The sequence below is a fragment of the Streptococcus sp. 45 genome (genome assembly GCF_900108865.1).
Lineage (GTDB): Bacteria > Bacillota > Bacilli > Lactobacillales > Streptococcaceae > Streptococcus > Streptococcus ruminicola.
Window position 1 is genome coordinate 173,014 of record NZ_FNXZ01000003.1, and the last position, 57,671, is coordinate 230,684.

Below are 57,671 nucleotides of genomic sequence, written 5' to 3' on the forward strand. Positions count from 1 at the left end.
AGTTTTCTTGGAAGAACGCTTGGATGGAGCGACTGGTTCAGCTATCGTGGTAACCATGGAAGGTAGTCGCCCTATTTTGGCGGAGGTTCAAGCTTTGGTGACACCGACTGTTTTTGGAAATGCCAAACGCACAACGACTGGGCTTGATTTCAATCGTGTTAGTCTGATTATGGCGGTGCTTGAAAAACGTTGTGGACTTTTATTGCAAAATCAAGATGCTTATCTCAAATCTGCTGGTGGTGTCAAACTTGATGAGCCAGCGATTGACTTGGCAGTAGCGGTAGCGATTGCGTCAAGCTATAAAGAAAAGCCAACCAATCCCCAAGAAGCTTTCATCGGTGAAATTGGTTTGACGGGCGAGATTCGTCGTGTCACTCGTATTGAACAACGTATCAATGAAGCGGCAAAACTTGGCTTTACCAAAGTTTACGCGCCGAAGAATTCTTTGGCTGGCATTGACATTCCAGAAACGATTGAAGTGGTTGGGGTAACAACTGTCGGTGAAGTTCTTAAGAAAGTATTTAAATAGATTCAGAGGAGAATACTCCTCTGTTTTTTTGTGCTAAGTCTTTTTAAGCGACAATCCATCCTAAAAGTGATAAGATGATAAAAACGCTCTCATGGCTATATTAGGAGGACTTTTATGTCTTATTTTGAAAAATTTTTAAAAACCAATCAGGCATATGCTGACTTGCATGGTACGGCGCATTTGCCACAAAAACCTAAGACACATGTTGCGATTGTGACTTGTATGGATTCACGTCTGCATGTGGCGCATGCGCTTGGTTTGGCACTTGGGGATGCCCATATTTTGCGGAACGCAGGTGGGCGCGTGACAGATGATACCATTCGTTCGTTGGTGATTTCTGAGCAGCAATTAGGGACACGCGAAATTGTTGTTTTGCACCATACGGATTGTGGGATGCAAGGTCTTAGTAATGATGCTTTTGCAGAGCAGTTGGCGCGTGATTTAGGTGTGTCAGTTCATGGAAAAGATTTTCTGCCATTTTCTGATGTTGAAGAAAGTGTCCGTGAGGATGTTAGAAAGCTGCGCGAGTCGCCGTTGATTCCTGATGATATCGTCATTTCAGGAGCTGTTTATGATGTTGATACAGGCCGCATCAGTGAAGTAACACTCTAGGTGTTTGATTTTGAAAAAGGAGAAAAAATGAGATATATCAAATTTGGCGAGCGCCAAAAAGAAGTTTCAGAAGTTGTTTTGGGATTAATGCGCATTTCAGAAATGACGGTTGATCAAGTTGAAGAGTTGATTGAGTCTGCTCTGGCGGTTGGAATTAATGCCTTTGATATTGCTGATTGTTATGGTCATGGAAAATGTGAACAGATCTTAGGAGAGGTGTTGAAACGTCGTCCTGACTTGCGTGAGAAGATGTGGATTCAATCAAAATGTGGTATCCGCATGGAAGAATTTACTTATTTTGATTTTTCAAAAGAGCATATTTTAGAGGCTGTGGATGGCATTTTAGAGCGTCTTAATGTTGATTACATTGATTCTTTGTTACTTCATCGTCCAGATGCGCTTATGGAGCCTGCAGAAATTGCGGAAGCTTTTGATTTGTTGAAGGCACAGGGAAAAGTTATCGATTTTGGTGTCTCAAATCAAAATCCGATGATGATGGCATTGATTCAAAAAGATGTTAACCAACCTTTGGTGGCTAATCAATTGCAACTGAGTGCAGCCTTTACTCCTAGTTTTGACGCTGGTTTTCATGTCAATATGAAACAAGAGGCTGGGATTGTCCGCGATAGCAGTATTTTTGAATATTGTCGCTTGCATGATGTGGTGATTCAAGCTTGGTCAGTACTTCAGTTTGATTATTTTGGCGGTGTTTTCTTGGGTTCTGAGAAATACCCTGAGTTAAATCACGTTTTAAACCGTTTGGCTGAAAAATATCATGTCAGCCCGTCAGCGGTTGCTATTGCTTGGGTCTTGCGATATCCAGCAAAAATGCAAGCTGTGATTGGAACAACCAAAAAAGCTCGTGTTGCTGAAGCAGCTAAGGCGGCAGAAATCCAGTTAACGCGAAAAGAATGGTATGAAATCTACTTGGCTGCGGGCAATGATTTGCCATAAAAATGCTTTTAGTGTTTTGAGTAAATTGGGAGAAGTTTATGCGAAAATTTGAAATCAGCCAAAAATTCTGGTCGCTAGCTGGCAAGTTTGATATCTTTGATGAGGATGGTCGTTTGGCTTATCAGGTTCAAGGTTCTTTTCTGAAACTATTTAAGGAATTTACTATTTTTGATGGACAAGGAAAGACTGTCAGTCATATTAAGCAGCAGTTTAGTTTTCCTTTCCAGAAATTTATGGTGACTTTTGCGGATGGTAAGGAAATCACGATTCAAAAACGTTTTTCACTGTTGAAAGCTAAGTATGATATTTCTGATTTTGGTTTAGAAGTAGCTGGGGATATTTGGAATATGACATTTAGCCTTCTTAACCAAGGACGTGAGGTGGCTAAGATTCATCAAGAATGGTTTAAATTTCCTTCAACTTATCGAGTGGAAATTGCTGATGATTCTTTGTCTGACCTTGTCATTTCTTTGGTTATTGCCATTGATTATGTCAAAGAAAAAGAGTCAAGTGCAGCTAGTTCAGCATCAAGTTAAAGTTCGATTGTTCTAAATCTTGGATATAGGAAGGAATTCAGCTGATTTCAGCTGAATTTTTTGTTCCAAGACTCAAGATTGTGCTATAATAGAAGCGATTGAAATTTTAACAGGAGACGAAAATGCCTAAGAAAATTCGCGTGCGTTATGCACCAAGTCCAACAGGACTTTTACACATCGGAAATGCGCGTACAGCGCTCTTTAATTATCTTTACGCTCGTCACCACGGTGGTGATTTTGTAATCCGTATCGAAGATACTGACCGTAAACGTCATGTCGAAGACGGTGAACGTTCACAATTGGAAAACCTTAAATGGTTGGGAATGGATTGGGACGAAAGCCCACAAACTCATGAAAAATATCGCCAATCAGAACGTTTGGACATCTACCAAAAATACATCGACCAATTGTTGGCTGAAGGTAAAGCTTACAAATCATACGTTACTGAAGAAGAATTAGCTGCAGAACGTGAACGCCAAGAAGCTGCTGGTGAAACTCCTCGTTACATCAACGAATTCCTTGGTATGTCTGAAGAAGAAAAAGCAGCATACATCGCAGAACGTGAAGCAAAAGGAATCATCCCTACAGTTCGTTTGGCTGTTAACGAATCAGGTATCTACAAATGGCATGATATCGTTAAAGGCGACATCGAATTTGAAGGTGGAAACGTCGGTGGTGACTGGGTTATCCAGAAAAAAGATGGTTACCCAACATACAACTTTGCCGTTGTTATTGATGACCACTTGATGGAAATCTCTCACGTTATCCGTGGAGATGACCACATCGCAAACACACCAAAACAATTGATGGTTTACGAAGCACTTGGTTGGGAAGCACCAGAATTCGGTCACATGACATTGATTATCAACTCTGAAACTGGTAAAAAATTGTCAAAACGTGACACAAACACTCTTCAATTCATCGAAGACTACCGTAAAAAAGGTTACATGCCAGAAGCAGTCTTTAACTTCATCGCTCTTCTTGGTTGGAACCCAGGTGGTGAAGATGAAATCTTCTCACGTGAAGAATTGATCAAACTCTTTGATGAACACCGTTTGAGCAAATCTCCAGCTGCCTTTGACCAAAAGAAAATGGACTGGATGAGCAACGAATACATCAAGAATGCAGATTTCGATACTGTCTTTGCAATGGCTAAACCATTCTTGGAAGAAGCTGGTCGTTTGACTGACAAAGCTGAAAAATTGGTTGAACTTTACAAACCACAAATGAAATCTGTTGATGAAATCCTTCCATTGACTGACTTGTTCTTTGAAGATTTCCCAGAATTGACAGATGCTGAAAAAGAATTCATGGCTGGTGAAACAGTTCCAACAGTTCTTGAAGCCTTCAAAGCTAAACTTGAAGCAATGAGTGACGAAGATTTCAAATCAGAAAACATCTTCCCACAAATCAAAGCTGTTCAAAAAGAAACTGGTATCAAAGGTAAAAACCTCTTCATGCCAATTCGTATCGCCGTTTCAGGTGAAATGCACGGTCCAGAACTTCCAGATACTATCTACCTTCTTGGTCGTGAAAAATCAATTGAACACATTGAAAACATGCTTAAAAACTTGAAATAATAGCTAAAAAAGTCTGAGGTATTCTCAGGCTTTTTATATTTTCCTTTAGATGGTATGTCAGAAAAAGACGCTGTTATTTTAGAGTAAATCAAGCAAATGTATTAAGTTGTATTTTTATCTAAAATTATGAATTTTTAGAAAGATTTTAATTGCTTGTGAAAAACGTTTTCTTTGCAGTTACCTATTCTAAAGTCATTTACTTCTTGTTATAATAGGCTTTAAAATTTTGTTATTTATAAGTAAAGAGGAGTTACATGAAAAAAGACTATTCTATCTTTTTCGTCCCAGGAATTATTCTCGTGGGCGCTGTTATGCGTATCCCATTTACGACAATTCCGACTGTCCTTAGCTATGTTGCGGATGGTTTAGGAGTTTCAGTCAATTCTTTGGGTGTTTTGACAAGTATTCCGTTGATTATGTTTGCCTTTTGTTCATCTTTGGCACCACGTTTAGCGGATAAATTTGGACTTGAAAAATTATTCACCATGGTTCTGATTGCCATGTTTATCGGTTCAAGCATGCGCGTGCTTAACCTTCCAAGTCTTTACATCGGTACAATGATTATCGGAATCAGCATTGCCATGATGAACGTTTTGTTCCCAAGTATCATTTTGGCAAACCAACCATTCCGTATCGGATTGTTGACAACGATTTATACAACAGCTATGGGGCTTTCTTCATCAGTTGCCGCTTCAGTTGCTGTTCCGATTGTTAAAGCAACATCTTGGAAAGGTCTGATTCTGATTCTGAGTTTCTTGATTTTGGTAGCTTTGGCAGTTTGGTTCCCAAATACTTTCCACAATCACATGACAGAGCAAGATGAAGAAAAACGTTCATCATCACTTTGGAAAAATAAAGCCGCTATCGCGCTTCTTGTCTTTGGTGGTTTGCAATCTCTTCTTTTCTACACAGGAATGACATGGTTGCCAACAATGGCTAGCCAAGCTGGTCTTTCAAGCGAAGCAGCAGGTATCTTAGCTTCAATTTATTCATTGATTAGCTTGCCATTTTCATTGACAATCCCTACTTTGACAACAAATCTATCAAGTAAAAACCGTAAAATTATGCTTGCGATTGTGTCAGCTTGTGCCATTGTAGGTACAGGAATGCTTCTCTTCCAAACAAGCAGCTTTGCTTATTGGTTGACAGTTAATATTTTAATCGGTATTGCTGTTAGTGCTTTGTTCCCATACTTGCTTGTGACATTCTCAATGAAATCTCACACACCAAGCCAAACAGCACAATTGTCTGGTATGGTGCAATCAGGTGGTTACTTCCTAGCAGCCTTTGGACCAACTCTTTTTGGATTTAGTTTTAACCTCTTTGGTTCATGGACAGTAGCAGCGCTTTGCTTGTTCATCTGTACAATTGTGATGACAGCAGCGTTGTTCTACACAGAACGCTTTGAAAAAATTCAATAATTAAGCTAATATATTCTCCCTAGCTTTGGCTGGGGAGTTTTTTTGTATAAAAAGGTGTGGATTTTTGTATATATGCAGTATATTTGTTATAAAATCATAAAAAAGTAAGTTTTTTTGAAAAAATATTCAAAAAATTCTTGACAGGGGTGGAAGAGGTGTGTATAATTATACACATAAAGTTGATAAAAACACAAAAATAAGAAAAGAGAGTAGTCCTATGTCAAAAGAAAAAGTTATCCTTGCGTACTCTGGTGGTCTTGATACTTCAGTTGCTATTACTTGGCTTATGAAAGATTATGACGTCGTTGCTGTTTGTATGGACGTCGGCGAAGGTAAAGATCTTGATTTTATTCATGATAAAGCTCTTAAAGTTGGTGCAGTTGAATCTTACGTTCTTGACGTTAAAGATGAATTCGCTGAAGAATATGTGCTTCCAGCACTTCAAGCTCACGCTTACTACGAACAAAAATACCCATTGGTATCAGCACTTAGCCGTCCAGTGATTTCTAAAAAATTAGTTGAAATTGCTCATAAAACAGGTGCGACAACAATCGCTCACGGTTGTACTGGTAAAGGGAATGACCAAGTTCGTTTTGAAGTGGCAATCGCTGCGCTTGACCCAGAATTGAAAGTCATCGCGCCAGTTCGTGAATGGAAATGGTCTCGTGAAGAAGAAATCGAATACGCTAAAGCAAATGGTGTACCAGTTCCAGCTGACCTAGACAACCCATATTCAGTCGACCAAAACCTTTGGGGTCGTGCAAATGAATGTGGTGTTCTTGAAAATCCATGGAACCAAGCTCCAGAAGATGCTTTTGGTATCACAAATTCTCCAGAAGAAGCTCCTGATACACCAGAATTCATCGACATCGAATTCAAGGAAGGTAAACCAGTTGCTCTTAACGGCAAAGAAATGAAATTGGCTGACCTTATCCAAGAAGTGAATGCTATCGCAGGTAAACATGGTGTCGGACGTATTGACCACGTTGAAAACCGTTTGGTGGGTATCAAATCACGTGAAATTTACGAATGCCCAGGTGCTATCACACTTTTGACAGCTCACAAAGAAATCGAAGACATTACATTGGTACGTGAAGTATCTCACTTCAAACCAATTCTTGAAAATGAATTGTCAAACCTTATCTACAACGCTTTGTGGTTCAGCCCAGCAACAAAAGCAATTATTGCTTACATTAAAGAAACACAAAAAGTGGTTAATGGTACTGCAAAAGTTAAATTGTACAAAGGTTCAGCAAAAGTTGTTGCTCGTAAATCACCAAATTCACTTTATGATGAAAACTTGGCAACATACACATCAGCTGATAGCTTCGACCAAGATGCAGCTGTAGGCTTCATCAAACTTTGGGGACTACCAACTCAAGTTAACTCACAAGTTAACAACAAATAAATCATCTGCTTAAGCAGTCGATTATGAAAAAGAAAAGAAAAACATGGGCGTGAATAAGTCACAGCCAAATAAACAATAAAAGTATAAAAAGAAAAGAAAATTTCAGATAAAAGGGGACAGGGAGCCCCATCTGAGACTCTTTTCTTATAACTTACCAAACACTCGTTAATGTCAACAGAGAGTGGCATCGAGCTTAAATAATGATATCCTGTGAGAATCATTTAAGACATTCGCCCCGTGAGGCATCACATCATAAGTCCTTGGTAGCTCCTAGGACTTATTTGTTAATTGAAATAAGAAAAGAGAAAGGCTTTGAACGCCAGCTTTGGTGGTTCATTGTATCAGTGTTATGACAACAGAAAATCATAAATTATGGGGCGGGCGTTTTGAAGCTGGTCTTGAAAAATGGGTTGAAGAATTTGGTGCATCCATTTCTTTTGACCAAAAAATGGCAGAATTTGACTTGAAAGGTTCAATTGCACACGTGACTATGCTTGGTGAAACAGGCATTATCACCAAAGATGAAGCCAATCAAATCAAAGCTGGTCTTGAAGAATTACTTGCTGAGTACAAGGCTGGAAAAATCGAATTTGATGTGTCAAACGAAGACATTCATATGAATATGGAAAGTCTTTTGATCGCTAAAATCGGTCCAGTTGCTGGGAAATTGCACACAGCGCGTTCACGTAATGACCAAGTGGCAACAGATATGCACTTGTATTTGAAAGCGAAGCTTGACGAAGTTATCGCTAAACTTGCGAACTTGCGTAAAACTTTAGTTGATTTGGCTGATGAGCATGTTTATACCATCATGCCAGGTTATACGCATTTACAACATGCTCAACCTATTTCATTTGGACATCATTTGATGGCATACTATAACATGTTTACGCGTGATAGTGAACGTTTTGAATTTAACATCAAGCATGCGGATATGTCACCGCTTGGTGCGGCTGCTCTTGCTGGGACAACCTTCCCGATTGACCGTGAAATGACAGCACAGCTCATGGGCTTTGCTAAACCATACAGCAACTCTCTTGATGCTGTGTCTGACCGTGATTTTATCTTGGAATTTTTGGCAAATAGTTCGATTTTGATGATGCACATGAGCCGTATCTGTGAAGAAATCATCAGCTGGTGCTCAAATGAGTTTAAGTTTGTGACACTTTCTGATACGTTCTCAACAGGGTCATCTATCATGCCACAAAAGAAAAATCCTGATATGGCGGAATTGATTCGTGGAAAATCAGGTCGTGTTTATGGCAATCTCTTTGGTCTTTTGACAGTCATGAAATCTTTACCACTTGCCTACAACAAAGATTTACAAGAAGATAAAGAAGGAATGTTTGACACTGTTGAAACCATCACGGTAGCTATCGATATTTTAGCTGGTATGCTCAAAACAATGACTGTTAATAAAGCACACATGGCTGAATCAACTGAAAAAGACTTTTCAAATGCGACTGAATTGGCTGACTATCTTGCTAGCAAGGGGCTTCCTTTCCGTCAAGCTCACGAAATTGTAGGTAAATTAGTCCTCGAATGCACGAAAGCTGGTTATTATTTGCAAGATGTGCCATTTGAACGTTACCAAGAAATTTCTGATTTGATTGAGGAAGATATCTATGAAACTCTCAAATCTCATACGGCGGTTGAACGTCGTCACTCTCTTGGTGGAACAGGATTTGACCAAGTGAAATGGCAAATTAAATTAGCCAATGAAGACTTGCAAAATCTAGATTAATAGACATTTAGGCTTTCCAAGATTTTTAAGCGTATTTTCCAATAAAAATATTTTAAAGATAATAAGCCCAAACTTCTTAGAGGTTAGGGCTTTTTTGAATTTTATGGTATAATAAAAATAATTTAGAATGGAGTCGTACGTTGAAGAAAACCTATCGTGTCAAAAGTGACAAAGATTTTCAGGCGATTTTTAGCAAAGGTACAAGTGTTGCTAACCGAAAATTTGTCCTTTATCATTTAGAAAAAAATCAGAGCCACTATCGAGTAGGGCTTTCTGTGAGCAAAAAACTTGGTAACGCGGTCACTCGCAATAGCATTAAGCGAAAAATTCGTCACGTTATCATGGAATTATCACCAAATTTGCTTAATCAGGACTTTGTCATCATTGCGCGTAAAGGTGTCGAGGAACTTGATTACCATGAAGTGAAGAAAAATTTATTGCATGTGTTAAAACTTGCTAATTTATATCAGGAAGGTCTCAATAGTGAAAAGAAAGATTAAATTATTAGGATTAAGTAGTCTTACTTTAATGCTTTTGGCAGCTTGTGGGCGCAGCGAAGTAACCGCTTCATCAACTAACGGTTGGGAACAAATTGTTTACTTCTTTGCCAAAGCTATTCAATGGCTTTCAATTAATGGTCGTATTGGTGTGGGGATTGTTCTCTTTACTATCATCATTCGTGCCATTATGATGCCACTTTACAACATGCAAATCAAATCAGGTCAAAAGATGCAAGATTTGCAGCCAGAGCTTAAAAAATTACAAGAAAAATATCCTGGCCGTGATACAGACAGCCGCATGAAATTGACTGAAGAAAGCCAAGCACTTTATAAAGAATATGGTGTTAACCCATATGCAACAATGCTTCCATTGGTTGTGCAATTGCCAATTTTGATGGCTTTGTACCAAGCATTGACTCGTGTTGCTTTCTTGAAAACAGGTACTTTCTTGTGGATTGAATTGTCACAACCAGATCCATATTATATCTTGCCTGTTTTAGCAGCTCTATTTACATTCCTTTCAACTTGGTTGACTAATAAAGCTGCGCGTGAGAAAAACTTCGCGATGACGCTTATGACTTACGTGATGCCAATCATTATCTTCTTCTTTGGTTTCCGTTTGGCGTCAGGGGTTGTGCTTTACTGGACAGTATCAAATGCCTTCCAAGTGTTCCAAATCCTTTTGTTAAATAATCCATTTAAGATTATTGCAGAACGTGAAGCTAAGGAACGTGCTGAAAAAGAACATGCGGCTAAGATTCGTCGTGCTAAAAAGAAAGCGCAAAAGAGAAGAAAGTAAGAGGATAAAGCTATGGTAATATTCACAGGTCGAACTGTTGAAGATGCTATTGAAAAGGGCTTGAAAGAGTTAAATCTTTCACGTCTTAAAGCCCACATTAAAGTTGTTTCTCGTGAGAAAAAAGGTTTCTTTGGTTTTGGTAAGAAACCAGCTCAAGTAGATATTGAAGGGATTAACGAAGTAACTGCTCACCGTGCTAACCAAAAAGCAGTTAAAGGTGTACCAGAAGAAGTTAATCAAAAAAATGAGCCCGTATCATCAAAATTTGAAGATACTATGGAGCTTCGTAAAGTAGCCAGCATCATTAAAAAAATGGAAGAACGTGGCGAAGTCATCGATGATTCTGTCAAAGAAGATATCGTCATGCACAAGAAAAAAACACAAACCATTCTTGAAGAAGCTGGACATACAGAAGTTTTAGAAGCACTTGGAAAAACAGACGATGCTAACGAAGTAGTTGCAGAGTCAAAAGAAGTTTCAGACACACCAAAACCTGTTAACACAGGCCAAAGTTTTGAAGAATTTGTGGCCAGCGAATTTCCAGCTCAACGTGAATTGAGTAAAGATATCGAAAAAGCGACAGAAGAAGTAGCTGATTATGTTAAAAAAATCATCTACGAAATGGATATTGAGGCAACTGTGGAAACAAGCCACAATCGCCGTCAAATCAATTTGCAAATTGAAACACCAGAAGCTGGTCGTGTGATTGGCTATCACGGAAAAGTGTTGAAATCACTTCAACTACTTTCACAAAATTTCCTACATGACCGTTATTCAAAGAATTTCTCTGTGATTTTGAATGTTCATGATTACGTGGAACACCGTACAGAGACATTGATTGAATTTACCCGCAAAGCCGCAAGCCGTGTGCTTGAAACTGGTAAAGATTATGTCATGGACCCAATGAGTAATAGTGAACGAAAAATTGTTCATAAAACTATCACAAGCATTGAAGGTGTTGATAGTTATTCTGAAGGGAACGATCCAAATCGTTACGTGGTCGTAACGCCTGTTCAATAAGACTTAAAAGCCCGTTAGGGCTTTTTTGTACCGCTTAGCAATTATTTTTAACCGCTTACCGAAAAAGGCTTTATTTCAAGCCTTTTTTTGATAAAATAATGTCAAAAGGGAGGGTTAATTATGCTAATTAGAACAAAAGATTTAATCAAAACCTTCGGAGATAAAACGGTGATTGACCACTTGAATTTGGAAGTGGAAGAAGGGAAATTGCTAGCTTATATTGGGACAAATGGTGCTGGGAAATCAACAACTATGAAGATGTTAACGGGGCTCTTAAAACCAACGTCAGGTGAGATTGAATTGGCAGCAGATTTGAAGATTGGAATGGTTTTTCAAGAGAGTGTTCTTGATGAGGAATTGACGGTTCTAGATAATCTGAAAAGTCGCCAAGCACTTTACCGTAAACAGGATAAAGCTTGGCTAGAAAAACTTATTCAGCTGACAGGTTTGGATGCTTTTTTGAACCAAACGTATGGCACGTTATCAGGTGGTCAACGTCGTCGTGTTGATATCGTTCGTGCCCTTTTGAATAAGCCTAACTTACTTTTCTTAGATGAGCCAACGACAGGACTTGATATCCAGACACGTCGTGCTATTTGGGAGATTTTACGCCGTTTACAGCGTGAAGAAAACTTGACTATCTTTTTGACCACTCATTACCTTGAAGAGGCTGAGAATGCTGATATGGCCTATATTATTGACCACGGGAAGGTTTTAGCTAAAGGCTCTGCTAAGGAACTGAAAGAAAGGTATTCAAAACCATATCTATTGCTTGAAACCGATAATCTTGCTGCTTTTTCGGATATTGATTACAAGCTTTTAGAGAATGGCCAGATAAAAATTTTTGTGGATGATTCAGCGAAAGCTTTAGCTATTTTGGCTGATAAGCGTGATAAGATTTGCGATTTTGAGTATGTAAAAGCAAATATTAATGATGTCTTTTTGAGCATTACGGGAAGGGAGATGGCTTAAATGTGGGCGATGACCAAACGCAATTTAAAACTCTATTTTTCAAATAAAGCGAGCGTCTTTTTCTCATTACTTGGAGCCTTGATTGCATTTATTCTTTATGTTGTTTTCTTACAAAAGAACATGCAAGATTCCTTTACTGGCACACCAAATCTTGAAGAATTGCTCGATAATTGGGTACTTGGTGGCACACTAGCAGTAACGAGTATTACAACAACGTGGACAGGTATTTCTCACTTGGTTCAAGATAAGGTCAGTCATAAGTTGGAAGATTTTTTACTGACTGATATTTCGCGACTAAAACTTTATCTTGGTTATCTCATTTCATCTAGTGTGATTGGCTTTATCATGCAGCTGGTTATGTTAGTTACTATGAAGCTTTATTTCTACTGGCAAGATGGCATTGATTTTGGTTTTACTCATTTGCCTCAGCTGCTTTTAATCATGCTTTTAAGTTCAATCATGGGAGCTGGTTTTGCCCTTCTTGTCTTGCAATTTGTCAAAACACTAACAACAAATGAAGCTTTATCAACTATTGTCGGAACAGTTTCAGGTTTTCTTGTGGGAGTTTACATGCCAATTGGGGCATTGCCTGATTTTGCACAAAAAGTGGTCAAATTAACGCCAGCGGCCTATGTATCAGCAGCTTATCGTCAGCTTTTGATTGCAAAAGATGCTGTTAACACAGATGCAAAAGAAATTTTAGGTATTGGGTTGAAATTAAAAAAATTAACAACCTTGAATCAAGAAATGCTTTTAGTGAGTCTTGTCATCTGTGGCATCATCGTTCTTTTGGCACTTAGTTTGTACCTTGAGCGATTTTCATTGACTAAGAATAAATAAGAGGAGTTGAAGGGTGCATTACCAGTTTGAAGAGGATAGCAGTTTACCAAAAGAGGCTATTGAAGTTTTGGTACGAAGTGGAAAATACGACCAAGCTGTCCAAGATGTTTTAGATTATTTAGCGAAATTTGAGCAGGGCAGGGTGGAGATTTTGCCAGTAAAAACGGCTGTTCGTACAGAGTTATTACGCGTGTCAGATTTGATTCTTGTGGATGTTGATGGGACTTCTTTGATTTTGGAGACGACCAATGGAAGACTTATCACTACGGATCGCTTGTACAAGTTTCGTGAGCGTCTAGCTAATCCAGACTTTGTACAGATCTCAAAGCATGCTCTGATTAATATTAATCATTTAAAATCCTTAGAGAATAGCTTCTCAGGAAATATGTTGGCCATGCTTACAAATGACGTGACGACAAATGTTAGCAGACGTTATTTGTCAGCTTTGGAAAAAGCTTTGGGATTGTGAGGTGTGATTGATGACTTATTTGAAACGAGGAATTGTCTATTTTCTAGTTGGTGTTGGCTTTGGAGGCCTTCTTTACCTGTTCTTTTTATGGCAAAATAATGTAGCTACTCAGACGACTCAGCAGATTACTAGCGTTGTTTTGGTGAGTGGTTTGATAGGAATTGTCAGTATGATTTTTGAGGTGGATGCTATTCCAATTACTTGGGAAATTCTGATTCACTTTTGTTTAGTTTATGGTTTGAACAGCTGGTTAAATATGTTAATTGGTACCACAACATCCTTTATCTGGTCACTACCATTTTTAGGTGAGTTTATTCTAACTTATTTGATTATTTGGCTCGTGATTTATATTAGCTTTAATAATCGCGTCAAAAATATTAACCAGAAACTACAAGAAAAAACTAAAAAATAAATTTTAACTTATTATTGCCAGGATTCAGGACTTTTTCTTCTATCAGACGCTCAAAAGAAAGTCTTTGAAATTAAACAAAAAGTAGAGCTTGACAGTTAGACGGACTTATTATAAAATAGTATGGTATGTTTAGTAACTGATCAAATATAGCCGGCTAAACGAATACGAAAATCTATTAGGAGGTATTCATCGTGAAACGTACTTATCAACCAAGTAAAATCCGTCGTCAACGTAAACACGGATTCCGTCACCGTATGTCAACTAAAAACGGACGTCGCGTGCTTGCTGCTCGTCGTCGTAAAGGACGTAAAGTTTTATCTGCTTAATGATAGACTATCCGCCAGTGCTCGAGTCTGGCGGTCTTTTTTTATTTATCAGAAAATGAAAGCGAATTCTTTTACTTATCTAACTGAAAATGATAGACTTTAGGTAATTTAAAGATAGGAGGACACTAATATGTCTGACGAAAAATACAAAGCTAAACTGGACCAAGTTAAGGGAAGTCTTAAGGAAGGGCTAGGTAAGGTAACTGGTGATAAAAAGGTAGAAATTGAAGGCTTGGTTGATAAAACACTGGCTAAAGGTAGGGAAATTGTTGATGATATCAAAGAAGGCTCTGAGGGGGCTGTTGATAGCATCAAGAAAGCATTAGATAAGAAAAAATAGTAATTAAACCACAGTTTCACGTTGAAATTGTGGTTTTTTATAAAATTTTTTTAAGATTTTATGAAAAAACGGCAAAAAATGTAGTATAATATATATGAAAGCGGTTTTATAAAAATACATGGGATAAAATAAAGGGAGGTTTTTGTCGATGAAGGAAATTAGCATTTATGTCAGAATTATTGATTTGATTTTGCTGGTTCTAGCATTTTTAGATAGTGGTGTGAAAAGTGTCTTGATTTTAGCTGCAGTTATTTTCTTTCTATCAGCATTAATGCAAGTCATTATGTCTTATAAACGAGTGAAATTGAGTCACCACGTTTAAATGATGAGTTGTCTTTCTTTATTTTTAGGAAGTCTTCTTAGAGCTATTTTTTAGCAAAATGGTTCTGAGAAGACTTTTTTAATTTTCTGCCTTCAGGTCATAAATTTGATATTTTTTGTGAGAATATAATATATTATCTAAAATGAAAGCGCTATACTTATGACATAACGGTGTAAGGAGGGTTTTAAAGAGAAACATTTATCGTGTGACTAGCATTCTTTTCGGAATTATGAAAAAGAAAAAATTGCCCCATTTTTGAAGTAACAGTTACTGAAAAGAAAAAGTGAATTTAGCTACGATTGATTAGGCGTTTTCAATCTGTAGTAGAGGAGATTAGTTCTCTTTTTCTGACAGAACTCCTTTTTAAAAATGATTAAAATTGAGGTATTATTATGTGGAAAAAAGTTAGTTGTTTAATTGTTCTCTTATTGGCTTTCTTTGGTTTTCAACAAGGTGTTGATGCGCAAAGCAAATACCACTATAGTCAAGAACTAAATTACTATAATGGTAACACCATGGAACTTCGTAATGGTTCTAATGGAAGTATGTTTAATTGCAATTTTGTCCCTGGAAATGTCGGCTTTAATAACGGCTTGATGAGTCTTAAAATTGACAGTGATGGTCGTGGTGGCTACACTGGGGGCGAATGGCGTAGTAAAGATCGCTTCGGCTATGGTCTTTATCAAGTGAACATGAAACCTATTAAAAATCCAGGTGTCGTTTCTTCATTCTTCACTTATACTGGTCCGAGTGAAGGCAAACCTTGGGATGAAATTGACATTGAATTTTTAGGGAAAGATACAACAAAAGTTCAATTCAACTACTTTACTAACGGTAGAGGTCAAAAAGATGAACACGTGCATCTTCACAATTTAGGATTTGATGCCTCTCAAGGCTTCCATACTTATGGTTTTGATTGGCAAGCTGATCACATTACTTGGTATGTTGATGGAAGAGCTGTTTATACTGCTTACAATGATATTCCTAGCACACCTGGTAAGATTATGATGAATGCTTGGCCAGGAAAAGGCGTAGATGCATGGTTGGCTCCATACAATGGTCGAACTCCTTTGTATGCATACTATGACTGGATTAGCTACGACCAATTTTAATAAAGCTAGACAGTAACCAAATAACAATTTGTTTTTACTTAACTGATTATAACTACACTCCCCAAATAAATCGGTTAAAATCTCTCTCAACAAAATAACTCTTTAAAATTCTTTCTTTTTAAACGTTAACGATAAAAGGAGCTGAGCTTGTCTCAGTTCCTTTTTTGTGATGAGTGAAATCAATTGATTGGTGTCTTGATAAGTTTGATAAGCTTGTGTATAACAGCTATAAAAGGCGATTTGAAGCAGTAATTGCCTTGGCTGAATAAAATAATGCAATCATTCTTAACAGCTCTTATAGAAACTGATTTTGTCTTAGAAAAGGGACGTTTTTTTAAAATGAAGCCATAAAAAAACTGGGAGCAAGTCCCAGCTTTCTTTATAGAGTAAGAGTGATTTGGTTAGTGTCTTGTAAGAGGTCTTCAGGAAGATAGGCTTGGTCAAGCTCTTGTCCGTTTAGGACAAGTTTTGTAAAGCCTGTTTCCTTGTGGTTTGGATTTTCCACAGTGATGTGAAGTTCTTTGCCACGAAAAATCTTAGTCATGCTGAAGTTATCCCATTCTTTTGGAATGGCTGGTGAGAGTTTTAATCCGCCTAAGTCAGGTCGAAGTCCCAAGATACCTTCCACACAACCAACCATGACAGTTGATGCTGTACCAGTGAGCCAGTGAACGTGTGAACGTCCGAAGTGTGGACTAGCAGGACCTTCTGTGAATTGACCATAGCAGTAAGGTTCTAGTTGGCGAATTTCTGCACGGTCATTTTGACCAGCTGGGGCATTTTCCATAAAGTAAGTAAAAGCACGTTGCCCTTGTCCGCGTAGGGCTTCAGCTAGGATTAACCAACCTTGTGATTGTGAGAAGATACCTGCATTTTCTTTTGTCCCTTGGTTGTAGATAACGGCAAGGGCTCCATCGAATGCATGAGCGTGATATGGTGGGTTCATGAGGATGGCACCATAATCAGTGTTAAGTTGCTCGTAGACATTGTTCATGGCAAGTTCAGCTTGTTCTTTATCAGCAAATCCACTGATAACAGCCCAACTTTGAGGGTTTAGCCACATGTTAGCTTCTGGGTCATCAGCTGCACCGATACGTTCGCCAGCTTCGGTAAAGCCGCGAATGAAGCGGTCATCGTCCCAGCAGAGGTCTTGAATTTTTTGTCCCATTTTCTCTTGTTCAGAGTCAAGAAAAGTAAGGTAGTCAGTATCTTCTTTGGCTTTGGCAAATTCGCGCAAGACGCTTAGGGCATAGTAGAATTGCAAAGCAACGAATGATGATTCACCATTGGCACCGAGACGAAGGCAGTCATTCCAGTCGGCATAAAGTCCAGCAGGCATGCCGTGTGGTCCGAGGTGGTCAAGTGAGAATTGCACAGCACCTTTTAAGTGTTCGTAAACACTAGCCTCACCTTTATTGGCAAATGGAATCACTTCATCAAGGAAAGCAAGGTTTCCTGTTTCAGAGATGTATTTGTAAACTGTTGGGAAGAGCCAGAGAACATCGTCAGCACGGTAAGCTGGGTGTCCAGTTTCTTGAACGTAAGAAGCGTCATCAGGTGTGTCTTCATGTCCTGGGTTATGAGTGAATTTTACAAGTGGAAGTCCGCCACCATTGTCAACTTGGGCTGACAACATGAAACGAATTTTTTCGGCAGCCATTTCAGGTTTCAAGTGAATGATACCTTGAATATCTTGAACGGTGTCACGGTAACCATAACCGTTACGAAGACCACAGTAAACAAATGATGCTGCGCGTGACCAGATAAAGGTCATGTAACAGTTATAAGCATTCCAAGTGTTAAGCATAGTGTTGAATTCTGGGCTAGGTGTGTTGACTTGTAGGTTAGTCAAGCGGTCTTCCCATTCTTTGCGAAGTTCTTGGATTTCTTCTTCGACTGTTTCTGCAGGGTGGTCGTAATGAGCTAGGATTTCTGCAGCTTCTTGTGATGATTTTTCACCAAGGAGAAAGACAAGGGTTTTGCTTTCTTGAGGTTCAAGAGTGACTTTACTTGAAAGGGCACCACAAGCATTTTCGTTGTAGCTTGTTTGATTGCCGAGGTCTCCTGATGTGACACCAGCAGGTTTGTCGTAGCCGTTGTAGCCACCTAAGAAACCTTTTTTATCTCCACAATATGAGCTGACGCTAGCACCGCCAAGACCGAAGAAACGTTCGGTAACGTTCTTTTCGTCAACTTGTTCGCTGTCATCAAGGGTATCAAGATTGCCGTGGATTTGTTGGATGATGCGGTTATCTTGGAAAAGTGTGCGTGTGATGAAAAGTGAATATTGTAGGTTAACTTGGTCTTGTTCGTAGTTGCTGTGGTTGGTAAATTCAGCGTAACCTGTTAGTGTTAAATGACGAGTTTGTTCAGAGCGGTTAGTAACGGTAATTGCCCAAACTTCATAGCTTTTATCTTTTGGCACATAGTAGCTGGCTTTTGAATGAATGCCAGAGTAATCAGCAATCATTTTAGTGTAGCCCATGCCGTGGTGGCATTCGCTGTGGTAGTCTTTTAGGTCTTTACCAACAGGTTGCCATGAGGCAGACCAGAAGTCTTTGGTATCATCGTCTCGGAGGTAGATGTAGCGACCTGGTTGGTCAAAGTTATTGAAGACGTAGCGTAAAATGCGTCCATTGGCTCCTGATTTAGCAAAGCTGTAACCGCCAGCGTTATTTGAGATAATAGCACCATATTCTGGTGACCCAAGGTAGTTAACCCAAGGTTTGGGTGTGTTTGGGTGGTCGATGACATATTCGCGATTAGCGTCATCAAAATAACCGTATTTCATGAGAAAATCCTTTCTTTTTCTTAATCTAGTGTAATGACAATTTCATGAACTTCGTCGTTTAGGTTAGCAAGGTCAGCTTTTGTGATAAAGGCAAAAGCATCATCAGTGATATCGATTTCTTGGTTATCACAAGTGGCTTTTTTGATAATGTATTTTCCGAAATCTTTTTGATTTGGATTATCGTAGTGAATTTGGAAAGTCTTATCAGCAAATTGAGTTGTAATGCTTGCACGTCCATTTTCGTCAAATTGTTCTGCAAGAAGTTTTGGATAAAGGACAAGGTCGCCAGCTTTACCGTGAACACCAAAGGCTTCAGTAACCATTGTTAACATGTACCAGCTTGCTGCACCAGTTAGGTAGTGATAAACTCCTCGGCCATCTGCACGGAAGTATTCAGGAATTCCTGGATAGATGCGACTAGTTTCAAAGTTTAGAGCTGTGTCAGACAGTGTCTTAAGAGCTTTCCAACCTTCTTTGGCAAAGCCACGACGGTAAAGTGCATTAGCATACATAACAGTCATGTGAGAGAAGACGGCACCGTTTTCTTTTTCACCGTAAGCAAAACCAAACATACGTCCAAGGTCTGTTTTGATTTCTTTGAAATCTGTATTGAGGCGGTAGCCACCGATTTCTGGGCGGTAGAGGTAGTGGTCAGCGCTGGCAGTGATTTTACGGATTTGTTCATCTGTAGCGACATAGTTCATGATAGGGAAGACTTGTCCAGTCAACATCATGTGCATACGGTCATTGTAGAAGCCGTCCGTTGGTTTGCTGCTGTTGTCGTAGTAGCTATTGTAGCAACCTTCTTGATCGTTGAAGTCAAGCCATTCTTGTTGTTGAAGGTGTTGACGCAACCAAGCTGCTTTTTGAATGAGGTTAAGAGCAAGTTCAGAAAGGGAAATTCTGATTTTACGTCCTTTCACGTTGTGAAGGCATTGGTTAGTGTAAGCATCAAGAATTTGGTGCTTGCGTTCGATATTATCGTAGATATCAGAATCCTTTTTAAGCAAGAGTCCGATTTCTTCAAGAATTTCGACAGATTCTGTATTTGTTTCGCTTTCTAGGAGGCGAACAAGGCTTGCTAGTTCCATCAAGTTACCAGAGTAAGCAGCGGTAAAGGCAACACTTTCACCATTTTCATCCGCCATATCAAGGGCATCATTCCAGTCAGCTCCGCGGAGACGGTAGATATTGTGTTCACCAACTTCATAGAATCCTGTCAAATGTTGGATTAACAAGTGTTCTAGGATGCTACCTGTGTAGACAGCGTCGTCAGCAGTACGTTGTTCATTGCCGTAGGCATCGTTCCAGTCTTGGTCGATTTCAGTACCACGTTTGACGTGTGGGTCTTTAAAGTAAGAAACTTCTTTAGTTAAGATATCGATATCGCCAGTTTGGTCGATATAAAGTTTTGTTGTCATTAAAGGCCAAAGCGCGTGGTCCATCCAAACACGAGTGATACCGTTACGGTCAGCAAGGAAGTTACCGTCACCTTCACCAATGATTGTGGCGTTGGTACCATCAAGACGAACCCCTTTGTAGTTGTTGACAATCATATCACCAACTGTTTTTGGTTCCATTAAAAGTAGTGACAAGCAGTCTTGCCAAAGATCACGCCAACCGCGTCCGCCACGTCCATAGTCATGGTGTGGAAGGAATGAACAACCAAAGAGACGACGTAGGAATGGTTGGAAGCATACCCATTTCATATAACCATCGAAGTCGCTGTCGCCAGTTTTGAAATCAACCCCAACTTTTTCTTGCCAGTAATCTTTTGTTTCTTGCAATGTTTTTTCGACAGTTACAAGATTTTTATATTTTTGAGCGACTGCTTGGATGTGTTCTTGATTTTCGTTGATTCCCATTAATAGGATGAAAGTTTTGCCTTGACCAGCAGCTAAGGTGAATGGTTTAAATTTGAAGGCACCCATGGCTTCGCGCCCATCGATACGGCTGTCGCTTGCTACGCCACTTGTTTCTTTATAAACGGCAGCTGGATGAGTAAATGTTCCTCCTTCACCGATAAACATTTCTACGGTTGGATAGAATGTTTCAGGTGTTTTTTCCTTGTCATCAAAGCCAAGCACGTAATAAATTTGGTGGTTGAGTTGGTGACCACGTTCATCAAATGACATGGTTGGACAAACTAAGACGCCTTCATCGGTAGTTTTGATACGGTGAAGCATAGACGTTACATTTCGGTGGTCACGGATATTATCAGCGCTACGCCCGAAAATCGGAACGGCGCCGTATGCTGTTAAAGTTTGGTCAGCATCAGATAAATTTTCAAGTGTTACGAGCATGACTTCAACATTTTCATCTCGTGGAACAAATGACGTAATTGTAGATTTTAAAGGTAGGTCAGCTGATTGACGTTTAATGGTATGCCACATAAAACCAGCTTCTACAGTATTTTCTTCTTCTTGATCTGAGAAACGTAGCGCTTCTTGACTAGCAGAAGCACCTGTTGCAGAATAAACATTTCCTTTGTCGTCGCGAACCCAGAAATTTCGAGTTGAACGATTGTTGTGGAGGTTATCCACACTGACAGGTTCTAATAGGAAAGTTTCTTGATTGATTTTTGAATCGCCACCCAAGTTAGGAGTGACTGCACTTTTTAGTCCAACTTCTGATGCAAGTGGAAAGTACAAAGAACTGATATTTTCTGCTTGGGAAAGTTTGAAATCCCCCTTGTTATTAGTAAAAGTTAATGGCTTCATAGTTATCTCCTTTATCTTCTGCCCCATATTTTAGTCGAAATTAGCCTTAGAGAAAATAAAAAAGAAGAGAAAAATATCATAATTATGATATTAACTCAAGAAGTGTCAAATTTTTTACATATAGCACTTTATTAGGAAACTATGGTGTATAAAGTTAGAAAACTGGCTATAAAGCCTAATTTTATAGGAAAAACGGCATTTTATATGAAAGGGTTTACCTATTAAAAAGATTAGAAAAGCATGATTTTTTATAAAAAATTTTTCAAACAAGGTCATAAAAATGATATTTTTTAAAATATTATAATATAACACTTCTCGGAATCGCGTTATAATGCAGTTACAAAAAACATGAGGGGAAACCTCAAAAAGGAGAAGGATTATGAACAAAAAAGTAAGCGCTTTTATAGCGATTGCTCTTGCAGCAGGGACAATGGTTGGTTGCTCTTCTAAATCAAGCACATCAGCTTCAGGTGCAGAAGGCAAAGTTATCAACATCTACTCTTGGAATGATGAATTCCGTCAACGTGTGGAAGCTGTTTATCCAGAAGTTAAATCAACTTCTAAAGATGGAACAGTTACTAAACTAAAAGACGGTAGTGAAATCCACTGGATTATCAATCCAAACCAAGATGGTGTTTACCAACAAAAATTGGATGAAGCGCTTGAAAAACAAGACTCAGCTTCTGCTGATGACAAAGTCGATATTTTCCTATCAGAAACTGACTACGTTTCAAAATACACTTCTAAAAAAGCAAACGTTGCGATGCCTTTGAAAGATTTGGGAATCAATCCTAAGAAAGATTTGGCTGACCAATATGATTTCACTAAAGAAACAGCTTCTGATGAAGATGGTGTTCAACGCGGTTCAACTTGGCAAACATGTCCAGGTGTTCTAATCTATCGTCGTGATATTGCAAAAGATGTCTTTGGTACTGATGACCCAACAGCAGTTGGTGAAAAAGTTAAAGACTGGGATACTATGAAAGCAACATCACAAGAACTTCTTAATAAAGGTTACTACACATTTGCATCATATGCTGATACATTCCGTTTGTACGGTAACAGTATTTCTAAACCTTGGGTTGAAAAAGGTTCAACAACTGTACGTGTAGACCCTCAAATCATGAACTGGGTTAAAGATTCTAAAGAATGGCTTGACGCTGGTTACTTCAATAAAACAGTTAAAGGTCAATGGACAGATGACTGGAACAAAGCTATGGGTTCACAATCTAAAGTCTTTGCATTCTTGTTCCCAGCTTGGGGTATTGACTTTACTTTGAAATCTAACTGGGATGGTGCTGATGGAGAATGGGCAGTTACTAATCCACCACAAGAATACAACTGGGGTGGTTCATACATCCACGGTGCCGAAGGTACTGATAACCCTAAACATGTTAAAGAAATCATCAAAGCTTTGACAGCTGATAAAGATAACCTCTTGAAGATTTCTAAAGATTACCAAGACTTCACAAACACTAAATCTGGTATGGAAGCAGCAGCTAAAGATGATAGCTTCAAATCAGACTTCCTTGGTGGTGAAAATGCTTATTCATACTACGCACCAGTTGCAGAAAACATTAAGATTGCACCATTGTCATCATATGACCAAGGTTGTGTTGAATTGATTCAAAATGCCTTTAATGATTACCTACAAGGTAAAGTAAGCTACAACAAAGCTAAATCAAACTTTGAAACAGCCATTAAAGAACGTTATCCAGAAATTACAGATGTTAAATGGCCAGACTAAAAGTAGCTTAATCGTCCTAGACTTAAGTACTATTTAAAAAATTGAGGCATTTAATTGGGATTTTAGAATTTTGGTAGACCTTGCGGGGGCGAGTTAGAAAATCGATTCCAGATGGAAGGTATTCTGACTTGCTCCTCGTATTTTGGAGGAGTGATAAAGATGAAAAAAAGACGTAAGCGTATAGATTATGGGAAATGGGGATATATTTTCATCCTTCCCTTCTTCCTAATTTTCTTCATTTTCTCTTTTATACCTTTGGTGGACACCATTCGGTATAGTTTCTTTGAATATTATCGTTCAGGGATGACAGAGATTGGACCTAATTTCGTTGGTCTAAAAAACTACGTAAGCTTACTGCATTCAGATATGTTGAAATATGCGGCAAATACCATGATTATGTGGTTGATTGGTTTTATTCCGCAGATTGTTATTGCCTTGCTACTTGCCAACTGGTTTGTTGATGCAAGACTTAAAATTCGTGGTCGACAATTCTTTAAAGTTGTCATTTACTTGCCAAACTTGATTATGGCGTCAGCCTTTGCCATGTTATTCTTCACACTCTTTTCAACAAATGGTCCTATCAATTCTATCTTGGAATCACTTGGTTGGATTAAAGAACCGATTGATTTCATGGGTTCTGCTCTTGGAACACGTTCATTGGTTGGTGTGATGAACTTCTTGATGTGGTTTGGTAATACCACAATCATGTTGATGGCAGCTATCATGGGAATTAGCCCAGATATTTTTGAAGCAGCTGAAATCGATGGTTGTAACAGTCGTCAACGTTTCTTCTATATCACTTTGCCAATGATTCGACCTATTTTGGCTTATACCTTGATTACGTCAATTATCGGTGGTTTGCAAATGTTCGATGTTCCGCAAATCTTGACTAACGGACAAGGTTCTCCAGACCGTACATCAACAACCTTGATTATGTTCTTGAACAATCACTTGAAGAGCAAGAACTACGGTATGGCCGGTGCACTATCAGTTTACCTCTTTGTGGTTAGTGCGATTCTTTGTTGGTTCGTTTATCGTATGACTAACAACGAACTTAAAACAACCAAACACCAATTGAAACACAAAGGTAGAAAGGCGAAATAATGTCAACAAAAGCAAAAAATAGATTACGTGTTATTGTGGCACATTTTGTGTTAATTACCTTATCATTCATGTGCCTATTCTTCTTTTATATTTTGATTATCAATGCGACCCACTCACATGCTGAGTTGCAAAAAGGTTTCTCAGCACTACCTGGTGGTTCCTTATTTGATAACCTGAGCAAGGTAGCTAACGATGGTAGCTTCCCGATGTTTCATGGGATTTTGAACAGCTTGATTATTTCAGGTTTGACAGCTGCTATCTGTACTTATTTCTCAGCTTTGACTGCTTATGGTTTATATGTTTATGACTTTAAGTTGAAAAAAGTTGCCTTTACTTTCATTTTGGCGATTTTGGTTATGCCAACACAAGTTACTTCAATGGGTTTCTTGCGTTTAATCACTAACATGGGAATGTACGATAGTTGGCTTCCATTGATTATTCCATCAGTTGCTTCACCAGCGGTCTTCTATTTCATGTATAGCTACTTGGAATCATCATTGCCAATTTCATTGGTAGAAGCTGCTCGTATTGATGGATCAAATGAATTTAGAACATTTAACACGATTGTTCTTCCAATTATGAAACCAGCTATTGCGGTTCAAGCAATCTTTACCTTTGTTGGTTCTTGGAATAACTACTTCATTCCAGCCTTGGTTATTCAAACGAAGAGCAAGATGACTGTGCCAATTTTGATTGCAACATTGCGTGGTGCAGATTACATGAACTTTGATATGGGTAAAATTTACACAATGATTTTGGTGGCTATTGTGCCAATTATTATCGTTTATCTTTTCCTTTCAAAATACATTATTGCCGGTGTGACACTCGGTGGTGTTAAGGAATAAACTTTAAGAGAAAAAGGAGATTTCATGACTAAGAAAGATGTAGTAAAGTATATTTGCTACGCAACTGCTTTATGCAGTTTACAAGTTGGAGCTGGTTTAGTATCAGCAGACGAAGTGGGCAATGTTTCAACACTTGATAATGTTCCTGCTCTTACGAATACACAAACCACAGACACTAATGACCTTACTAATGAAACAGTAAATACCTCTACAACTGATGATAATACTACTCAGTCAGTGCTTGACTCATCAACTCAAGAGGTGACAAATCAGGTAGAAAATACTGATACAAGTGTGCAAAATCAGGAAAACTTAAGCTTGACGTCTACAAATGACCAAGTAAATCTCACAACGACTACCGAAGACACTAGTCAAACAGGAACTCAAGCTGCACATACAGGCGACTATCATGAAGATTTTAATGCTTACGATGATACGACAATGGAGCGTTCTGACTGGTTCAATGGAAATCCATTTGATTGTCGCTGGGTACCAAAAAATACCGTTGTTAACGATGGCACTTTGACGTTGACAATTGATCAAAATACAACGGATGAGTACCGTTACAATGGTGCTGAGTGGCGTACACGCGAGTTCTTTGGTTATGGTATGTATTCTGTTCGTATGCAGCCAATTAGTAACCCAGGTGTTGTGTCGTCATTCTTCACTTATACTGGACCAAGCGATAACAATCCTTGGGATGAAATCGATATTGAATTTCTCGGAAAAGATACAACAAAAGTCCAATTCAACTATTACACTAATGGTGTTGGTGGCCATGAATTCCTTTATGATTTAGGTTTTGATGCTTCTGAAGCTTACCATGTGTATGGCTTTGATTGGCAAGCAGACCATATTACTTGGTATGTTGACGGTGTTGCAGTCTACACAGCAACTGAAAATCTCCCAGTGACACCAGGTAAAATTATGATGAATGCTTGGCCAGGAATTGGTGTTGACGATTGGTTGGCACCATATGACGGTCAAACACCGCTTGTCGCTTATTATGATTGGATTTCATATAGTGACCAAGTTACACAAAATCAAGATAATACGCGATCTAGATCAAGAGCAACAGGTGATGTTGTAGGAGACAACACAACCTCAAATACTGCTAAAGGAGCAGAAGGTGTAACACCTACTAAAAACTCAACTGTCTCTAAGAGTGAAAAACAAACTTTGGTTTTGGACAATCACTCAAAAGGCTCTACCAAAGAAAAACAAGCAGCTAGCCCAGTGATTAAGACTGTCGCATATTCATCAGTAGCTCCAGCTCAAACAACGGCTGCAAAAACTGTAACTCAATCAGTAGCAAAAGCAAATCTTGAAGGCAATGCGTTTACAGCTCTACCGAAGACTAACCAAGGTCCAAGTAAATTATTGACGATTTCAGGAGTCTTTGTAGCACTTCTTGGTTTCTTAGCGATGCCTTTTAAAAAGGGAAAACTATAATATCAAGAAAGCGTGAATGGTAAGAACATGAAGATAAACGAACAAGCACATTTTAAGACAAGCTTTGACAGTTATGATGCCTCATACATGGAATTACGCACAGGTGCAAATGGTGATATGTTTGATTGTATCTGGCAGCCTGACAATGTGAATTTTGATGGTGACGGTTTAAGCTTAAAAATCGATCGTGATGCTGATGGCTACACTGGCGGTGAGTGGCGCACGAGAGAGTATTTCCATTATGGCCTTTATCAAGTTCGCATGAAAGCTATTAAAAATACTGGTGTTGTAACATCATTTTTCACCTACACTGGACCAACAGACGGAACAAAATGGGATGAAATTGACATTGAGTTTCTTGGTAAAGATACGACAAAAGTTCAATTCAACTATTTTACAGATGGTGTTGGCAATCATGAATACCTTTATGACCTAGGGTTTGATGCGTCAGAAGAATGGCATACTTACGGTTTTGAATGGCGAAAAGACCACATCACTTGGTATGTGGATGGTAAAGCGGTTCATACGGTGACTGAAAATCTGCCAAGCACACCAGGTAAAATCATGATGAATGTTTGGCCAGGAATTGGTGTTGATGATTGGCTTGATCCATATGATGGCAAAACACCTTTGTATGGATATTATGACTGGATTAGCTATGATGAATAATCTTCTTTATATCTAAGAGTTACGTTTAGCAATAAAGTCTCCGTTGGAGACTTTATTTTGTCTCACTTCTATTTTTTCCACTTTATTTTTATCAAATCTGCAAGAATATGGTAAAATGAAAAGAAAATGGTAATCGTTTACATAAAGGGGATTGGAAATGAATTATAAGGATGAATGGAGACTTTTAGCGATTAGTGATAATTTGGATGATGTGGAACATCGTCCCTTGACTGAGGAATTTTTGTTCTATCAAGCGGTAGCTACGGGAGATGTTGAAGCGGTCCGCAAAAATTGTGAACAAGAACGTTTTGTATCAGAAGATGGTGTGGGAACTTTGTCACGTAATCCTATTACCAATCTGAAATATCATTTTGTCATTACGACAGCAATGATTACGCGTATGTGTGGTCAAAATGGTATGGAATTAGAACAAGCTTTTAGACTGAGTGACTTTTATATTCAAAAACTAGATGACCTTCATACGGCACAAGAAGTTCAAAATTTGCACGACGAGATGGTTATTGATTACACGGAACGCATGCGACGTGAAATTCAAAAAGATGTGATTTCAAAACACGTTTCAGATTGTAAGGATTATATTTATTGCCACGTGAAAGAACGCATTACGGTTGAACAGTTAGCGAGTGAATTTGGCATTTCAGCAAGCTATTTGTCACGCTTATTCAAGAAAGAAGTTGGCGCGTCCGTAAGCACCTATGTTAAAAATAAAAAAATAGAAGTTGCAAAAGACTTATTGAAATTCAGTGATTATTCAATGATTGAAATTGCGAATCATTTATCATTTTCATCACAAAGTCACTTTATTCAACAGTTTAAAGAGGTTGTCGGCATTACACCGAAAAAATATCGTGACACCCATCATAACGTTAAGTGGAATGAAAAAATTTGGTCAGAAGGAGACAAGGCTAATAGTTCTTCTGAAGCCATGTAATGCATACCAACATAGCATGTGATTGAAAATGTAGAGTCTGAGGCATTTGCCCCAGGCTCTTATTTTTTGTCAAACTTACAGCTCTGTAAGGACATTTTTTAAGATTGGGTATAAACTAGAATTAAAGAAATTGCCACATTTTTGCCATAAATTTTCATCAGTTTACACGGACTTTCTGGGAGAGGCTTACTTATAATGGTTTGGTATAAGTCCATGTGAGGCTGATATATTTTTAAACAGGCAATCTTAAAAATTAAGAAAATTTCAAGGTTAATTCAATTTTGGCGTTTTATACTAGATTTTGAGTAAATAGGGAGGAGAGCCAGTTGAGAATTTTAGTGGTCGAGGATGAGAAAGGAATTGCAGAAGCGATTCAAGCCATTCTTGAAAATCACCGTTATGAAGTGGATTTGGTTTTTGATGGTGAGTCTGCACTGGATTATATATTAACGGGACTTTACGATTTGGTTCTTTTGGATATCATGTTGCCAAAGCTTGACGGTGTCAGTGTTTTGAAGCGCGTGCGTCAAATGGGAATGGAAGTTCCTATCATTTTTTTGACAGCCAAATCTCAGTTAGAAGACCGTGTTTTGGGACTTGATTTGGGTGCTGATGATTACATGACTAAGCCATTTGAGGCAGAAGAATTATTGGCACGGATTCGTTTGCGGACACGTCAATCGTCTATTACGCAAGTGAATCATCTCAAGTTTGGTAATTTGATTTTGAATCTGGACACGAGAGAGTTAAGCGTGGCAGAGCGCGAAGTTAAGTTGTCTAATAAAGAATTTCTGTTGATGGAAACTTTCTTGCGAAATTCCAAGAAGATTATCCCTAAAAACCAATTAATTTTGAAGGTCTGGGGACCTTTAGATGAATCCGATTATAATCAGCTGGAAGTCTTTATCTCCTTTTTACGTAAGAAACTTCGTTTTTTGGCAGCAAGTGCTGTTATTAAAACGACCAAAGGCGTTGGTTACTCACTAGAAGATGGAGAGAAAGAAGGCTCATCATGAAGAATCTTCGGCTAAAATTTGTCTTGCTTACGATGTCCATGTTAACCGCCATGGTTCTGGTGTTATTGGTCATTAGTGAACGTTATGACAAATATTGGGATGAGTATGATACTTATCGGATTGTTAAATTGGTGGCTGCTAATGGTTATGTCAAAGAAAATACTGATGAAGCCATTGCTTTTGTCACCATTGACGAAAATGACAAACCAGATATCCAAGTTAACAACACTTTTTTAACCAATAAAGAGGTTAAAGAAGTCAGCAAGGATTTGTTAAACAGAGGGAAAAAGAGCTGGAAGTGGCGTGATTACATCTATTCTTTGAAAGAAAAGAAAGATGGTACTTGGCAACTTGTCTTTATTGATTTTTCAAGCTATTCAGCTTCTTATGCTCAAGTTTTTCTGGTTACTGTTTATGTTATTTTTGGTCTTCTTTTGCTTACGGGAGTTAGTATCTACCTATCACGTTTTATCGTTCAACCAGCACAAGCTGCAATTGATCGCGAAAAACAATTTGTTTCAGATGCTAGTCATGAGTTGAAGACACCGATAGCTTCTATCCGTGCCAATGCTCAAGTATTGCAAAATCAAATTGCTCCTAATCGTTATTTGAATCATATTCTTTCAGAAACCAAACGTATGGAACATTTGATTCAAGAGTTGCTTGGCTTGTCTAAGCTTGATGACAAAGATGGTAGAGCACATTTTGAAAAAGTCGATTTATCAAGTATCTGCCAAGAAATGATTCTAAGTTACGAAAGTCTAGCCTATGAAGAGGGCAAATTAATCGAAGATCAAATCGCTGAAAATATTGAAATTCTTGGTCAAGAATCTCAGTTGAAGCAGTTGGTTACCATCCTTTTGGATAATGCTATTAAGCATTCTTTGGACAATGGAAAGATTACCGTAGAGTTGTTGCAAGAAAAGAAAGCAGCACTTTTACGAGTGTCAAATCCTAGTCTGGTCTATCCAGATGAGGTTTTGAAAAATCTTTTTGAACGTTTCTATCAAACAGAAGATTCCCGCAATAGCAGCTCAAATTTTGGTTTAGGTTTGGCGATTGCCAAAGCTATTGTAGAAAAACATAAAGGCAGTATCACTGTCAGTCAAGCCGATAGCCAGTTAACATTTGAAGTACAACTACCACTTAAATAAGGAGTTTAAATGAAAGATACCACTCGATTTGTATTAAAAACCTTGTTTTATTTTGTGATTTTTATGGTTTTAATTTATTTTTTCAGTTATCTTGGTCGTGGTCAAGGTAATTTCATCTACAATGAGTTTTAGAAAGGTAAACGGTTCATGTTACACGATATGATTGAGAGAATTGAGCATTTTGCTCAGACACAAGGAGATTTCCCTGTCTATAATGTCTTAGGGGATGTTCACACTTATCGCGATTTAAAGGAAAATTCGGATTCCCTTGCTGCTTATATTGATTTTTTGAAGCTGGAAGAAAAATCTCCTGTTCTTGTTTTTGGAGGACAAGAGTATGACATGTTGGCTACTTTTGTGGCATTAACAAAATCTGGACATGCTTATATTCCTGTTGACCAACATTCAGCTCTTGAACGCATTGAAGCGATTTTAGAAGTGGCAGAGCCAAGTTTGATTATTGCTGTAGGTGATTTTCCTTTGGAAATAACGAATATTCCAATGATTAAGCTTGACCAATTACAGACGATTTTTGCTCAAAAAACGGACTATCAATTGACTCACTCTGTTAAAGGCGATGACAATTATTATATTATCTTTACGTCTGGGACAACAGGAAAACCAAAAGGGGTGCAAATCTCACACGATAATCTCCTAAGTTTCACTAATTGGATGATTTCTGACAAAGAATTTTCAGTGCCAGAACGACCACAAATGTTGGCGCAGCCGCCTTATTCGTTTGATTTGTCAGTTATGTATTGGGCACCAACGCTAGCCCTTGGAGGGACACTTTTTGCACTTCCAAAAGAATTAACAACAGACTTTAAACGACTCTTTACAACCATTAATGAATTGCCGATTGGGGTTTGGACATCAACACCATCATTTGCTGATATGGCTATGTTGTCAAATGACTTTAATCAAGAAACATTGCCACATTTGACACATTTTTATTTCGATGGGGAAGAGTTGACGGTGAAAACAGCGCAAAAATTGCGTAGCCGTTTCCCTAAAGCACGCATTGTTAATGCTTATGGTCCAACAGAAGCTACAGTTGCGCTTTCTGCGGTAGCTATCACAGATGAGATGTTGGAAACATGTAAACGTCTGCCAATTGGTTACACCAAAGCAGATTCACCAACTTTTGTTATTGATGAAAATGGCAAAGCTTTGCCAAATGGCGAGCAAGGTGAAATCATTGTCTCTGGTCCTGCCGTGTCAAAAGGGTATCTCAATAATCCAGAACGTACCCAAGCTGCATTTTTTGAGTTTGAAGGATTACCAGCCTATCACACAGGTGATTTGGGAGTGATGACTGATGAAGGTCTCTTGCTATATGGTGGACGTATGGATTTCCAAATCAAATTCAACGGTTACCGCATTGAGCTTGAAGAAGTTTCTCAAAATCTTAACAAATCAGAATACATCAAGTCTGCTGTCGCTGTTCCTCGCTATAACAAAGACCACAAGGTACAAAATCTCCTAGCTTATGTGGTGTTGAAAGAGGGAGTTTCAGAGCAATTTGAACGTCAATTGGATATCACTAAGGCTATCAAAGAAGATTTGAAAGATATCATGATGGATTATATGATGCCTTCAAAATTCCTTTACCGTGACAGCTTGCCGCTTACACCAAATGGTAAAATCGATATCAAAGGCTTGATGAACGAGGTAAATAGTCGATGATAGCATTTCTTCATCAGTTGCCACACTTAGAGGCTTACGGCAATCCGCAGTATTTTCTTTACCTGATTGTGGCTGTCTTACCTATTTTTATCGGATTATTTTTCAAAAAACGATTTCCTGTTTATGAAGCTTTGGTTAGCTTAGCTTTCATTATTTTGATGCTGACAGGGAAAAATCTTTATCAGATTCTTTCTCTTTTAGCTTACGTGGTTTGGCAAATTTTTCTGGTCTTTTCTTACAAGACTTATCGGAAAAATTATAACAATAAGTGGGTATTTTACCTTTGGGTTTTCTTAGCTGTTTTTCCACTAGCGTGGACTAAGATTACCCCTTTGATGACCATTGATAATCATCAATCGCTTTTTGGATTTTTAGGGATTTCTTACCTGACTTTCCGTGCGGTTGGCACAATTATGGAAATGCGAGATGGTGTCTTAAAAGAGTTTAGTTTGTGGCAATTTTTGCGTTTCCTTCTCTTTATGCCAACTTTTTCAAGTGGACCAATTGATCGCTTCAATCGCTTTGATGAGGATTATAAAAATATTCCTGACAAAGATGAACTGCTTGATATGCTTGAAGAAAGTGTTCGCTACTTGATGCTTGGATTTCTTTACAAGTTTATCCTAGCTTACATTTTTGGAACACTGCTTATGGCGCCACTAAAAGAAGAAGCCCTGGAAATGGGCGGAGTCTTTAACATTGCTACGCTAGGTGTTATGTACACCTATGGTTTTGATTTATTCTTTGACTTTGCGGGTTATAGCATGTTTGCGCTAGCTATTTCAAATCTTATGGGGATTAAAAGCCCAGTTAACTTTAATCAGCCTTTTAAATCACGCGATTTGAAAGAATTTTGGAATCGTTGGCACATGAGTTTGTCTTTCTGGTTCCGTGATTTTGTTTTCATGCGTTTGGTTAAGGTATTGGTTAAGCACAAAGTCTTTAAAAATCGTAATGTCACATCAAGCGTCGCTTATATTATTAACATGTTAATCATGGGATTTTGGCATGGCTTAACGTGGTACTATATCGCTTATGGACTATTTCATGGTGTGGGTCTTGTGATTAATGATGCTTGGGTTCGTAAGAAGAAAAAAATCAATCGTGAGCGCAAAAAACAAGGACTCTCACCTTTGTCTGACAACAAATGGACACAAGGTCTTGGTATTTTCATCACCTTTAATGTTGTGATGTTATCATTCTTACTATTTTCAGGTTTCTTGGATCAATTATGGTTCCCACAACCACCTGTAAAATAATAACAATTCATTATTGTAAAGGAGTTTAGCAAATGGATATTAAATCAGATGTATTAGCAATTATTGATGATCTTTTTATGGAAGATGTTTCAGATATGATGGATGAAGATTTGTTCGATGCGGGTGTACTTGATAGCATGGGAACTGTCGAATTAATCGTTGAATTGGAAAGTCATTTTGATATTGATATTCCAATTTCAGAATTTGGACGTGATGATTGGAATACCGCTAATAAAATCATTGCTGGAATAGAGGAACTTCGCAATGCTTAAACGCCTTTGGCAAATTTTAGGACCAGTTATTTGTGCCTTTTTGCTAGTTGTCATTAGTCTGGGTAGTGTCTCGCTTTCGAATAAATCGCACTCCCTAAAAGTAGAAAAGAAAGATGCGGTTTCGCTAAGTAAGACAGGATTTAAGAGTAAGTACAAAAAAGTACGTGCCTTAACAGATCCAAAGCACCGTTTTGTTCCGTTCTTTGGGTCAAGTGAGTGGCTGCGCTTTGACAAAATGCACCCATCGGTCATTGCTGAGGCTTACAATCGTTCTTACACGCCGTATTTGCTTGGGCAAAGAGGTTCTGCCTCATTGACGCATTTTTATGGCATCCAACAAATTAATAGTGAGTTGAAAAACAAGCAAGCTGTTTATTTCATTTCACCTCAGTGGTTTACGGCTAAAGGGGCAAATGCTGCTGCATTTCAAACTTATTTTAGCAGTGGACAAGCTATTGATTTCTTGCAAAATCAAACAGGATCAGCTTACGATCGTTATGCCGCTAGACGTTTCTTGAAACTCTATCCAGATTCTTCTCACAAGGAAATGATGGAAAAAGTAGCTGATGGCAAAAAATTATCGACAGCTGATAAACGAAAACTCAAAACTCAAAGTGTCGTTTACCAGAAAGAAGATGCCTTTTTCAGTCGTGTTTCTCTTATCGACCATTATGATGGCAAGGTTGTCTCTCAAGCTAAAAAGTTACCAGATGCCTTTTCATATCAACATCTAGGGAAATTGGCAACAGCTGATGGTAAAAAAGCAAGTAGTGGTAATACCTTTGGAATCGACAACGGTTTTTATGATATTCGTATCAAACCGAGATTGAAAGATTTAAAAAATTCTCAACGTAAATTTAACTACTTAAAATCTCCAGAATACAACGATTTGCAGTTGGTATTGAATCAATTTGCCGAAAATAATACTAATGTTCTTTTTGTGATTCCTCCAGTTAATAGCAAATGGTCTGATTATACTGGACTTAACGAAGACATGTACCAAAAAGCTGTTGCCAAGATTAAATATCAATTGCAAAGCCAAGGTTTTAAAAATATTGCAGATTTCTCAAGAGACGGTGACAAAGCTTACTTTATGCAAGATACCATCCACATGGGCTGGAATGGCTGGGTCGCAATGGACAAAGCTGTTAACCCATTCTTGAACAAAAAACAAAGCAAGCCAAACTACCAAATCAACGACCAATTTCTAAGCAAAAAATGGGCTAAATACACTAAAGAGCCCGATTCATTCTATTAAAAATTCAACAATTCAACATGAAAAAAATCAACCCAAATTCGGGTTGATTTTTTGCTTTTTTACGATACTTTTTCAATCAAGTCAATCAATTTTTTAGTTTCTTCTGACAAGACAGCGTGTTTTGAGTGGGCGTAGCTGACGTAAAATGTAATGCTATCTTCTTTGACTAAAGGGATTTTGACCAGTTGATCAGAATCGCTAGTTAGAGCAATGTCAGACAGAAGTGAGATGCCCATATTTTCAGCGACCATTTGTTTAATGACTGACACATCATCGATTTTGAAGAGGACAGATGCTTTGTCGTGATAGCGATGATTTAACTGATTAAAGGCTGTTAGATGAATATTGTGTTCATCCAGCAGAATAAATTTCTCATAGAGAATTTCTTGAAATGATAATTCTTTTTTATTTGCCAGTGGGTGATTTTTAGAAAGAACAACATAAAAATCTTTGGTAAAAAGCTGACGAATGACTAACTGATCATTTTTTAAAGGCGTTAGCGAGCCCAGTAAACTAAAGTCAATTTGCCCATCAAGCAGTTTCATCATGAGGCTTCTTGAGCCACCACGGATGGCTTTAACTTGAGAGAAGGGCTCGAGATTTTCATTTTGCTCCAGCAATTCCGTCAAAATATAGTTGCAGATAATCGGCGGAAAACCTACGGTCATCATAGGATTTAGTGATTGATGGACCTCGTTAACTGCCGTTTTGATTTGTAGCAAGACATCCTCCACGTGACTTTGGAAAATATCACCTTGTAAGGTTAATTCGGCAGTACGGTGCGAAGGATCTTTGATGACCAAGTCACAGTCCAATTCCTTTTCCAAACGCTTGATTGCGTAAGAAATTGTTGGTTGGCTGACTTTGAAATGCTGCGCTGTCCCAGTGTAGGATTTTGATTTGGCTAACTGGTAAAAATATTCTAAATCACGTAAATTCATGCCTACCTCCTTGACTTATTTTACCATAAACTTTTTGATTCTACTTATAAATAAAATTTATTAAAACTGCTGGGTTTGACTATAAGAAGCTTAGCAGTTTATAATGACCCGCATAAGATCTTTCTACATATTTAATAGCCTATTAGGAGGAAAAATCATGCGTGGACATGAAATTCTAAATAACCCGTTTTTAAATAAAGGGACTGCCTTTACTATGGAAGAACGTAAAGAACTTGGTTTGCTTGGTATTTTGCCACCTTACGTTCAAACAATCGAAGAACAAGCTGAACAAGCTTACCAACACTTCTTGCGTAAGCCATCAAATCTTGAAAAACGTCATTTCTTGATGGAAATCTTCAACACTAACCGTACACTTTTCTACTACCTATTCAACCAACACATCGTTGAATTTAACCCAGTTGTGTACGATCCAGTTATCGCTGAAACAATCGAAGAATACAGTGAATTGTACGTTGACCCACAATACGCTGCATACCTTGATATCAACCACCCAGAAAACATTGAAGAAACTTTGCGCAATGCTGCTGGTGACCGCGACATCCGTTTGATCGTTGTAACAGATGCTGAAGGTATCCTTGGTATCGGTGACTGGGGTGTTCAAGGTGTTGACATCTCTGTTGGTAAATTGATGATCTACACTGCAGCTGCTGGTATCGACCCTGCTTCAGTTATGCCACTTGTTATCGACGCTGGTACAAACCGTAAAGAACTTTTGGAAAACCCAATGTATCTTGGTAACCGCCACGAACGTGTAACTGGTGATCAATACTACGAATTCATCGAAAAATTCGTTCAAACAGCTGAAAACATGTTCCCTAAATTGTACCTTCACTGGGAAGATTTCGGTCGTTCAAATGCTGCCAACATTCTTAACAAATACAAAAAAGAAATTCCAACATTTAACGATGACATCCAAGGTACTGGTATCGTAGTTCTTGGTGGTATCTTCGGTGCTATGGACATCACTGGTGAAAAACTAACTGACCAAGTTTACCTATGTTACGGTGGTGGTTCTGCTGGTGCTGGTATTGCTGACCGCGTTCACGCTGAAATGGTTTCAGAAGGTTTGACTCCAGAAGAAGCTTACAAACACTTCTTCATGATTGACAAACAAGGTCTTCTTTTCGACGACATGGAAGATTTGACACCTGCTCAAAAACCATTTGCTAAAAAACGTGAAGACTTCGCTGATTGCGGTGATATGACTAGCCTTCTTAATGTTATTAAAACAGTTAAACCAACAATCTTGGTTGGTACATCAACTGATGCTGGTGCCTTCACTAAAGAAGTTGTTGAAGCAATGTGTGAAAACACTGAACGTCCAGTTATCTTCCCAATTTCAAACCCAACTAAGAAATTAGAAGCAACTGCCCAACAAGTTATCGAATGGTCAGACGGTAAAGCCTTCGTTGCTACTGGTGTGCCTTCAGGTACAGTAAGCTACAAAGGTGTTGATTACCAAATCGGACAAGCTAACAACGCTTTAATCTACCCAGGTCTTGGTCTTGGTATGTTGGCATCTGAAGCTTCACTTCTTACAGACGAAATGATTGGTGCGGCTGCTCACTCACTTAGCGGTCTTGTAGATCCAGGTCAACCAGGTGCACCTGTTCTTCCACCATTCCAATACGTTGCTGAAGTTTCTATCAAAGTTGCGGAAGCTGTTGCCAAAAAAGCTCAAGAACAAGGTTTAGCTCAAGCTGAAGAAAAAGACATGGCTAAAGCTGTTCGTGACCTTAAATGGTATCCAAAATATTAATGAAGGAGGATAACCATTCGTATGAAAAAATTCTCGAACGTTAAAATTGCGGGTGTTTCCGCTCCACTTTATACGGCTCTGGTTATCATTTTAGCTGCTGTAATTGCTATGGGTAAATTACCACTAAACATGGTGGGAATTACCTTTATGCTTGTTGTTTTAGGTCACCTCTTTTACTTCATCGGTGAAAGATTACCGTTTTGGAATACATACCTCGGTGGTGGCTCAGTATTTACTCTTCTTTTAGCAGCGGTGCTTGCCGCAACAGGTCTCGTGCCAAAATCTGTTGTTGAAGCAACATCGACTTTTATGAGTGATTGGGGCTTTCTAGATTTTTACATCGCTGCCCTTATCTGCGGTTCAATTTTGGGAATGAATCGTAAACTTTTGGTGAAAGCCTCTGCTAAGTTCATCCCTGTTGCTCTTTTATCAATGGTTGTCGGATTCTTTGCAACAGGTGCTGTCGGAGCTCTTCTTGGTCAGGGCTTTGGACATTCTGTCATGTATATCTCCTTTGCGCAAATGGCAGGTGGTATGGGAGCAGGGATTGTTCCTTTATCAAAAATCTACGCAGCAGGACTTCACACAGATGCCTCAAACGTCTTGTCACAATTAGCCCCAGCTACAACACTTGGTAACATTTTTGCCATTATTGGAGCTATCGTGATTGCGCGTGGCTTTGCTAAAACAAAATTCAACGGACACGGTGTGCTTATCCCTGTGGATAAAGATGATTTGAAAAAATCAACTGCACCACTTGACCCAACTAAGGTTGGTGTCGGAATGATGCTTGCTTTTGCCCTTTTCCTTGTTGGTGTCATTTTAAATGTCCTTGTACCAAAAGTGCATAGCTATGCCTTTATGATTATCATTGTCTTTATTCTAAAAGCTCTTGATATCGTGCCTAAAGAGTTAGAAGAAGCAGTTGTCATGTTTAACCGTGTTGTTATGGTGAATTTGACACATGCCGTTCTTGCAGGTATCGGACTTGCTATGATTGACTTGTCATCACTTGCACAAGCCATGACATGGCAATTTGTCCTTATCAGCTTAACATCAGTGGTATCAATGGGACTTGCTAGCTGGATTTTAGGTCAAGTGCTTGGCATGTATCCAGTTGAGACAGCTATCGGAGCTGGTATGATTAACAATTCAATGGGTGGTACTGGTAACATCGCTGTGCTTTCTGCGGCAGATCGCATGGAAATGATTGCCTTTGCCCAAATGGCAAACCGACTTGGCGGTGCAATCGTCCTCATCCTTGGAGGAATCCTAATCCAATTTTTACATTAATTCAACACTTTACTCCTTAAAATGTATTGAATACCCTTTAAAATTTGTGTTTACTCTGAAAAAATAGACAATATTATTACACAGACCCCCCTAGCTTGCTCACCACAGGCTAGGGGGTTATTTTTATGATAAATATTTATTTTCTTTTTGTGATTTTAGCCAAAGTGTAATAGCTAGTGCAAGTAGGTAGAGTAGGATAAAGACAATAAGAGTACTTGTGTATGATTTGGTTGCTGAGTATGTGACAGCAAGCAGCATTGGACCTGCTAGCGCAGCCATTCCCCAAGCTGTTAAAATATAGCCGTGCATGGTTGCCAACTCCTTAGCACCGAAAATATCGCTAAGATATGGTGGAATGAGTGAGAAGCCAGCTCCGTAGCAAGTCATGAGCACAGCCATAGCAATGGTGAACAATGCTGGCGCGTGAAGGAACATGAGCGATACGGTCATGAGGATATTAACAACAAATAAAATAAGGAAGGTCAGCGGACGACCGATATAGTCTGACAAGCTAGCCCAGAGCAATCTTCCAAAGCCATTGAAAATTCCCATAAGCCCAACGATAATGGCAGCTTGGTTGGCAGTCATGCCAGCTACATCTTGTGCCATAGGTGAGACAACAGAGATTAAGGCAAGCCCACAAGAAATGTTGATGAAGAGAATTAGCCAGAGCAGGTAAAATTCAACTGTTTTTAAGGCTTTTTTAGCTCCAATACCTTGGCTTAATTGCTTATGACTGTCGTCAGCATCTTGCTCACTGTAGGATGGAAATTTGAGAAATTGTGAGACGATAAGCATAACCAGAAAATAAGCTACCCCTAATAGGTAAAAGGTGTTGATAACATCATATTTGGTGATTAAGAAATGCGCAATTGGACTGGTTAAAAGAGAGGCAAAGCCAAATCCCATGATAGCTAGCCCAGTTGCCAGCCCTCGTTTATCAGGAAACCACTTGATAATCATTGATACGGGTGTGACATAGCCCGTACCAAGCCCGATACCGCCAAGGATACCATAACCAAGATAAAGCAGAAAGATACTATGCTGGGCAATAGCAAAGCCTGTCAGGATGTTTCCAGAAGCGTATAAGATCGCAGAAATGGTACCAGTAACACGAGGTCCGAATTTTTCCACAACTTGCCCCATAAATGCAGCTGACATGCCCAAACAGAAAATAGCAAGCGAAAAAGCAAAGGCAATCGCTGATTGATTCCAGCCAGTCTCAGCAATAATAGGATTACGATAAACACTCCAAGCGTAGGTAGAGCCAAGCATTAAATGCAAGATAACACCACAACTTGCGATGACATAACGATTGTTGGTAGACATTACTTCTCCTTTTTACGAATATTAAGACACAACATTTTAAATAACGTTAGGATATTATTGTATCTTATTTTTTATTATAAGTAAAATAGTATTTTTGTTACACAAAAAAACGAATAATAAAAAGGAGATAGCTAAGAACGTTCAGAGTTTTATAATTTGGTCAAATAAAGCTCTATTTTCATCGTATAAGTGGTGAGTAATCATGATGACAGTGAGTTCGTTCTTCTGTAGTAATTTTCTTTCAATATCAATAGCAGTTGTCTTATCAAGATTAGATACCGCTTCGTCCATAATGACAATTGGTTTATTACCAAGTAATTCTCTAGCGATAGCAATTCTGGCAGCTTGACCTCCAGATAAATCATCTTGGAAAGTAGTATCTAAACCTTTGTCGATAAACTTATCCACATGTGCAAAAGTCAAAACCTCTTTAAAAACGTCCTTATCCACAGAACGACCCAGCGTGAGGTTAGTACGTAATGTATCTTTAAAAAGATGAGCTTTCTGAGGAATTAAAGCAAAAATATTTTGTAAACTTTTTAGTGAGATTTCTTGATAGTTGTGACTATCTAAATAAATGTCACCGTCATAATCTGTTAATTCTCCAGTTAAAATACGAATGAGTGTTGACTTTCCTGCACCTGAGTTGCCAATAAGGGCAACTTTTTCGCCTTTTGAAATTGTAAAGTCGGGATAGGTAATTTGTTTTCATTATCGAAACGGAGACTTAACCGATGACAAGTGATGTTTTGGTTAAAATCTGTTAGACTAATAGTTCTTTTGGTTGAAATTGTTTTAGGGTATTTATCAATTAGTTTAGTAGTTGCTTTATATGTGACGATATTGTATGCAGCTCCTCTAGTGTAATTAAATAGGCAGCTAGTTAGATTAGCAATTGAAAAGATAACCCCCGTAGTGATTTCACCCTTGATAACTAAATAACCTGTTGCAATGAAGATTATAACTTGTGCGATAATACTTGACATCATGGAAAGGGAATTAGCGCTACTTGATTCTCTAGTTAGCGTGACTTTAGCTTTGATAAGTTTACTAAAATCAGTTAAAATACGATTTTTAAAAAAGTTGGTTTGATTATTGTGATAGAAGATTTCAAAGCCCTCTAGGTAGTCACTTGTTCTATTTAAGGCTTGATTAGAGGTATTGGATACTTCTTCGGTTCTTAGAGCGATTTTTCCCTCAAAAACTTTAGGAATAAAATAAACGAAGGTTGTCATTATAATACTGACGATGAGTAATAACCAGTGAAAATAGATAATGGCAAAAGCATTTAAAGCGACTGTTACAATACTTTCAATAGCATCATAAAATTGTTTGAATCCATTATCTTTTAAAAGATTCATATCATTAATCAACCATGAGTTGTATTCAGATTTGGTGTGATGGTTATTGCCAGAATAAGTGTTAACAATTAAGGAATTTAGTAAATCATCTCGTATGAAATTCACTTCTTTTTGGCAGAGTTTTTCTTTCAGACTATCTTTCCAAATTTGTAGGAGACTGTAGCCAGCCCAACAAAGAACATCAATGCAAGACCAAAAAATAAATTGGTTCCAATTGCTTTTTATTAAGGCATCAAGCATCCATGTTAAAGACAGTGAACTCATAACATTAGTTGCAACCCAAAACACAATAACAATAAGTAAAATGAGATTTTCTTTTTTTAATTTCCACAAGTAAGATAGCATAACCAAGATTTCCTCTTTTGTTGAATATACCTTTATTATAAAGAATTACCGTCACAAAGCAAACGATTGCATAAGGATATTTTTGTTGAATATTATATCTAACTTTCCCTGATTTTCCTGGCACTTGCTTTGGTGTCTCTTGCGGTCTGTGTTATAATAAAACCATGGAAATATTTGATACACACACGCATTTGAATGCTGATGATTTTGCTGGGCGTGAAGCAGAAGAATTGGCACTTGCAAAAGAAATGGGCGTCACTCGACATAATGTTGTTGGATTTGATGCACCAACTATTAAACGCGCTATTGAGTTAGCTGAAGAATACCCAGAAATTTACGCCACAATTGGTTGGCACCCGACAGAAGCAGGTTCTTATAATCAAGAAATCGAGGACATGATTGTCTCAAATCTCTCACACCCAAAAGTGATTGGTCTAGGTGAGATTGGCCTTGATTACTACTGGATGGAAGACCCTAAAGAGGTTCAAATCGAAGTTTTTAAACGCCAGATTCAACTTTCAAAAGACCACAATTTGCCATTTATTGTCCACACACGCGACGCTATGGAAGATACTTACAAAGTGATTAAAGAAGTCGGGGTAGGGCCACGCGGTGGTATTATCCATTCATTTTCAGGCTCTTTGGAAATGGCAGAGCGTTTTATAGAGCTTGGCATGATGATTTCATTTTCAGGTGTTGTGACCTTTAAAAAAGCTCTTGATGTTCAAGAAGCTGCGCAAAAATTACCACTTGATAAGATTCTAGTTGAAACGGATGCGCCTTATCTTGCACCAGTTCCAAAACGAGGCCGTGAAAACCGCACCGCTTACACACGCTATGTTGTAGATAAAATTGCTGAACTTCGTGGATTAACAAGCGAAGAAGTGGCAAATGCAACATCAGACAATGCAAAGAGGTTATTTAACTGTGACTGAAAAAATTAAAATCCAAGAAGTCTTAGTCGTTGAAGGGAAAGATGACACCGCTAACCTACGTCGTTTTTATGATGTTGATACCTATGAAACTCGCGGCTCAGCTATCAACGATGACGACCTTGAACGCATCGAAAAATTAAACAATCTTCGTGGAGTTATTGTCTTTACAGATCCCGATTACAATGGCGAACGCATTCGTAAAATCATCATGAATGCTATTCCAAACGTCAAACATGCCTTTTTAAATCGTGGCGAAGCCGTTCCAAAATCAAAAAGCAAAGGACGTTCACTTGGTGTCGAACATGCCAGCTTTGAAGATTTACAAAAGGCTCTTAAAGGTGTTTTAGGGAACTTTGATGATGACAACCAATTTGACATTACAAAAGCTGATTTGATGCGCATGGGGCTGTTAATGGGTGGCGATAGCCGCAAACGCCGTGAATACCTCGGAGAAGAACTCCGTATTGGCTACAGCAACGGTAAACAACTCCTTAAACGCTTAGAACTCTTTGGCATCACTCTGGCTGAAGTCGAAGAAGCAATGGAGAAATATGGAGATTAATTTTATGGAAATATCGCCAGTTTATAGAATAGATTTGGTTAGAAAAATTGAAGAAAAACTGTTAAATAAATACAGCTATGATGAAGTAGAACAATATATTAGCCTTTGGCAAATTGATTATGATGATTTCAATTCTAATTTTTATATTTTTCGAAAAGATGATGATCCAGTTTATTCGGAAAAGATAGATTTATTAAAAACTTTAAGTTATATTGCAAAAAGTGATGCTGATTTATTGTTAAAGATTGCTATTGATTTAGGCATTGAAACACCTGATTTTATTCCGTTGATTCCAACTTTTAGAAATAGAATTAAAACTAATTACAAGAATGCATCTACAAGTTTTGAAAAAGCATTTCAAAATATTGAAAAAGATCCACAGGAGGCAGTGGGAAAGGCCAATTCAGTTTTGGAGAGTATTATCAAAGAAATTCTATCAGATGATAGATTTTCAGATATTTCTACTTTAAATGCTACAAGTGGAAAATTGGTTAAACAAATTTTAAAAGTGTTTCAGCTAAATCCGGATAGTCCTGAATTACCTGATGAAATGAAATCAATTGGTAGTTCTTTGACAACAGTTGCAAAAGCTATTGAGGATTTAAGGAGCGATAAGACTCTTCACCACGGTCAAGAGTCTATTAAATATTTGATTGATCAACCTTTATATGCATATTTTGTTATAAATGCTTGTGCTACAGTGGGGTTATTTTTAATTGATTTTTATGAAAGTAAATTTCCTCGACAACAATTAGAAATTTTTGATAGTGATTTACCATTCTAAAGTTAATGCCCATTATAAGAGATTAGCTAAGATAGAAAAATTATTTATATTGTGTTACAATATCTATGCGTATGATTAGATTTTTGACTTGTGTGTTCGCAAGTATTAATAACAATGTTAGGAGAGCGTTTAGCGCACTTTAGTACATTCTTTTGAAAACGTATCAGTAGGATAAAAAATCGTGGTGGTTAAGAGTATTACTGTCGTTTTGCGTAAGAGTTTTCATACGCTTTTTTTATTTAAAGAGTAGAATAAATGAATAAATTAAAGCAATTGACAACAAAGGATGAGTTTGCACGTCTCCTAGGATTTAAAAATACTAAATATATTAACTATTTATTATATAAGATTCGTACGGAAAATTTATATGAGACATTTTCTATACCTAAAAAAAATGGTGGGGAAAGAGTTATTCATGCTCCTAAAAGAGATTTAAAATTCCTTCAAAAGAAGTTAGCAGAAGTTTTATGGGATTGTTATGTTTTTGACTTAGAAAAAAAGAGTAAGAATAAAAATGTTAAGGTTCCTAAGTTATCTCATGCTTTTGAAAAAAATAAAAGCATTATTACAAATGCTCAAGTGCATAGAAATAAAAAATATGTTTTAAATCTTGATTTAAAAAATTATTTTGATAGTTTTAATTTTGGTAGAGTACGAGGTTTTTTTATCAAAGATAAAGACTTTCAAGTAGTTCCTGAAATTGCTACAATGATTGCACAGATAGCTTGCTATGATGGAAAGTTACCACAAGGAGCTCCTAGTTCTCCGATTATTACAAACTTAATTACTAGAATTCTAGATTATCGTATTGTAAAGCTTGCTAAGAAATATCGTTTTAGTTATACAAGATATGCTGATGATTTGACCTTTTCAACTAATCGTGACTTAAGTTCCAATAAATTAAGAAGCGCTAAAATATTGGAGAAATTTCTATGTGAATTAGAGAATTTAATTGTATCTTCTGGTTTTGAAATAAATTCACAAAAAACACGATTGAGCGATAATATGCAACGTCAGGAAGTTACGGGTTTAGTCGTTAATAAAAAGATAAGTGTAAAAAGAGAGTATATAAAAAATACTCGCGCTATGGCTTTTAAATTGTATAAAGATGAGGAATTTGAAATTGATGGAAAGCAGGGAACAATTGATCAGTTAACAGGTCGCTTTGCTTTTATCTTCCAAATAAGTCAATATAATAATTATCTTTTGTACAAAAAATCTCTGATTGAAAATAATTTCGAATCACAAAAAAATCTTTTGGGAAGAAACTCATTAAAAAAATCAGAATCCAAATATTATTGGAAATATATTTTTTATAATAAGGATATAAGAAAAGAGTTATTTTATAATAAGCAACATAAAACGTATAATCTTCCTCAAGAATTTTATAGTATAAATAAAATTGAAAAAGAAATTTATATGTCTTTATTTGATTCTAGAGAAAAAGAGTATAAGAAATTTCTTTTTTACAAGTATTTTTATGGAAATAGTAAGCCTATCATAGTAACAGAAGGAAAAACTGATCCAAGATATATAAGGGCTGCTTTAAAGAATCTTTATAGGAAATATCCTGAATTAATTGAAAAAAAAGGCGATAAATTTAAATTTAAGATTAATTTTTTGAAGCATAGTAATACAATAGAATACCTTTTTAATGTGCCAGAAGGAGGAGAAGGTTTCAAATATTGGTATAATTATTTCTCAAGTACAATGCCTAGTAATATTTTTAAGGAAAATTTTCCTCCAAAAAGCTTGGGCCAAGATTTATATCGAAAGATGTACCCAAATTACATTGAATATTTTCAGGGTCTTACGACTAGAAAACCAAATTATCTGACGATATTTTTATTTGACAATGAGCCTGCGGGAAGTCCACTTTATAAGTTCGTGAATCATGCAAGTGAATTACAAATTGATACAAATAATTTGGATCAAATTAGAGAAAAGAATTTTTATAGGATTAGTAGAAAAAATAGTTTGTATGTAATGGCAACACCACTACTTAATAAAGGAATTTCATCAGATATTGAGGACTTACTACTTGCTCGAAATCAATTACCTGTTGTAAATGGAAAAAATTTTTCAAAATCTGGCGGAAGTAACTACTATGGAAAAGATGTACTTTCAAAATATGTGTTAAAAAATTTTAAAAAATTTGATTTTACTGAATTTATTCCCTTATTAGATGGAATAAGAGACAATATTTTAGATTATAGAGAGAATAGAATATGAGAATTGCAGATTACAGCGTGACGCGTGCTGTCCTTGAGCGTCATGGATTTACGTTTAAAAAATCATTTGGACAGAACTTTTTAACAGATACTAACATTCTACAAAAAATTGTGGATACTGCTGAGATTGATAAGAATGTCAACGTTATCGAAATTGGTCCTGGTATCGGTGCTTTGACAGAATTTTTGGCTGAAAATGCTGCTGAAGTTATGGCGTTTGAAATTGACGACCGTTTGATTCCGATTTTGGCTGATACGCTTCGCGATTTTGACAATGTCAAAGTCATCAATGAAGATATCTTGAAATCAGACCTTCAAAGCCGTATCAAAGAATTTGCTAACCCAGACCTTCCAATCAAGGTCGTAGCAAACCTTCCTTACTACATCACAACACCAATCTTGATGCACTTGATTGAATCAAAAATTCCATTTGCAGAATTTGTCGTGATGATGCAAAAAGAAGTGGCGGACCGTATCTCAGCAGAACCAAATACCAAAGCTTACGGTTCACTTTCAATTGCGGTGCAATACTACATGACAGCAAAAGTCGCTTTCATCGTGCCACGTACAGTCTTTGTGCCAGCGCCTAACGTTGATTCAGCCATCTTAAAAATGACGCGCCGTGAACAACCACTTGTTCAAGTTAAAGACGAAGACTTCTTCTTCCGCATTGCTAAAATCAGTTTTGTTCACCGTCGTAAAACCCTTTGGAACAACTTGACAAGTCACTTCGGGAAAGCAGAAGAAACTAAAGCTAAACTTGAAAAAGCTCTTGAAATGGCAGAAATCAAACCATCAATTCGTGGTGAAGCTTTATCAATTGCAGACTTTGCAAAATTAGCTGACGCCTTGAAAGAAGTTGGTTTATAAAAAAAAACAACTCGAAAGAGTTGCTTTTTTTATGCTTAAAATAGATGATGAGTTAAACTTGCCACTACTGTTGAAAAGTCATGCCAAGGCTGTGACATCACTAATTTATAAAATATAATCAAACTCATTGTTAATCTCCTAAAAATTTCAGTTACCAATATCGCTTTTATTATGCCATAAAATGTATAGCAGTGAACGCTCAAGTCATAAACGGTTAATATTCAGTCGCAAACGGTAAGGATTATTGAAAACTTTACCGTTTACGATGAAAAAACGACTGTTTACGACATAGTCGGTTGTTGTGCGAAAATTCTGATAAAATAAAACTTATCAATCGCGATGACAAAAATAATTTAGGAGACATTAAAATGAACAAAAAAACGATTGAACAATTTAACCCAATGACAACTGAAGAGCTTGCGTGTGTTGAGGGCGGATGGAGGCGGGGGAGTGTTAAAACCAGATTACCCTTGGTGGAGGATAGATCCTCTCATCGACTTTCGACTACTTTGACACAATAGTTGTCTAGAGGAATCTGGAAAAATGAGCATTGATAAAAGAAGTTAAGCTATCTTATTTGACTTCATTCTTTTTTAGAAAAGGAGTTTTTATGATCGAAAAAGTAAAGAACTTACTTGCTCCAAAACTGTTGGCAATATTTTTTATCTATTATCATCTATTTGGATTAAAGTTTGTAATGTTTACTATTTTAGAGCGATTTGATTTACCATTAACGGAATATCATTACCCTCTTCTTAATATTTTTACCATCCTATTTATTATTGTACTGGTGATATACCTAAGACGAAGAAGACCAGAAATATTTCAAATAAGGCCGCTAAAACCTTTAGACTATTTACTAACCCTACTTGCTTTTGGGGTGATATACGCTTACTTCAGTAATCTTTTATTTGTTGGTGGAGATATAAAAAATGATTTATTATTTTTCCGTGATTCCTCATTGGCGTTTTTGGTCGCATTACAACCCTTTATTATCGGGCCAATCCTAGAAGAGTTAGTTTATCGTGGTGTTTTGATGACTAGCTTTTTTGAGAAATCAAAATTTTACTTAGATTGCTTACTATCTGCTGTAATGTTCTCAGTAGCTCATCTATCTTCTTATGGTTTGAGTTTAGAGGTATTTAAAAACTATGCTTTTCTTGGTTTCATTTTAGCGATTCTTTTTAGAAAAACACGGTCAATCTATCCATCAATTCTTGTTCACATGGCGTGGAATATTTATCTTAGCTGGCATCTGATTACATTTATTTTCTTTGAAAGGTAGTAAAAATCATGAAAAAATTACCGTTTACGACGAAAAAACGACCGTTTACGACATAGACGGTTATTTTGCAAAATTTCTGCTACAATTAAATATGTCAGTCACATGACACGTCATTTCCAGGAGATTTAAATGACATAAGGACTTTAGTCGCAGTGTTACTAAGAAGTGTTGTTGCAATGTAAAAAGGGAATCTTAGACACTTGCGAGATATTATGGGAGAAACCTATCTTTGAAAATTCATCGTTTTCAAGATGATATTAGAGGAAAGTAAGTTAGGATGCTTACTTCCCTTTTCTTTTTACACTTAAAAAAGAAAATTAAGGAGAATGGGAGGATTTTATGAAAAACTCGCAGCAAAAATTTAGCTGGCTAGTAGCAGTAAGTGCTATTTCAGTGATTTGGATAAAAAATTTTATACTAGAATCGAACGATTTATCGGAAAAAATTGTCTTTACAGGGATTTATCTTCTTTATTTAGTCTTAGTTTTTGTTAAAGTGTTCAAATCAAGAAAACAATAAAACCAGCCAATTTGGCTGGTTATTCTTATTGAAAATCTTTTAAGAGCTTGTCTTTGTAGTAGTTAAAGAAGGATTTTTTTCCGATAATACTAATGGTTTTTCCCTGTAAGCCGTATTTTAGCTTAGAGCTGTCTTTTTCAGTAACCTCTGCAGTTGCTGTGACTTTAAAGAAATTCCCGTTTTTTGTTTGGGTAGCAGAGCTAGCAATTTTACTAATTTTTCCGCTAACAACGATGGCGTGATTACTAATCTTTTCAAGAGTTAGACGCACACACTGTCCTTTTTTCAGTTGGCTAACATGGGTTGAATCAACGTAGTATGAAATGGCAACTTTTTTGGTTTTAACAATATCAGGATAAATTTCTGCAATTTGGCTTCCTTGAGGAAGAAGAGTTTTCCCTTCAAATTCATCAGAAACATGTAAAATCCCATTTTCTTTAGCTTTTAGGACAGTATCAGATTTTGACAGGCTTGTTTGATCAAGCTGCGCTTGTAAGCTTTCTTTTTCCTGAGTTACTTGAGCTAGCTGTGTTTCAGCTTGGGTCAGTTCTTGCTGGCGTAGACTTTCAATTTGGCTAGCTGCACTGGTGTCGTAACTGCCAGTTGAGTAATTTGAAGCAGCTTGCGTTTGTAGGCTTGAAATAGAAGAATTAATGCTATCAATGTGCCCTTGGAGGTCAGCTATAAACTGATTTTTAAGGCTTTCTTTGCTGCTAGTAGCAGCATCGCTAGGAAGAGCTTGGAGTTGGCTTAAATAGCTGTTCAGAGTGGCTGTGTACGGATTACCACCAGAAACACTTGTTTGATTGTTTTGAATGGCATCTTTGACTTCTAGGTATTGGCTAGCTTGTGTTTGAAGTTCACTGATTTGTTTGTTAACCGCAGCGTTAGCTCGATTGACCCCTGCTTCTTGTTTGGCAACCGAATCATTAGCCTGAGAAACTTGAGCCGTAATGGTTTTACTTTGGCTAAGAAAACGATCGATAGTTGCAGCACAGCCAAATTCATCATCACCTGAAAAAAGATTTTTATTCTGATTGAGGCTATCTTTTAGTGTGTTTAAGTCATTTTGCTGACGCTCATCTCGCTCGATTTGGGTCTGAATAGCTTTAATTTGACTTTCTTCTAATTTATCCGAGTACTGGATAAGCAAATCTCCTTTTTTAACCGTTTTGTTTTCGCTCAAGTGATTAACAAGAACGGTGTTATTGCTAGTAGATTGCACGACATCGATAATTTTTGTAGGACGAAGACTACCAATAGAAGTGACAGTGATTTCTTTTTTTCCAATGAGAGAAAATAGCAATAAAAAAAGCACGAAAGCTGTCATTGGAAGAACCAAGAGTGTCGCAAAATTATGGTAACGTCTGTGGTAGAATTCAGCCGATTGAAATAATTTAGGGTTCATGATTCCTCCTTATTCTTGAAATAGCTGAGCGTAAAAGCCAGGATTTTGCATGAGTTGCTCGTGATGACCTTGTTCGATAATTTGTCCTTTATCTAGGACGATGACACGGTCAGTTTGCTTGGCAATGCTTAAACGGTGAGCAACAAAGATAATGGTTTTGTCTTTTAAAGCTAACAAATTGTGGATAACACGTTTTTCGGTCAGAACATCAAGACCACTTGTTGCTTCATCTAGGATTAAGACGGGTGACTTAGTCAGAAGTGCTCTGGCAATAGCTAATCGCTGTTTTTGACCGCCAGATAAACCAGCCCCATCTGATAACTCAGTATGGTAAGCCATTGGCATAGCTTCAATGTCAGCACGAATCTCAGCGATTTCACAGGCTTTGATAATGTCTTCTTGAGTAATCGCATCAGAAGCACCTAAAGTGAGATTATCAAGGATACTTCCAGAAAAGACATAAGATTGTTGTGGAAGGTAGTTGATGTGTTGGCGAAGAACTTTTTTATCAATAGTTTTATAGTCATAGCCTCCCAAGGTGATTTGACCTTGATTTGGACTATAAAAGTTCACCATCATTTTAGCTAAAGTTGTTTTCCCAGAACCACTGACGCCGACGAGACTAACCTTTTCACCTTCCTTGATATGAAGTTTAATGTGACTAAGAGTATTGTGTCCAAAGCCATATTTATAAGAAACATCATCAAAGACAAGGTCACCTTTGAGAAACTCTTGATTATCAATCACTTGCTTGTTATCAAATTCAGAAGATACCAAGTAAACTTCGTTAAGTCGCTTGTTAGCCACTTTCGCTGACTGTAACTTAGTTTGCAAGTTAATAATGTTTTCCATTGGTTTTGTGAAGTAAGATAAAAGGGTGTTATAGGTAATCAATTGCCCAACAGAAATTTTCCCTGTCATAACGAGACGTGAGCCGTACCAGAGAATAGCCACATTTAAAATCAGCTGCGCCCCTTGTTTAAGCGAGGCTTGCATTGCTTCGTATTTATTAAGTGTGAAACTTTTATCCAAGTATTCCACGAATTCGCTATCGATATTGCGATAACGTGTCTCTTCGCTAGTTAGTGATTTAATGGTTTCAATCCCGTTGATATCTTCAATAATGGCAGAGCTGACCATAGAATTAGCTTGCATGACGTCATGATTCATTCGTTCAAAAGGCTTCATAAAAGCAAAGATAATGACGGCATAAACAGGCAAAGCAATTAAGGTTATCAAGAAGAGTTTCGCATTTTGCAAAATTAAAACACTGCCAACGATGAAAAGGATACTCACATCGAGAAAAAGCGATAAGATTGTTGAAGCAAGCGCGTCGATAATAGAATTGGCGTCGGTAAAGCGGGAAATTACTTCCCCAGTTCGCCTTGTCGCAAAAAAGGACATAGGCAATTCAAAAATATGACGAATATAAGATAAAATGACATCAATCGTCAAACGTTGACTGAGCACAACTAACAAATACTGTTGTGAGAAGCTCATAATCTGTTGCATGATGTAAGTCACGACCAAGCCGATTGAGACAATTCCAAGGGTCGATTGCAGTTGGTTAGGAATATAATCATCTAAGATTCCTTGTAGATAATAAGAACCAACAATATTAATCAAGGTAACAAGTAGGCTAGCAAGGATTATATATGTTAGTAGTGCTTTTTGCTTAAAAATAATCGGTAAGAAACTCATCAAGCCATTTTTCTTATCCTTATGTGGTTTATAGCTAGCTGCAGGAGCTAGAAAGATCGTAACCCCTGTCCATTCTTTGGCAAAATCTGCTTTAGTCATTTTTGTAACTCCCACACTTGGGTCAGGATCACCGATGATTAGATAATCTTTTTTAGCCTTATAGATGACATAATAGTGTTGTAGTTTTCCTTGCTTATTCACATGGACAATGCAAGGATACGGGATATCATCCATCTCAAAAAGTACCATATCAGCTTTTACAGCGCGTGTTTCAAAGCCAATCTTTTTGGCTGCCTCGACGATTCCAAGAGCAGTTGTTCCTTCTTTATTCGTCTTAGCCAGTTCCCTCAAGTGAGCAAGCGAAAAGTGTGAGCCGTAGTGTTTAGCAACTGATGCCAAAGCAGCTACCCCACAATCTCGCATATCAATCTGACTAACGTATTTGTATTTCCTCATAAAACCATTCCTTCTAAAACAGAGTCAAAAAATATTATGCCACAAAAAGCTAGCTTGTAACACCCCAAGTCATAAACGGTCGCTTTTTCGTCGTAAAAGGTCATTTGCTTACATCGATTTTACCGTTCGCGATTGAATTTTAACCATTTATGACATTTACATTCACAAATAAAATTCTATGCTAAACTAAAATTGTCAGTTGCAACGACAAAATAAAAAGGAAAATGGAGAAGAAAACATGAAAAATTTGGAACAATTTGATGTAATGACATCAGCAGAACTTTCACACGTTGAAGGTGGGAAAAGTTTCTTTTATGATTTTGGATATTGGTATGGTAGTCATGCCAGCCTTTCTAATCTAGCTAATAACCTTGGACGTATGTTAAGAAGTTAATTGTGAGAAAGGATAAATTGATGAAAGAGAATCGTGAATATGTAATTTTAACTGACGAACAGTTGTCAGGTATTTCTGGTGGGAAAATAGGGTGGATTTCATTGGTAGACCCAGTGTATAATCTTGTATCTGGTTTGTACGATGGTTGGAAATCTAAGCACAAATAAAACTAAATATCATAATATATTTTTAGTTATTAATCTTATTGCTATTAACACACTTGTTAGTTTCTTGGCGCATTTCGATTTTAATATCTTTTTTAGTATTGTTTCTATAATAATTTTATTTTTATGGTTTTTTGTAATAGTAAATCCGTACTTTACAAAATTAAATTTGCCTGACAGAAGCGATTGGATAAAAGTTTTATTATTAGTCGTTATTAATGAAATTATTTTTTATGTGACAGTTAGTCAAATTCCAAATATTCAATTATCAAGAATTAGTGACTTCAAATTAAATGTGGCTTCTATGCTAATGGCTATTATTATTGGTCCTATAACAGAAGAGATATTTTTTAGAGGTATTATAGCTAACTGCTTTAAAAGTGAAATAATGAATATTATTGTAAGTTGTTTATTATTTGCCATTTTACATGGTAGTGTTAATCTAATAACTGTAGTTTTATATTTTGTTTTTGCGTTAAGTTCATTTTATTTATATAGGAAAAAAGGACATTTAATAGACTCAATTTTATTTCATATATTTTTTAATTTGAGTAGTATATTCTTTTCTATAGTTAATCAAATATAAAGGTTTAGGAGATTTTATGAGTATGAAAAAAATGGAACAATTTATCTCTCTTGATGAAGATTCTTTATCACAAATTAATGGAGGCGATGGATTTACTAGGGCTGCATATTTGTTAGGAAGACAAATTCGTGAAGTGAAAAAAGCTTTTTTTAATAAATTTTAAGTAGGAGATAAAGATGAAAAATATTGAAAAATTTCAAGTTTTAACTAGTGAGGAACTCGAATATACATCGGGTGGGAAGGCTTTTTCAAGTTTTGCTTATGAAAGTGTTCGAGTGGCATATTCTTTCCTTGATGGGTTAAATGGGAGAAAGTATAGAGGGAATTAGGAAATAGAATAATAAATTGAGGAGTACTTCAAGTAGTACTCCTTAGTTTGTTAAGGAGATTACTATGATTAAACAAATATATCAAATATTAATTGAAAGGTTAAAAATAGTATTTGTTTGTATTGCCTTTTTTCTATTACATGTATTAATTCAAGTACCAGCAGCATCAGCTATACCAGATCTTGGTAAAAATACTGCCATAATAATTTTTATTAGGATAATATTGATATTGGCGGTTATCCCCATCGCAATATTACTTCGAAACTATCTTAATTATTTTTCAAAGGGGACTGAAATTTTTTCCTCTATTCAGGATGTGACAATTAGAAAAAAAGATATTCAAGTAATTATTGAGATAGCGGTGGTTGATTTGATTACCACAGCTGGATATATTGCTATTAACGGCATGCCTGAAGATAAAACATTATGTAAAATTTTATTAGATAATCCATTGATTTTAGTTTTAAGTATTTTAACTATGGGATTTACACAACCATTTTTAGAAGAATTTTTGTATAGAGGAATTCTTTTAGGAGGGCTGAGGCATTATTCTAAGGTGTTGGCTGTAATAGTTAGTAGCTTTGTTTTTAGTTATATTCATGTATATGATTACCATGAAGTGATCAATCTTCAATTAATTGGTGGATTAATTTATGGACTTACTTTTTTAAAAACGAATAAATTATACCCTTCCATTATCTTACACTCGATGCATAACTTAATTATTTTAGTATTAGTGTTATGGCATGGTTAAGTGGTTTCAAAGTAAGTTGGTGTAAGTCATCAAGCTATTTCAAAATGCCAGATTGATTTATCTTATTTACCGTTCGCGACTGAATTTTAACCGTTTATGACATTAACGTTTATCAATTAAAATTTATGCTAAACTAAGAATTGTCAGTTGTAATGACAAAATAAAAAGTAAAATTGGAAAGAAAACATGACAAATTGGAGAACTGTTCTAAAAAATATACTGTTTTTAGCATTGGGAGCGAAGGCAGTATTATCGATGGATGGTATGTTAGTAAAAGGAGTTCTCGTTTTTTTCACAATGTTTATATTGTATGATATTAATAAAGTAAATTAGTTTTTATGTGTTATTCTATTTTTGTTATTTTATATTGTGTTATTTTGGCAATAATTGCTATTGATGGCTTTAGTATCAAGAAGAGTAGAAAAACGTCTACTTATGTTTGTTTTTTGATTTTTTATTCTTTAACTCAAAAAGAAGGTACTACGACTCCATTGTCAATAGTTTGTTTACTTGTTTTGATGTTGATCTATTATGAAAATAGGGATATTAACTGATAACAATTTAATTGAAGTAATTTATTAGGTATTACTATTATGATAGGTGAAGCTGATAGTTTATTCTGTCAGCTTTTTTAGTTCTAAATGCCGTTTACGACGAAAAATTAACTGTTTACGACATAGGTGTTTTTTTCCTAAAATTTCCTTTATAATAGAAAATGTTAGTCTTTAAGATAATCAAAAGAATAGTTTAGGTAGGGAGAGGTTTATGTTAGATATTTTTATCCTTGAGGATAATATCACGCAACAATTTCGAATCGAACGTCAGATTGAGACGATTATGGAAAGGAACCACTGGGAGTATCAGCGTTTAGAGGCTTTTGCGGCATCTAAGGATATTATAAAAAAGGCAGATGGGCAGGGAAATCACCAGGTTTTCTTTCTTGATTTAGAAATCAAAGGGGATGAAAAGCAAGGATTAGATGTTGCTAGATCTATTCGTGAAAAAGATCCGACAGCCATTATTGTCTTTGTGACAACCCATTCTGAGTTTATGCTTCTAACTTATCAATCACTAGTTGGTGCGATTGATTTTATTGATAAAAATATGAATGATGAAGCCTTTGGAGGGCGCATTGAATTGTGCTTGAAAGAGGCATTGAAATATCAAACTGGTAGTTTTGGTGAGAATTCTTACCTGTTTGAAACAGCAAAAGCAAGAATCCGTGTGGCTTATGATGATATTTTATATTTTGAAACATCGCCAACCGTGCACCGTGTGATTTTACACACTAAAACAGGTCAAACAGAGTTTTATGGCACAATTGCTGAGGTAGCCAAATCAGATAAACGTTTGTTGAAATGTCACCGCTCATTCGTGATTAATGTTAATAATGTCACTGAATTTGATAAAAGCACCCGAACAGCTTATTTCGAAAACGGCTCTTACTGCCAAGTCTCAAGAGACAAAGTCAAAAAACTGATGGCAGAAATGAGGTGATGGGATGGTAAAAGCAATTTTAATTTTTTATGCTTCACAACTTACTTATTATCCTGTTATCATGACAATTTTTGCGAATGTAAGAGGAGAAAAACTAAACTTACGAGAAATTATAACAATATCATTGTCATTTTTTGTTATTGATATTACACCGTTTCCTACCATTATAGGGAGAATCCTAATATTATTTTTAATATCTTACTTTAGTAGAAAAGATTTTCCGTTATCTTTGCATATGTTTAATGGTAGTTTCCCGTGGGTTATTGATAGCATCATTATTAGGACTATTAGTTTTTTTGTTCTTCCAATATTTGGGCTAGATTATATTGTCCTAAGTAAAAATAATATTTTATTTATTTTTGTGCAGCTTTCTGTTTTATTGGTTTACCTTCTAATTATCAAAATATCAAAAATCAATTTTCAAACTTTTATTGAGATTAGTGAAATTAAATCATTGCGTAAAAAGTTAGTCTTTACAGATGTTACGATGATTTTTTACTATGTTGTGATTGAATCTTTAACTGCAGTAGAGTTTAAAAGAAAAATTCCAACTTTGATATACCGAGAATGGCTAGTATTTCTGTATTTTTTATTTTTTATTCTTATGATTATTTACATGAGCCGTTCTTATCAAAATAGACTTGAAAAAGAGATTGCTAGTGCCCGCGAGCAAGAATTAAGATATTTATCAGCTTACAGCAAGAAAGTTGAAGGTTTGTACGAGGAGTTACGTGCCTTTCGTCATGATTATGCTAATATCTTAGTCAGCTTAAAAGAGGGAATTGATCAAGATGATATGGGGCTGGTTCGAAAAATCTACGATTCTGTCCTGGAAGATTCGGCAGATTTTATTCGAAATAGCAAGTTTAACATTGGGCGCCTGGCTAATCTTGAGGACGATGCTATAAAGAGTCTCTTATCAGCTAAATTTTTAGAAGCAGAAGCCAATCATATTGAAGTAAATTTAGAGGTTAAGGATAAGATTGGAGTACCCGATATTCCGCTACTAGATTATATTCGCTTGCTTGCTATTTTATGTGATAATGCCATTGAAGCAGCGCTTGAAGCAGAAAATCCAGCTATTACAATTGCGTGTTTTTATCAAGATGATGACTATGTGCTAATTGTAGATAATACGACTAAGGAAGAAAGTGTCCCAGTTAATTTGATTTATCAAAAAGATTATTCAAGTAAAGGACATGGACGAGGTATTGGTCTTACAACGATTCATCAGATGATGCGAAAATATTCCAATCTTTCTGTTCAAACAAATAGTAAAAATTACCATTTCAGCCAAACTATTCGTATTAAAAAGGCATTCGATTG

Annotated in this window: 58 protein-coding genes (2 of these 58 only partly in view); 50 read left to right on the forward strand and 8 right to left on the reverse strand. The window is 37.0% G+C overall.

Features of this window, described 5'->3' with window-relative positions; genetic code table 11:
• The 19 genes from radA to BMX18_RS06855 form a co-directional block, all read left to right on the forward strand.
• Window positions 1-529 carry the 3' end of a DNA repair protein RadA gene (gene radA, locus BMX18_RS06770; protein ID WP_074560973.1) on the forward strand. It extends 833 nt beyond the left edge of the window, so the window shows 529 of its 1,362 coding nt (coding positions 834-1,362); its start codon lies off the left edge, out of view; its stop codon occupies window positions 527-529.
• Window positions 530-643: 114 nt separating this feature from the next.
• Complete coding sequence (locus tag BMX18_RS06775; RefSeq protein ID WP_074564548.1) at window positions 644-1,141, forward strand: beta-class carbonic anhydrase; 498 nt, start codon at window positions 644-646, stop codon at window positions 1,139-1,141.
• Between the two features lie 27 nt (window positions 1,142-1,168).
• Window positions 1,169-2,095: an aldo/keto reductase gene (locus BMX18_RS06780; protein WP_074869457.1), complete on the forward strand. Its 927-nt coding sequence runs from the start codon at window positions 1,169-1,171 to the stop codon at window positions 2,093-2,095.
• A 38-nt stretch (window positions 2,096-2,133) separates the two neighbouring features.
• Complete coding sequence (locus BMX18_RS06785; protein WP_074869454.1) at window positions 2,134-2,631, forward strand: LURP-one-related/scramblase family protein; 498 nt, start codon at window positions 2,134-2,136, stop codon at window positions 2,629-2,631.
• 122 nt (window positions 2,632-2,753) lie between these two features.
• Window positions 2,754-4,211 (forward strand): glutamate--tRNA ligase, encoded by a 1,458-nt coding sequence (gene gltX, locus BMX18_RS06790; protein ID WP_074626856.1) that lies wholly within the window; start codon window positions 2,754-2,756, stop codon window positions 4,209-4,211.
• A gap of 254 nt (window positions 4,212-4,465) precedes the next feature.
• On the forward strand, window positions 4,466-5,632 hold the full coding sequence (locus BMX18_RS06795) for a CynX/NimT family MFS transporter (protein ID WP_074564540.1): 1,167 nt from the start codon (window positions 4,466-4,468) through the stop codon (window positions 5,630-5,632).
• Between the two features lie 217 nt (window positions 5,633-5,849).
• Window positions 5,850-7,040, forward strand: a complete 1,191-nt coding sequence (locus BMX18_RS06800) for an argininosuccinate synthase (RefSeq protein ID WP_074560967.1) — start codon at window positions 5,850-5,852, stop codon at window positions 7,038-7,040.
• A gap of 349 nt (window positions 7,041-7,389) precedes the next feature.
• The gene (gene argH / locus BMX18_RS06805; protein WP_093815737.1) at window positions 7,390-8,784 is read left to right on the forward strand and encodes an argininosuccinate lyase; all 1,395 of its coding nucleotides are present in this window, start codon (window positions 7,390-7,392) and stop codon (window positions 8,782-8,784) included.
• A gap of 140 nt (window positions 8,785-8,924) precedes the next feature.
• Entirely contained in the window at window positions 8,925-9,284 is a 360-nt protein-coding gene (gene rnpA, locus BMX18_RS06810; RefSeq protein ID WP_006531772.1) for a ribonuclease P protein component, read from the forward strand.
• Window positions 9,268-10,083: a YidC/Oxa1 family membrane protein insertase gene (locus BMX18_RS06815; protein ID WP_039696185.1), complete on the forward strand. Its 816-nt coding sequence runs from the start codon at window positions 9,268-9,270 to the stop codon at window positions 10,081-10,083. Before rnpA ends, BMX18_RS06815 begins: the two co-directional genes overlap by 17 nt.
• A gap of 12 nt (window positions 10,084-10,095) precedes the next feature.
• Complete coding sequence (jag, locus tag BMX18_RS06820) at window positions 10,096-11,103, forward strand: RNA-binding cell elongation regulator Jag/EloR (RefSeq protein ID WP_093815739.1); 1,008 nt, start codon at window positions 10,096-10,098, stop codon at window positions 11,101-11,103.
• A gap of 120 nt (window positions 11,104-11,223) precedes the next feature.
• A complete protein-coding gene (locus tag BMX18_RS06825; RefSeq protein WP_074560964.1) occupies window positions 11,224-12,075 on the forward strand; it encodes an ABC transporter ATP-binding protein in 852 nt (283 codons plus the stop codon).
• Window positions 12,076-12,915, forward strand: a complete 840-nt coding sequence (locus tag BMX18_RS06830) for an ABC transporter permease (protein WP_093815741.1) — start codon at window positions 12,076-12,078, stop codon at window positions 12,913-12,915.
• Window positions 12,916-12,928: 13 nt separating this feature from the next.
• The gene (locus tag BMX18_RS06835) at window positions 12,929-13,384 is read left to right on the forward strand and encodes a LytTR family DNA-binding domain-containing protein (protein ID WP_074603006.1); all 456 of its coding nucleotides are present in this window, start codon (window positions 12,929-12,931) and stop codon (window positions 13,382-13,384) included.
• Window positions 13,385-13,394: 10 nt separating this feature from the next.
• A complete protein-coding gene (locus tag BMX18_RS06840) occupies window positions 13,395-13,796 on the forward strand; it encodes a DUF3021 domain-containing protein (protein WP_093815743.1) in 402 nt (133 codons plus the stop codon).
• Between the two features lie 191 nt (window positions 13,797-13,987).
• Window positions 13,988-14,122: a 50S ribosomal protein L34 gene (gene rpmH, locus BMX18_RS06845; RefSeq protein WP_002885866.1), complete on the forward strand. Its 135-nt coding sequence runs from the start codon at window positions 13,988-13,990 to the stop codon at window positions 14,120-14,122.
• A 130-nt stretch (window positions 14,123-14,252) separates the two neighbouring features.
• Complete coding sequence (locus BMX18_RS06850) at window positions 14,253-14,462, forward strand: CsbD family protein (protein WP_074482394.1); 210 nt, start codon at window positions 14,253-14,255, stop codon at window positions 14,460-14,462.
• A gap of 148 nt (window positions 14,463-14,610) precedes the next feature.
• Window positions 14,611-14,784, forward strand: a complete 174-nt coding sequence (locus tag BMX18_RS09370) for a hypothetical protein (RefSeq protein ID WP_015695712.1) — start codon at window positions 14,611-14,613, stop codon at window positions 14,782-14,784.
• Between the two features lie 392 nt (window positions 14,785-15,176).
• Window positions 15,177-15,896 carry a beta-glucanase gene (locus BMX18_RS06855; RefSeq protein ID WP_093815745.1) on the forward strand — a complete coding sequence of 240 codons (720 nt, stop codon included), beginning with the start codon at window positions 15,177-15,179 and terminating at the stop codon, window positions 15,894-15,896.
• 379 nt (window positions 15,897-16,275) lie between these two features.
• On the opposite strand, the gene BMX18_RS06860 is transcribed toward BMX18_RS06855, so the two are convergent.
• Entirely contained in the window at window positions 16,276-18,687 is a 2,412-nt protein-coding gene (locus BMX18_RS06860; protein ID WP_093815747.1) for a glycoside hydrolase family 94 protein, read from the reverse strand.
• Between the two features lie 20 nt (window positions 18,688-18,707).
• Window positions 18,708-21,407: a GH36-type glycosyl hydrolase domain-containing protein gene (locus BMX18_RS06865; RefSeq protein ID WP_093815749.1), complete on the reverse strand. Its 2,700-nt coding sequence runs from the start codon at window positions 21,405-21,407 to the stop codon at window positions 18,708-18,710.
• 379 nt (window positions 21,408-21,786) lie between these two features.
• On the opposite strand from BMX18_RS06865, the gene BMX18_RS06870 reads away from it, so the two are divergent.
• The 13 genes from BMX18_RS06870 (at window position 21,787) to dltD (ending at window position 34,821) form a co-directional block, all read left to right on the forward strand.
• The gene (locus BMX18_RS06870; RefSeq protein WP_074482397.1) at window positions 21,787-23,154 is read left to right on the forward strand and encodes an ABC transporter substrate-binding protein; all 1,368 of its coding nucleotides are present in this window, start codon (window positions 21,787-21,789) and stop codon (window positions 23,152-23,154) included.
• 159 nt (window positions 23,155-23,313) lie between these two features.
• Window positions 23,314-24,258, forward strand: coding sequence for a carbohydrate ABC transporter permease (locus BMX18_RS06875; protein WP_074564520.1), 945 nt, complete (start codon window positions 23,314-23,316; stop codon window positions 24,256-24,258).
• Window positions 24,258-25,103 (forward strand): carbohydrate ABC transporter permease, encoded by an 846-nt coding sequence (locus BMX18_RS06880; RefSeq protein ID WP_074560955.1) that lies wholly within the window; start codon window positions 24,258-24,260, stop codon window positions 25,101-25,103. Before BMX18_RS06875 ends, BMX18_RS06880 begins: the two co-directional genes overlap by 1 nt.
• Before the next feature lie 24 nt (window positions 25,104-25,127).
• A complete protein-coding gene (locus BMX18_RS06885) occupies window positions 25,128-26,555 on the forward strand; it encodes a beta-glucanase (RefSeq protein ID WP_093815751.1) in 1,428 nt (475 codons plus the stop codon).
• A gap of 27 nt (window positions 26,556-26,582) precedes the next feature.
• The gene (locus BMX18_RS06890; protein WP_093815753.1) at window positions 26,583-27,224 is read left to right on the forward strand and encodes a beta-glucanase; all 642 of its coding nucleotides are present in this window, start codon (window positions 26,583-26,585) and stop codon (window positions 27,222-27,224) included.
• Between the two features lie 157 nt (window positions 27,225-27,381).
• Window positions 27,382-28,176: a helix-turn-helix domain-containing protein gene (locus BMX18_RS06895; protein WP_093815755.1), complete on the forward strand. Its 795-nt coding sequence runs from the start codon at window positions 27,382-27,384 to the stop codon at window positions 28,174-28,176.
• 326 nt (window positions 28,177-28,502) lie between these two features.
• On the forward strand, window positions 28,503-29,192 hold the full coding sequence (locus BMX18_RS06900; RefSeq protein WP_074560951.1) for a response regulator transcription factor: 690 nt from the start codon (window positions 28,503-28,505) through the stop codon (window positions 29,190-29,192).
• Entirely contained in the window at window positions 29,186-30,346 is a 1,161-nt protein-coding gene (locus BMX18_RS06905) for a sensor histidine kinase (protein ID WP_180366644.1), read from the forward strand. The genes BMX18_RS06900 and BMX18_RS06905 overlap by 7 nt, the downstream gene beginning before the upstream one ends.
• Before the next feature lie 9 nt (window positions 30,347-30,355).
• On the forward strand, window positions 30,356-30,478 hold the full coding sequence (locus BMX18_RS06910; RefSeq protein ID WP_020917506.1) for a teichoic acid D-Ala incorporation-associated protein DltX: 123 nt from the start codon (window positions 30,356-30,358) through the stop codon (window positions 30,476-30,478).
• A 15-nt stretch (window positions 30,479-30,493) separates the two neighbouring features.
• Window positions 30,494-32,032: a D-alanine--poly(phosphoribitol) ligase subunit DltA gene (gene dltA, locus BMX18_RS06915; RefSeq protein WP_093815759.1), complete on the forward strand. Its 1,539-nt coding sequence runs from the start codon at window positions 30,494-30,496 to the stop codon at window positions 32,030-32,032.
• The gene (gene dltB / locus BMX18_RS06920; protein ID WP_093815761.1) at window positions 32,029-33,291 is read left to right on the forward strand and encodes a D-alanyl-lipoteichoic acid biosynthesis protein DltB; all 1,263 of its coding nucleotides are present in this window, start codon (window positions 32,029-32,031) and stop codon (window positions 33,289-33,291) included. Before dltA ends, dltB begins: the two co-directional genes overlap by 4 nt.
• Before the next feature lie 32 nt (window positions 33,292-33,323).
• Window positions 33,324-33,563, forward strand: coding sequence for a D-alanine--poly(phosphoribitol) ligase subunit DltC (gene dltC, locus BMX18_RS06925; RefSeq protein ID WP_015695707.1), 240 nt, complete (start codon window positions 33,324-33,326; stop codon window positions 33,561-33,563).
• The gene (gene dltD / locus BMX18_RS06930) at window positions 33,556-34,821 is read left to right on the forward strand and encodes a D-alanyl-lipoteichoic acid biosynthesis protein DltD (RefSeq protein WP_074869414.1); all 1,266 of its coding nucleotides are present in this window, start codon (window positions 33,556-33,558) and stop codon (window positions 34,819-34,821) included. The genes dltC and dltD overlap by 8 nt, the downstream gene beginning before the upstream one ends.
• A gap of 59 nt (window positions 34,822-34,880) precedes the next feature.
• Here the strand turns inward: dltD and BMX18_RS06935 are convergent, their stop codons facing one another.
• Complete coding sequence (locus tag BMX18_RS06935) at window positions 34,881-35,762, reverse strand: LysR family transcriptional regulator (RefSeq protein ID WP_074560946.1); 882 nt, start codon at window positions 35,760-35,762, stop codon at window positions 34,881-34,883.
• Window positions 35,763-35,919: 157 nt separating this feature from the next.
• Between BMX18_RS06935 and BMX18_RS06940 the strand changes: the two genes are divergently transcribed.
• Together BMX18_RS06940 and BMX18_RS06945 are read left to right on the forward strand one after the other, a co-directional pair.
• Window positions 35,920-37,542 (forward strand): malolactic enzyme, encoded by a 1,623-nt coding sequence (locus BMX18_RS06940; RefSeq protein WP_074564501.1) that lies wholly within the window; start codon window positions 35,920-35,922, stop codon window positions 37,540-37,542.
• A 21-nt stretch (window positions 37,543-37,563) separates the two neighbouring features.
• Window positions 37,564-38,835: a 2-hydroxycarboxylate transporter family protein gene (locus BMX18_RS06945; RefSeq protein WP_074564499.1), complete on the forward strand. Its 1,272-nt coding sequence runs from the start codon at window positions 37,564-37,566 to the stop codon at window positions 38,833-38,835.
• Between the two features lie 123 nt (window positions 38,836-38,958).
• On the opposite strand, the gene BMX18_RS06950 is transcribed toward BMX18_RS06945, so the two are convergent.
• The 3 genes from BMX18_RS06950 to BMX18_RS06955 all read right to left on the reverse strand — a co-directional run bounded on the left by BMX18_RS06950 (window position 38,959) and on the right by BMX18_RS06955 (window position 41,858).
• On the reverse strand, window positions 38,959-40,164 hold the full coding sequence (locus tag BMX18_RS06950; protein ID WP_093815763.1) for an L-lactate MFS transporter: 1,206 nt from the start codon (window positions 40,162-40,164) through the stop codon (window positions 38,959-38,961).
• 141 nt (window positions 40,165-40,305) lie between these two features.
• Window positions 40,306-40,866 carry an ABC transporter ATP-binding protein gene (locus BMX18_RS09500; RefSeq protein ID WP_307770181.1) on the reverse strand — a complete coding sequence of 187 codons (561 nt, stop codon included), beginning with the start codon at window positions 40,864-40,866 and terminating at the stop codon, window positions 40,306-40,308.
• Window positions 40,773-41,858 (reverse strand): ABC transporter transmembrane domain-containing protein, encoded by a 1,086-nt coding sequence (locus tag BMX18_RS06955; protein ID WP_257609276.1) that lies wholly within the window; start codon window positions 41,856-41,858, stop codon window positions 40,773-40,775. The genes BMX18_RS09500 and BMX18_RS06955 overlap by 94 nt, the downstream gene beginning before the upstream one ends.
• Before the next feature lie 176 nt (window positions 41,859-42,034).
• Here BMX18_RS06955 and BMX18_RS06960 point away from each other — a divergent pair, with 176 nt between their 5' ends.
• The 8 genes from BMX18_RS06960 (at window position 42,035) to BMX18_RS06995 (ending at window position 49,056) form a co-directional block, all read left to right on the forward strand.
• Window positions 42,035-42,805: a TatD family hydrolase gene (locus BMX18_RS06960; protein ID WP_074564493.1), complete on the forward strand. Its 771-nt coding sequence runs from the start codon at window positions 42,035-42,037 to the stop codon at window positions 42,803-42,805.
• Window positions 42,798-43,367, forward strand: coding sequence for a ribonuclease M5 (gene rnmV / locus BMX18_RS06965; protein ID WP_093815765.1), 570 nt, complete (start codon window positions 42,798-42,800; stop codon window positions 43,365-43,367). The genes BMX18_RS06960 and rnmV overlap by 8 nt, the downstream gene beginning before the upstream one ends.
• Before the next feature lie 4 nt (window positions 43,368-43,371).
• Window positions 43,372-44,151, forward strand: coding sequence for an abortive infection family protein (locus tag BMX18_RS06970; RefSeq protein ID WP_093815799.1), 780 nt, complete (start codon window positions 43,372-43,374; stop codon window positions 44,149-44,151).
• 255 nt (window positions 44,152-44,406) lie between these two features.
• The gene (locus BMX18_RS06975; protein WP_093815767.1) at window positions 44,407-46,383 is read left to right on the forward strand and encodes a retron Ec67 family RNA-directed DNA polymerase/endonuclease; all 1,977 of its coding nucleotides are present in this window, start codon (window positions 44,407-44,409) and stop codon (window positions 46,381-46,383) included.
• On the forward strand, window positions 46,380-47,252 hold the full coding sequence (rsmA, locus tag BMX18_RS06980) for a 16S rRNA (adenine(1518)-N(6)/adenine(1519)-N(6))-dimethyltransferase RsmA (RefSeq protein WP_074564489.1): 873 nt from the start codon (window positions 46,380-46,382) through the stop codon (window positions 47,250-47,252). Before BMX18_RS06975 ends, rsmA begins: the two co-directional genes overlap by 4 nt.
• A 368-nt stretch (window positions 47,253-47,620) precedes the next feature.
• A complete protein-coding gene (locus tag BMX18_RS09570; protein ID WP_093815769.1) occupies window positions 47,621-47,773 on the forward strand; it encodes a bacteriocin class II family protein in 153 nt (50 codons plus the stop codon).
• Between the two features lie 89 nt (window positions 47,774-47,862).
• Complete coding sequence (locus BMX18_RS06990) at window positions 47,863-48,537, forward strand: CPBP family intramembrane glutamic endopeptidase (RefSeq protein WP_093815771.1); 675 nt, start codon at window positions 47,863-47,865, stop codon at window positions 48,535-48,537.
• A gap of 339 nt (window positions 48,538-48,876) precedes the next feature.
• Window positions 48,877-49,056: a hypothetical protein gene (locus BMX18_RS06995; RefSeq protein WP_093815773.1), complete on the forward strand. Its 180-nt coding sequence runs from the start codon at window positions 48,877-48,879 to the stop codon at window positions 49,054-49,056.
• 25 nt (window positions 49,057-49,081) lie between these two features.
• Here the strand turns inward: BMX18_RS06995 and BMX18_RS07000 are convergent, their stop codons facing one another.
• Complete coding sequence (locus BMX18_RS07000; protein ID WP_093815775.1) at window positions 49,082-50,464, reverse strand: bacteriocin secretion accessory protein; 1,383 nt, start codon at window positions 50,462-50,464, stop codon at window positions 49,082-49,084.
• A gap of 9 nt (window positions 50,465-50,473) precedes the next feature.
• Window positions 50,474-52,621 carry a peptide cleavage/export ABC transporter gene (locus BMX18_RS07005; RefSeq protein ID WP_093815777.1) on the reverse strand — a complete coding sequence of 716 codons (2,148 nt, stop codon included), beginning with the start codon at window positions 52,619-52,621 and terminating at the stop codon, window positions 50,474-50,476.
• A gap of 238 nt (window positions 52,622-52,859) precedes the next feature.
• Here BMX18_RS07005 and BMX18_RS09375 point away from each other — a divergent pair, with 238 nt between their 5' ends.
• The 8 genes from BMX18_RS09375 to BMX18_RS07035 form a co-directional block, all read left to right on the forward strand.
• Entirely contained in the window at window positions 52,860-53,015 is a 156-nt protein-coding gene (locus BMX18_RS09375; protein WP_180366640.1) for a bacteriocin class II family protein, read from the forward strand.
• A 2-nt stretch (window positions 53,016-53,017) separates the two neighbouring features.
• Window positions 53,018-53,182: a lactococcin G-beta/enterocin 1071B family bacteriocin gene (locus BMX18_RS09380; protein WP_159428325.1), complete on the forward strand. Its 165-nt coding sequence runs from the start codon at window positions 53,018-53,020 to the stop codon at window positions 53,180-53,182.
• Window positions 53,157-53,765, forward strand: a complete 609-nt coding sequence (locus tag BMX18_RS07010; protein ID WP_074869390.1) for a CPBP family intramembrane glutamic endopeptidase — start codon at window positions 53,157-53,159, stop codon at window positions 53,763-53,765. The genes BMX18_RS09380 and BMX18_RS07010 overlap by 26 nt, the downstream gene beginning before the upstream one ends.
• A gap of 22 nt (window positions 53,766-53,787) precedes the next feature.
• Window positions 53,788-53,928 carry a bacteriocin class II family protein gene (locus tag BMX18_RS07015; RefSeq protein WP_159428324.1) on the forward strand — a complete coding sequence of 47 codons (141 nt, stop codon included), beginning with the start codon at window positions 53,788-53,790 and terminating at the stop codon, window positions 53,926-53,928.
• Window positions 53,929-53,941: 13 nt separating this feature from the next.
• Window positions 53,942-54,094: a hypothetical protein gene (locus tag BMX18_RS09385; RefSeq protein ID WP_159428313.1), complete on the forward strand. Its 153-nt coding sequence runs from the start codon at window positions 53,942-53,944 to the stop codon at window positions 54,092-54,094.
• 64 nt (window positions 54,095-54,158) lie between these two features.
• Window positions 54,159-54,848, forward strand: a complete 690-nt coding sequence (locus BMX18_RS07020; RefSeq protein ID WP_074869387.1) for a CPBP family intramembrane glutamic endopeptidase — start codon at window positions 54,159-54,161, stop codon at window positions 54,846-54,848.
• Window positions 54,849-55,613: 765 nt separating this feature from the next.
• Window positions 55,614-56,345, forward strand: coding sequence for a response regulator transcription factor (locus tag BMX18_RS07030; protein ID WP_039696227.1), 732 nt, complete (start codon window positions 55,614-55,616; stop codon window positions 56,343-56,345).
• Window positions 56,346-56,349: 4 nt separating this feature from the next.
• Window positions 56,350-57,671: the 5' portion of a sensor histidine kinase gene (locus BMX18_RS07035; RefSeq protein WP_093815779.1), read on the forward strand. The gene runs 1 nt beyond the window's last position; only the first 1,322 of its 1,323 coding nucleotides appear in the window; the start codon lies at window positions 56,350-56,352; only part of the stop codon is in view: it crosses the right edge, with 2 bases visible at window positions 57,670-57,671.

Coding starts and splice junctions, on each gene's coding strand:
- BMX18_RS06975 (WP_093815767.1), top strand. CDS start 44,407: ATGAATAAATTAAAGCAATTGACAACAAAGGATGAGTTTGCACGTCTC.
- BMX18_RS07020 (WP_074869387.1), top strand. CDS start 54,159: ATGATTAAACAAATATATCAAATATTAATTGAAAGGTTAAAAATAGTA.
- BMX18_RS06875 (WP_074564520.1), top strand. CDS start 23,314: ATGAAAAAAAGACGTAAGCGTATAGATTATGGGAAATGGGGATATATT.
- BMX18_RS09370 (WP_015695712.1), top strand. CDS start 14,611: ATGAAGGAAATTAGCATTTATGTCAGAATTATTGATTTGATTTTGCTG.
- jag (WP_093815739.1), top strand. CDS start 10,096: ATGGTAATATTCACAGGTCGAACTGTTGAAGATGCTATTGAAAAGGGC.
- BMX18_RS06800 (WP_074560967.1), top strand. CDS start 5,850: ATGTCAAAAGAAAAAGTTATCCTTGCGTACTCTGGTGGTCTTGATACT.
- BMX18_RS06795 (WP_074564540.1), top strand. CDS start 4,466: ATGAAAAAAGACTATTCTATCTTTTTCGTCCCAGGAATTATTCTCGTG.
- BMX18_RS09375 (WP_180366640.1), top strand. CDS start 52,860: ATGAAAAATTTGGAACAATTTGATGTAATGACATCAGCAGAACTTTCA.
- argH (WP_093815737.1), top strand. CDS start 7,390: ATGACAACAGAAAATCATAAATTATGGGGCGGGCGTTTTGAAGCTGGT.
- BMX18_RS06880 (WP_074560955.1), top strand. CDS start 24,258: ATGTCAACAAAAGCAAAAAATAGATTACGTGTTATTGTGGCACATTTT.
- BMX18_RS06870 (WP_074482397.1), top strand. CDS start 21,787: ATGAACAAAAAAGTAAGCGCTTTTATAGCGATTGCTCTTGCAGCAGGG.
- BMX18_RS06950 (WP_093815763.1), bottom strand. CDS start 40,164: ATGTCTACCAACAATCGTTATGTCATCGCAAGTTGTGGTGTTATCTTG.
- BMX18_RS07015 (WP_159428324.1), top strand. CDS start 53,788: ATGAAAAAAATGGAACAATTTATCTCTCTTGATGAAGATTCTTTATCA.
- dltC (WP_015695707.1), top strand. CDS start 33,324: ATGGATATTAAATCAGATGTATTAGCAATTATTGATGATCTTTTTATG.
- BMX18_RS06860 (WP_093815747.1), bottom strand. CDS start 18,687: ATGAAATACGGTTATTTTGATGACGCTAATCGCGAATATGTCATCGAC.
- BMX18_RS06990 (WP_093815771.1), top strand. CDS start 47,863: ATGATCGAAAAAGTAAAGAACTTACTTGCTCCAAAACTGTTGGCAATA.
- BMX18_RS06895 (WP_093815755.1), top strand. CDS start 27,382: ATGAATTATAAGGATGAATGGAGACTTTTAGCGATTAGTGATAATTTG.
- BMX18_RS06780 (WP_074869457.1), top strand. CDS start 1,169: ATGAGATATATCAAATTTGGCGAGCGCCAAAAAGAAGTTTCAGAAGTT.
- BMX18_RS06890 (WP_093815753.1), top strand. CDS start 26,583: ATGAAGATAAACGAACAAGCACATTTTAAGACAAGCTTTGACAGTTAT.
- BMX18_RS06970 (WP_093815799.1), top strand. CDS start 43,372: ATGGAAATATCGCCAGTTTATAGAATAGATTTGGTTAGAAAAATTGAA.
- dltD (WP_074869414.1), top strand. CDS start 33,556: ATGCTTAAACGCCTTTGGCAAATTTTAGGACCAGTTATTTGTGCCTTT.
- BMX18_RS06885 (WP_093815751.1), top strand. CDS start 25,128: ATGACTAAGAAAGATGTAGTAAAGTATATTTGCTACGCAACTGCTTTA.
- BMX18_RS06830 (WP_093815741.1), top strand. CDS start 12,076: ATGTGGGCGATGACCAAACGCAATTTAAAACTCTATTTTTCAAATAAA.
- BMX18_RS07005 (WP_093815777.1), bottom strand. CDS start 52,621: ATGAGGAAATACAAATACGTTAGTCAGATTGATATGCGAGATTGTGGG.
- BMX18_RS09385 (WP_159428313.1), top strand. CDS start 53,942: ATGAAAAATATTGAAAAATTTCAAGTTTTAACTAGTGAGGAACTCGAA.
- BMX18_RS07010 (WP_074869390.1), top strand. CDS start 53,157: ATGGTTGGAAATCTAAGCACAAATAAAACTAAATATCATAATATATTT.
- BMX18_RS06910 (WP_020917506.1), top strand. CDS start 30,356: ATGAAAGATACCACTCGATTTGTATTAAAAACCTTGTTTTATTTTGTG.
- BMX18_RS06825 (WP_074560964.1), top strand. CDS start 11,224: ATGCTAATTAGAACAAAAGATTTAATCAAAACCTTCGGAGATAAAACG.
- BMX18_RS06775 (WP_074564548.1), top strand. CDS start 644: ATGTCTTATTTTGAAAAATTTTTAAAAACCAATCAGGCATATGCTGAC.
- BMX18_RS06935 (WP_074560946.1), bottom strand. CDS start 35,762: ATGAATTTACGTGATTTAGAATATTTTTACCAGTTAGCCAAATCAAAA.
- dltB (WP_093815761.1), top strand. CDS start 32,029: ATGATAGCATTTCTTCATCAGTTGCCACACTTAGAGGCTTACGGCAAT.
- BMX18_RS07030 (WP_039696227.1), top strand. CDS start 55,614: ATGTTAGATATTTTTATCCTTGAGGATAATATCACGCAACAATTTCGA.
- BMX18_RS06940 (WP_074564501.1), top strand. CDS start 35,920: ATGCGTGGACATGAAATTCTAAATAACCCGTTTTTAAATAAAGGGACT.
- BMX18_RS06840 (WP_093815743.1), top strand. CDS start 13,395: ATGACTTATTTGAAACGAGGAATTGTCTATTTTCTAGTTGGTGTTGGC.
- rsmA (WP_074564489.1), top strand. CDS start 46,380: ATGAGAATTGCAGATTACAGCGTGACGCGTGCTGTCCTTGAGCGTCAT.
- BMX18_RS09570 (WP_093815769.1), top strand. CDS start 47,621: ATGAACAAAAAAACGATTGAACAATTTAACCCAATGACAACTGAAGAG.
- gltX (WP_074626856.1), top strand. CDS start 2,754: ATGCCTAAGAAAATTCGCGTGCGTTATGCACCAAGTCCAACAGGACTT.
- BMX18_RS06945 (WP_074564499.1), top strand. CDS start 37,564: ATGAAAAAATTCTCGAACGTTAAAATTGCGGGTGTTTCCGCTCCACTT.
- BMX18_RS07000 (WP_093815775.1), bottom strand. CDS start 50,464: ATGAACCCTAAATTATTTCAATCGGCTGAATTCTACCACAGACGTTAC.
- BMX18_RS06960 (WP_074564493.1), top strand. CDS start 42,035: ATGGAAATATTTGATACACACACGCATTTGAATGCTGATGATTTTGCT.
- BMX18_RS06995 (WP_093815773.1), top strand. CDS start 48,877: ATGAAAAACTCGCAGCAAAAATTTAGCTGGCTAGTAGCAGTAAGTGCT.
- BMX18_RS06850 (WP_074482394.1), top strand. CDS start 14,253: ATGTCTGACGAAAAATACAAAGCTAAACTGGACCAAGTTAAGGGAAGT.
- dltA (WP_093815759.1), top strand. CDS start 30,494: ATGTTACACGATATGATTGAGAGAATTGAGCATTTTGCTCAGACACAA.
- BMX18_RS06865 (WP_093815749.1), bottom strand. CDS start 21,407: ATGAAGCCATTAACTTTTACTAATAACAAGGGGGATTTCAAACTTTCC.
- BMX18_RS06855 (WP_093815745.1), top strand. CDS start 15,177: ATGTGGAAAAAAGTTAGTTGTTTAATTGTTCTCTTATTGGCTTTCTTT.
- BMX18_RS06785 (WP_074869454.1), top strand. CDS start 2,134: ATGCGAAAATTTGAAATCAGCCAAAAATTCTGGTCGCTAGCTGGCAAG.